At 72.9% G+C, this 51,942-nt stretch carries 51 protein-coding genes; 19 read left to right on the forward strand and 32 right to left on the reverse strand.

Annotation, left to right across the window (positions count from 1 at the left end):
• The 5 genes from AAH991_RS35310 to AAH991_RS35330 all read right to left on the reverse strand — a co-directional run.
• Positions 1 to 2,134: glycoside hydrolase family 9 protein (locus tag AAH991_RS35310; protein ID WP_346230284.1), on the reverse strand; the 2,134-nt coding region annotated here is incomplete at its 3' end.
• Positions 2,135 to 2,381: 247 nt separating this feature from the next.
• The gene (locus AAH991_RS35315; RefSeq protein ID WP_346230285.1) at positions 2,382 to 2,825 is read right to left on the reverse strand and encodes a DoxX family protein; all 444 of its coding nucleotides are present in this window, start codon (positions 2,823 to 2,825) and stop codon (positions 2,382 to 2,384) included.
• A 587-nt stretch (positions 2,826 to 3,412) separates the two neighbouring features.
• Positions 3,413 to 4,309 (reverse strand): LysR family transcriptional regulator, encoded by an 897-nt coding sequence (locus tag AAH991_RS35320; RefSeq protein WP_346230286.1) that lies wholly within the window; start codon positions 4,307 to 4,309, stop codon positions 3,413 to 3,415.
• Between the two features lie 17 nt (positions 4,310 to 4,326).
• Entirely contained in the window at positions 4,327 to 4,764 is a 438-nt protein-coding gene (locus AAH991_RS35325; protein WP_346230287.1) for an ester cyclase, read from the reverse strand.
• Between the two features lie 101 nt (positions 4,765 to 4,865).
• Positions 4,866 to 5,687, reverse strand: coding sequence for an SAM-dependent methyltransferase (locus AAH991_RS35330; protein ID WP_346230288.1), 822 nt, complete (start codon positions 5,685 to 5,687; stop codon positions 4,866 to 4,868).
• Positions 5,688 to 5,803: 116 nt separating this feature from the next.
• Here AAH991_RS35330 and AAH991_RS35335 point away from each other — a divergent pair, with 116 nt between their 5' ends.
• Both AAH991_RS35335 and AAH991_RS35340 read left to right on the forward strand, forming a co-directional pair.
• Complete coding sequence (locus AAH991_RS35335; protein WP_346230289.1) at positions 5,804 to 6,712, forward strand: helix-turn-helix domain-containing protein; 909 nt, start codon at positions 5,804 to 5,806, stop codon at positions 6,710 to 6,712.
• A 206-nt stretch (positions 6,713 to 6,918) separates the two neighbouring features.
• Entirely contained in the window at positions 6,919 to 8,253 is a 1,335-nt protein-coding gene (locus AAH991_RS35340) for an MFS transporter (RefSeq protein ID WP_346230290.1), read from the forward strand.
• A 170-nt stretch (positions 8,254 to 8,423) separates the two neighbouring features.
• Here AAH991_RS35340 and AAH991_RS35345 read toward each other — a convergent pair whose 3' ends face one another.
• Entirely contained in the window at positions 8,424 to 9,248 is an 825-nt protein-coding gene (locus AAH991_RS35345) for an SDR family NAD(P)-dependent oxidoreductase (protein WP_346230291.1), read from the reverse strand.
• Between the two features lie 178 nt (positions 9,249 to 9,426).
• Between AAH991_RS35345 and AAH991_RS35350 the strand changes: the two genes are divergently transcribed.
• Positions 9,427 to 9,768 carry an MmcQ/YjbR family DNA-binding protein gene (locus tag AAH991_RS35350; RefSeq protein ID WP_346230292.1) on the forward strand — a complete coding sequence of 114 codons (342 nt, stop codon included), beginning with the start codon at positions 9,427 to 9,429 and terminating at the stop codon, positions 9,766 to 9,768.
• 55 nt (positions 9,769 to 9,823) lie between these two features.
• Here AAH991_RS35350 and AAH991_RS35355 read toward each other — a convergent pair whose 3' ends face one another.
• On the reverse strand, positions 9,824 to 10,477 hold the full coding sequence (locus tag AAH991_RS35355; RefSeq protein WP_346230293.1) for a hypothetical protein: 654 nt from the start codon (positions 10,475 to 10,477) through the stop codon (positions 9,824 to 9,826).
• Between the two features lie 96 nt (positions 10,478 to 10,573).
• Positions 10,574 to 11,371 carry an SDR family NAD(P)-dependent oxidoreductase gene (locus tag AAH991_RS35360; protein WP_346230294.1) on the reverse strand — a complete coding sequence of 266 codons (798 nt, stop codon included), beginning with the start codon at positions 11,369 to 11,371 and terminating at the stop codon, positions 10,574 to 10,576.
• A gap of 85 nt (positions 11,372 to 11,456) precedes the next feature.
• On the opposite strand from AAH991_RS35360, the gene AAH991_RS35365 reads away from it, so the two are divergent.
• The gene (locus AAH991_RS35365) at positions 11,457 to 12,308 is read left to right on the forward strand and encodes a helix-turn-helix transcriptional regulator (RefSeq protein ID WP_346230295.1); all 852 of its coding nucleotides are present in this window, start codon (positions 11,457 to 11,459) and stop codon (positions 12,306 to 12,308) included.
• Between the two features lie 132 nt (positions 12,309 to 12,440).
• Positions 12,441 to 12,977, forward strand: a complete 537-nt coding sequence (locus AAH991_RS35370; protein ID WP_346230296.1) for an STM3941 family protein — start codon at positions 12,441 to 12,443, stop codon at positions 12,975 to 12,977.
• 59 nt (positions 12,978 to 13,036) lie between these two features.
• Here AAH991_RS35370 and AAH991_RS35375 read toward each other — a convergent pair whose 3' ends face one another.
• The gene (locus tag AAH991_RS35375) at positions 13,037 to 13,600 is read right to left on the reverse strand and encodes a hypothetical protein (protein WP_346230297.1); all 564 of its coding nucleotides are present in this window, start codon (positions 13,598 to 13,600) and stop codon (positions 13,037 to 13,039) included.
• A 295-nt stretch (positions 13,601 to 13,895) separates the two neighbouring features.
• Here AAH991_RS35375 and metE point away from each other — a divergent pair, with 295 nt between their 5' ends.
• A complete protein-coding gene (gene metE / locus AAH991_RS35380; RefSeq protein ID WP_346230298.1) occupies positions 13,896 to 16,145 on the forward strand; it encodes a 5-methyltetrahydropteroyltriglutamate--homocysteine S-methyltransferase in 2,250 nt (749 codons plus the stop codon).
• On the opposite strand, the gene AAH991_RS35385 is transcribed toward metE, so the two are convergent.
• On the reverse strand, positions 16,132 to 16,806 hold the full coding sequence (locus tag AAH991_RS35385) for a response regulator (RefSeq protein ID WP_346230299.1): 675 nt from the start codon (positions 16,804 to 16,806) through the stop codon (positions 16,132 to 16,134). The genes metE and AAH991_RS35385 overlap by 14 nt on opposite strands.
• Positions 16,803 to 18,137 carry a sensor histidine kinase gene (locus AAH991_RS35390; protein WP_346230300.1) on the reverse strand — a complete coding sequence of 445 codons (1,335 nt, stop codon included), beginning with the start codon at positions 18,135 to 18,137 and terminating at the stop codon, positions 16,803 to 16,805. Before AAH991_RS35390 ends, AAH991_RS35385 begins: the two co-directional genes overlap by 4 nt.
• 197 nt (positions 18,138 to 18,334) lie before the next feature.
• Between AAH991_RS35390 and AAH991_RS35395 the strand changes: the two genes are divergently transcribed.
• Positions 18,335 to 19,354: a carboxymuconolactone decarboxylase family protein gene (locus AAH991_RS35395; protein WP_346230301.1), complete on the forward strand. Its 1,020-nt coding sequence runs from the start codon at positions 18,335 to 18,337 to the stop codon at positions 19,352 to 19,354.
• Positions 19,355 to 19,367: 13 nt separating this feature from the next.
• Here the strand turns inward: AAH991_RS35395 and AAH991_RS35400 are convergent, their stop codons facing one another.
• Positions 19,368 to 20,300 (reverse strand): AraC family transcriptional regulator, encoded by a 933-nt coding sequence (locus AAH991_RS35400; protein WP_346230302.1) that lies wholly within the window; start codon positions 20,298 to 20,300, stop codon positions 19,368 to 19,370.
• Positions 20,301 to 20,445: 145 nt separating this feature from the next.
• Between AAH991_RS35400 and AAH991_RS35405 the strand changes: the two genes are divergently transcribed.
• Positions 20,446 to 21,003 (forward strand): NADPH-dependent FMN reductase, encoded by a 558-nt coding sequence (locus tag AAH991_RS35405; RefSeq protein WP_346230303.1) that lies wholly within the window; start codon positions 20,446 to 20,448, stop codon positions 21,001 to 21,003.
• Positions 21,004 to 21,015: 12 nt separating this feature from the next.
• Here the strand turns inward: AAH991_RS35405 and AAH991_RS35410 are convergent, their stop codons facing one another.
• The 3 genes from AAH991_RS35410 to AAH991_RS35420 all read right to left on the reverse strand — a co-directional run bounded on the left by AAH991_RS35410 (position 21,016) and on the right by AAH991_RS35420 (position 23,763).
• The gene (locus AAH991_RS35410) at positions 21,016 to 21,798 is read right to left on the reverse strand and encodes a PhzF family phenazine biosynthesis protein (RefSeq protein WP_346230304.1); all 783 of its coding nucleotides are present in this window, start codon (positions 21,796 to 21,798) and stop codon (positions 21,016 to 21,018) included.
• Positions 21,799 to 21,809: 11 nt separating this feature from the next.
• Positions 21,810 to 22,928, reverse strand: a complete 1,119-nt coding sequence (locus AAH991_RS35415; protein WP_346230305.1) for an acetate/propionate family kinase — start codon at positions 22,926 to 22,928, stop codon at positions 21,810 to 21,812.
• A gap of 70 nt (positions 22,929 to 22,998) precedes the next feature.
• Positions 22,999 to 23,763 carry a class I SAM-dependent methyltransferase gene (locus AAH991_RS35420; RefSeq protein WP_346230306.1) on the reverse strand — a complete coding sequence of 255 codons (765 nt, stop codon included), beginning with the start codon at positions 23,761 to 23,763 and terminating at the stop codon, positions 22,999 to 23,001.
• A gap of 102 nt (positions 23,764 to 23,865) precedes the next feature.
• On the opposite strand from AAH991_RS35420, the gene AAH991_RS35425 reads away from it, so the two are divergent.
• The 3 genes from AAH991_RS35425 (at position 23,866) to ligA (ending at position 27,456) form a co-directional block, all read left to right on the forward strand.
• On the forward strand, positions 23,866 to 24,405 hold the full coding sequence (locus AAH991_RS35425; protein ID WP_346230307.1) for a CGNR zinc finger domain-containing protein: 540 nt from the start codon (positions 23,866 to 23,868) through the stop codon (positions 24,403 to 24,405).
• A 71-nt stretch (positions 24,406 to 24,476) separates the two neighbouring features.
• Positions 24,477 to 25,226, forward strand: coding sequence for an SDR family NAD(P)-dependent oxidoreductase (locus AAH991_RS35430; protein ID WP_346230308.1), 750 nt, complete (start codon positions 24,477 to 24,479; stop codon positions 25,224 to 25,226).
• Positions 25,227 to 25,368: 142 nt separating this feature from the next.
• The gene (gene ligA, locus AAH991_RS35435; protein ID WP_346230309.1) at positions 25,369 to 27,456 is read left to right on the forward strand and encodes an NAD-dependent DNA ligase LigA; all 2,088 of its coding nucleotides are present in this window, start codon (positions 25,369 to 25,371) and stop codon (positions 27,454 to 27,456) included.
• Positions 27,457 to 27,663: 207 nt separating this feature from the next.
• Here ligA and AAH991_RS35440 read toward each other — a convergent pair whose 3' ends face one another.
• Complete coding sequence (locus tag AAH991_RS35440) at positions 27,664 to 28,398, reverse strand: PP2C family protein-serine/threonine phosphatase (RefSeq protein WP_346230310.1); 735 nt, start codon at positions 28,396 to 28,398, stop codon at positions 27,664 to 27,666.
• A gap of 57 nt (positions 28,399 to 28,455) precedes the next feature.
• On the opposite strand from AAH991_RS35440, the gene AAH991_RS35445 reads away from it, so the two are divergent.
• Together AAH991_RS35445 and AAH991_RS35450 are read left to right on the forward strand one after the other, a co-directional pair.
• Positions 28,456 to 30,582 (forward strand): N-6 DNA methylase, encoded by a 2,127-nt coding sequence (locus tag AAH991_RS35445; protein WP_346230311.1) that lies wholly within the window; start codon positions 28,456 to 28,458, stop codon positions 30,580 to 30,582.
• Between the two features lie 99 nt (positions 30,583 to 30,681).
• The gene (locus tag AAH991_RS35450) at positions 30,682 to 31,584 is read left to right on the forward strand and encodes a serine/threonine-protein kinase (RefSeq protein ID WP_346230312.1); all 903 of its coding nucleotides are present in this window, start codon (positions 30,682 to 30,684) and stop codon (positions 31,582 to 31,584) included.
• 6 nt (positions 31,585 to 31,590) lie between these two features.
• On the opposite strand, the gene AAH991_RS35455 is transcribed toward AAH991_RS35450, so the two are convergent.
• The 9 genes from AAH991_RS35455 to AAH991_RS35495 form a co-directional block, all read right to left on the reverse strand.
• Positions 31,591 to 32,634: a DUF2293 domain-containing protein gene (locus tag AAH991_RS35455; protein ID WP_346230313.1), complete on the reverse strand. Its 1,044-nt coding sequence runs from the start codon at positions 32,632 to 32,634 to the stop codon at positions 31,591 to 31,593.
• 15 nt (positions 32,635 to 32,649) lie between these two features.
• Entirely contained in the window at positions 32,650 to 33,816 is a 1,167-nt protein-coding gene (gene rodA, locus AAH991_RS35460; RefSeq protein ID WP_346230314.1) for a rod shape-determining protein RodA, read from the reverse strand.
• Positions 33,813 to 35,774 carry a penicillin-binding protein 2 gene (mrdA, locus tag AAH991_RS35465; RefSeq protein ID WP_346230315.1) on the reverse strand — a complete coding sequence of 654 codons (1,962 nt, stop codon included), beginning with the start codon at positions 35,772 to 35,774 and terminating at the stop codon, positions 33,813 to 33,815. The genes rodA and mrdA overlap by 4 nt, the downstream gene beginning before the upstream one ends.
• 64 nt (positions 35,775 to 35,838) lie before the next feature.
• Positions 35,839 to 36,420, reverse strand: coding sequence for a rod shape-determining protein MreD (locus AAH991_RS35470; protein WP_346230316.1), 582 nt, complete (start codon positions 36,418 to 36,420; stop codon positions 35,839 to 35,841).
• Positions 36,420 to 37,226, reverse strand: a complete 807-nt coding sequence (gene mreC, locus AAH991_RS35475; protein ID WP_346230317.1) for a rod shape-determining protein MreC — start codon at positions 37,224 to 37,226, stop codon at positions 36,420 to 36,422. Before mreC ends, AAH991_RS35470 begins: the two co-directional genes overlap by 1 nt.
• A gap of 23 nt (positions 37,227 to 37,249) precedes the next feature.
• Entirely contained in the window at positions 37,250 to 38,284 is a 1,035-nt protein-coding gene (locus tag AAH991_RS35480; protein ID WP_346230318.1) for a rod shape-determining protein, read from the reverse strand.
• A 98-nt stretch (positions 38,285 to 38,382) separates the two neighbouring features.
• A complete protein-coding gene (locus AAH991_RS35485; protein ID WP_346230319.1) occupies positions 38,383 to 39,420 on the reverse strand; it encodes a serine hydrolase in 1,038 nt (345 codons plus the stop codon).
• 127 nt (positions 39,421 to 39,547) lie between these two features.
• On the reverse strand, positions 39,548 to 40,258 hold the full coding sequence (locus AAH991_RS35490) for a response regulator (RefSeq protein ID WP_346230320.1): 711 nt from the start codon (positions 40,256 to 40,258) through the stop codon (positions 39,548 to 39,550).
• Positions 40,243 to 41,583 carry a sensor histidine kinase gene (locus AAH991_RS35495; protein ID WP_346230321.1) on the reverse strand — a complete coding sequence of 447 codons (1,341 nt, stop codon included), beginning with the start codon at positions 41,581 to 41,583 and terminating at the stop codon, positions 40,243 to 40,245. The genes AAH991_RS35490 and AAH991_RS35495 overlap by 16 nt, the downstream gene beginning before the upstream one ends.
• Before the next feature lie 228 nt (positions 41,584 to 41,811).
• Here AAH991_RS35495 and AAH991_RS35500 point away from each other — a divergent pair, with 228 nt between their 5' ends.
• Positions 41,812 to 43,134, forward strand: coding sequence for an alpha/beta hydrolase family protein (locus tag AAH991_RS35500; protein ID WP_346230322.1), 1,323 nt, complete (start codon positions 41,812 to 41,814; stop codon positions 43,132 to 43,134).
• 102 nt (positions 43,135 to 43,236) lie between these two features.
• Here AAH991_RS35500 and speB read toward each other — a convergent pair whose 3' ends face one another.
• The 7 genes from speB to AAH991_RS35535 all read right to left on the reverse strand — a co-directional run bounded on the left by speB (position 43,237) and on the right by AAH991_RS35535 (position 49,751).
• Positions 43,237 to 44,250 carry an agmatinase gene (speB, locus tag AAH991_RS35505; protein WP_346230323.1) on the reverse strand — a complete coding sequence of 338 codons (1,014 nt, stop codon included), beginning with the start codon at positions 44,248 to 44,250 and terminating at the stop codon, positions 43,237 to 43,239.
• A 35-nt stretch (positions 44,251 to 44,285) separates the two neighbouring features.
• Positions 44,286 to 45,896, reverse strand: a complete 1,611-nt coding sequence (locus AAH991_RS35510) for a PH domain-containing protein (RefSeq protein WP_346230324.1) — start codon at positions 45,894 to 45,896, stop codon at positions 44,286 to 44,288.
• Positions 45,893 to 46,357, reverse strand: coding sequence for a PH domain-containing protein (locus AAH991_RS35515; protein WP_346230325.1), 465 nt, complete (start codon positions 46,355 to 46,357; stop codon positions 45,893 to 45,895). The genes AAH991_RS35510 and AAH991_RS35515 overlap by 4 nt, the downstream gene beginning before the upstream one ends.
• Positions 46,358 to 46,488: 131 nt before the next feature.
• Positions 46,489 to 47,328 (reverse strand): LLM class flavin-dependent oxidoreductase, encoded by an 840-nt coding sequence (locus AAH991_RS35520; protein WP_346230326.1) that lies wholly within the window; start codon positions 47,326 to 47,328, stop codon positions 46,489 to 46,491.
• Between the two features lie 179 nt (positions 47,329 to 47,507).
• Positions 47,508 to 47,633 carry a hypothetical protein gene (locus tag AAH991_RS35525; protein ID WP_346230327.1) on the reverse strand — a complete coding sequence of 42 codons (126 nt, stop codon included), beginning with the start codon at positions 47,631 to 47,633 and terminating at the stop codon, positions 47,508 to 47,510.
• Positions 47,634 to 47,763: 130 nt separating this feature from the next.
• Positions 47,764 to 49,203 (reverse strand): MFS transporter, encoded by a 1,440-nt coding sequence (locus tag AAH991_RS35530; RefSeq protein ID WP_346230328.1) that lies wholly within the window; start codon positions 49,201 to 49,203, stop codon positions 47,764 to 47,766.
• A 104-nt stretch (positions 49,204 to 49,307) separates the two neighbouring features.
• Positions 49,308 to 49,751 (reverse strand): ATP-binding protein, encoded by a 444-nt coding sequence (locus tag AAH991_RS35535; protein WP_346230329.1) that lies wholly within the window; start codon positions 49,749 to 49,751, stop codon positions 49,308 to 49,310.
• A gap of 151 nt (positions 49,752 to 49,902) precedes the next feature.
• On the opposite strand from AAH991_RS35535, the gene AAH991_RS35540 reads away from it, so the two are divergent.
• From AAH991_RS35540 to AAH991_RS35560, 5 genes are all read left to right on the forward strand, one after another.
• Entirely contained in the window at positions 49,903 to 50,754 is an 852-nt protein-coding gene (locus tag AAH991_RS35540) for a helix-turn-helix domain-containing protein (RefSeq protein ID WP_346230330.1), read from the forward strand.
• A complete protein-coding gene (locus tag AAH991_RS35545) occupies positions 50,751 to 50,972 on the forward strand; it encodes a DUF397 domain-containing protein (RefSeq protein WP_346230331.1) in 222 nt (73 codons plus the stop codon). Before AAH991_RS35540 ends, AAH991_RS35545 begins: the two co-directional genes overlap by 4 nt.
• A gap of 151 nt (positions 50,973 to 51,123) precedes the next feature.
• Positions 51,124 to 51,270: a hypothetical protein gene (locus AAH991_RS35550; RefSeq protein ID WP_346230332.1), complete on the forward strand. Its 147-nt coding sequence runs from the start codon at positions 51,124 to 51,126 to the stop codon at positions 51,268 to 51,270.
• A gap of 10 nt (positions 51,271 to 51,280) precedes the next feature.
• Positions 51,281 to 51,508 carry a DUF6158 family protein gene (locus AAH991_RS35555; protein ID WP_346230333.1) on the forward strand — a complete coding sequence of 76 codons (228 nt, stop codon included), beginning with the start codon at positions 51,281 to 51,283 and terminating at the stop codon, positions 51,506 to 51,508.
• Positions 51,501 to 51,746: a hypothetical protein gene (locus AAH991_RS35560; protein WP_346230334.1), complete on the forward strand. Its 246-nt coding sequence runs from the start codon at positions 51,501 to 51,503 to the stop codon at positions 51,744 to 51,746. Before AAH991_RS35555 ends, AAH991_RS35560 begins: the two co-directional genes overlap by 8 nt.
• Positions 51,747 to 51,942 lie beyond the last annotated feature (196 nt).

Here is a 51,942-nt window from a genome sequence, read left to right on the forward strand (position 1 = left end):
TGCATCCGGCGCCGGCCGACGCGGACGGCGACGGGCTCGGGGACGGCGAGGGGCTGGGCGAGGGGGACGGGGACGGGCTGGGCGAGGGGGACGGCGACGGGCTGGGGGACGGCGACGACGACGGCGAGGCGCTGGGGCTGGGACTGGGCGAGGACTCGGCGCCGGGCGCCGTGCCCCAGATGAGGCGGCCGTCGTTGCCGTACAGCGTCATGTGGTCGGCGCCCTTGGCCGACCAGTCGTTGGACGGGTCCCACGTCGCGCCGTCGGCGACGCCGATGCGCAGCTGCACCTCGCGGCGGAACTCCGACTGGCCGCCCGGGAAGATGAGCGTCCCGGTGCAGTCGACCTCGGCGTAGTAGATGCGCCCCTCCAGCAGGTGCGGCCCGGTGGGCTGCTTGCACTGCGTGTAGGACGTGCTCACCGTGACCTGGCTCGCCGTGGTCGAGCCGTCGAGCGTGAAGTAGTAGCGGAACTTCGCCTTGTCGAGCACGGTCGCCGGCCAGGCCGACTTGTTGATGACGTACGTCTTGGCCGCCGTCTCCCTGGCCGTGTGGGTGATGGCCGGCTCCAGGGAGAACTCGGGGCCGTCGGGCGTCTCGCGCGGCAGCGTGGCCAGGGGCGTGCCGCCGTACTCGCCGTAGAGGACGGCGAGCGAGCTGGTGATGCCGGAGTTGAAGTCGAGCGCGACCTCGTTCTTCACGTAGTCGCCGCGGCTGTCGGTGTAGGCGTCGGCGCCGTCCGGGCCGCCCACGAGGGCGCCGTACAGGATGTGCCTGCTGACGGCGGGCTCGCCGTCGGGGCCGGCGTTGGTCCAGGAGCCGTGCGCACCGCGGTGGTGCGGGTTGCGCGGCGGGTTGGTCCCGAAGCCGATCATGTAGCTGGAGCGGCGCGGGTTGTCGCCGAGCGCGTAGTCGACCTGGCGCTTGCCGAAGTCGTGGTAGCGCGCGTAGAGCGGGTCGCCGGAGCCGAGGAAGTCGGCGTATCTCATCGCGACGAAGGCCGTGTTGGCGGCCATGCGCAGCGAGGCCCAGTAGAAGATGTAGGCGAGGCCGCCGGGCGTGATCGTGCCCTTCTTGCCCTTGTAACCGACCGTCCAGTAGTCGAGGTAGCGCTGGACGTCGTCCTTGTACTTCTGCTCGCCGGTCAGCTCGGCCATCTGCTCGTAGACGGCGTACTGCTTGTCGTTCCAGCCGAAGCCGAAGTTGAAGACCGGCACCTGGACGCCGTTGCTCCCCGGGTCCTCCTGCGTGCCCATCTTCGGGTAGAACTCACGCGCCCGGGTGAGGTAGCTCGCGGTGCCGGTGGCCCGGTAGAGCCAGACGGAGGCCCAGGCCAGCTCGTCCCAGTACATCTTCGTGGCGCCCTCGACCTGGCCGCCCTCGCCGGTGGAGTTGTAGAAGCCCTGCGCGGCGCTGACGCAGTTCACGTACGCGGTGTCGCGGCCGTTCGTGCCCTTGGTCGTGTCGGCGAACGTGAACAGCTGCTTGGCGTGGGTGAGCAGCGTGTCGGCGTACGCCGGGTCGGTCGGCCGGAAGACGACCGACGAGGCGGCCATCGCGGCGGCGGTCTCGGCGGCGACGTCGGTGCCCGGGCACGACGCGGTGATCTTGTAGACGGGCCGCTTGTGGCCCTTGGCCTCGACGGTCTCCGGCGCGCCCCAGTAGGAGTGGTCCTCGCCGCCGTCGCCGACCTGGACGTACAGGACGTTCGGCTCGGGATGGGCGTGGATGAAGTAGTCGTTCGACTGCCGGAGCGTGCGCAGCAGGTACGGCAACTGGCCCGAGCGCTCGTACGACGCCCGATAGTCCGCGCCGCCCCAGGCCAGGGTGGTGGTCATGGACGCCATCGGAAAGCCGAACTTCACATGGTCGCCGGCGTCGTAGAAGCCGCCGGAAAGGTCCACCCCCGCGGACTTCCCGTCGTTGACGGTCGAGTCGGCCCGCCAGGTCACCCGGTTGCCGGACGGCAGGTGCCCCGACTCCTGTGCCTCGTAGAACAGGAACGACTTCTGCAGCGCCTCGCCGTAGTTGAAGGAGGCGGCCGAGACGGGGGTGGAGGTCGCGGTGACGGCCAGCAGGGCGCCGGCCAGTGCGGTCGCCGTGCTCGCGCTCAGCAGCCGTCGCGGTAGTCGCATCACGTGCCCCTCGGAAGGACGACGGGCCGGCCCCGGGCATGCGGGGCCGCCCCGGAACGGGCGGGACGATCTCGGGAGGGCTCCCGCCCGGATGGTGCGTATGCGAGGTGGCGCGATCCAAGCACGGTCCGGTCACGGACCCCGTACGGCCAGGTCAGAGCGGCCGAGGACACGTCGCGGTGCTGAAACTTTCAGCTCGCCGCCCCGCCGGCGGGGACGACTGCCGGCGGGGCGGCGGCTCGGCCGGCTACGCCTGCACCGGCGCGGGCGAGTACGTCTCGACGTCGTGGTGCCGCATCCGGTGGATCAGCGTGTCCAGCGCCCAGGCGCCGGGCCCGAAGACGGCGATGAGGAAGAACGACCAGCAGAACATGGCCGCCGCCTCGCCGCCGTTCTGCAGCGGGAACAGGTTCTGCGGCGCGTGGACCACGAAGTAGGCGTACGCCATCGAGCCCGAGCAGAGCAGCGCGCTGACACGGGTGAGCAGCCCGGCGAGGACGAGGGTCCCGAACACCAGCTGGATGGCCGCCGCCCACCAGCTCGGCCACGTGCCGAACGGCACGGCCTGGCCGGTTCCGCGGTTGCCGCCCAGCACGCCGAAGATCGTGGCCGCGCCGTGGCAGACGAACAGCAGCCCCGTCACGATGCGGAAGAGCGAGAGGACTGGCCCGCGGATCTGGTCCGATTTCATGTGATCACCTTCTTGTCGTGCCTACCGGGTGGGCCTCGCCGCGTACGCGCGATCGCACTGCGGGCCGGCCCATGGAAACGCGCCGGAAAATAACCCGGCGAAAGAGAAAGGGAAAACCCCGGCCGCCGCCTATCGAGAGTCAGTGGGCAGTAAACCGGCCGTCATTTCCGCCGTCCCGTGGCTCACATTGTCGGCGAATTGGACGTCCGGCGGCGGGGAGCCGCGCGGGAGTGCGCCCAAAGAGGCGGATTCCCTGGTCAAAGCCTGGAACGAGCGGCATCGTCGCTGATGTCGCGGTGTTTCGCCATGGACCACGGTGGCCGCGCCTCGCTTATTCAGCGGCGAATAAGCGGCGGGCGGCGTAGTCCCAAGATTGCTTATAGGGGTACCCCTAGTCAAGAGTTCAAGTAATTCTCCGTCAGGCCGCTGCCACGTGCCGTCGGCGTACGTGTGGTGGCACCCCGGTCACCTGCCGCTTCTTCGGACGGGTGATCCGCCTAATTCCGGAAGGCCGCGTGAAACTTTCTCGCGGATCTCGCTTGGTGATGCGGCTATCGCGGTCCGTCACCATCGCGGACGTGCGCGGGCTACCTCGTCCACAGGCATTCCTGCGCCGTCCGCACGAGTGCCATCAAGCCAGGCGACAGCCGTTCGCCCCGCCACGCGAGCGCGTAGGTCAGGCGGAGGTCGCCCGCGTCCAGGGGGACGAAGGCGACGTCGTCCCTGCGGACGGACGTGACGACGAGGAGCGGAGTGGGCAGCAGGCCGACGCCGGCCGCGACCAGGTCGAGCGCGGCGGCGAAGTCGTCGATCTCGTCGGCCACCACGTGCTGCCGGTGCGGCCCGACGCGGGCGGCCAGCCGTGCCCACACCCCGCCGGGCGGGCGTTCGCGCGGCATCAGCACGCGATGCCGCGCGAGCCGCTCGGGCTGCAGGTGCGGCAGGCCGGCGAGCGGGTCCCCGGCCGGTACGGCCAGGTGACCGACGGGCACGTGGAAACGGGCGACCGTGGTCAGCTCCCGCGGGAAGGGCGCGGCCAGGATGGCCGCGGTCACCTCGCCGGCGGCGAGGGCCGCGACGGCGGCGGCGCGGCCGGCCGGGCGCAGTTCCACCTCCGCCGGAGGATCGTGGCGTGCCATCCGGCGGGCGATCCGCGCCGCGAGCCCGCCGGCGAGCGGGGGATAGGCCAGGCGGACACCGTCGTACTCCGGCGCGGCGAGCCGTCTCGCCTCGGCCGAGAAGGCGGCCGCCGACTCCAGCAGCGCCTCGGCGTACGGCAGCAGCGCCTTGCCTGCGGGTGACAGGTGGACCTCCCGGCTCGTCCGCTCGAACAGGCGGACCCCGAGCGCGCGCTCGAGACGGCCGACGGCCTGGCTCGCGGCGGGCTGGGAGACGCCCAGCTCGGCGGCGGCGCGGGAGAAGCTGAGATGCCGGGCCACGACGGCGAAGCAGCCGATGTCGCGCAGCGGCGGGCCGGAGTCCACGCTCCAGTATGGGGAGATCAGGCGGTCGGGCGCAGACGCAGGTCGCACCCCGTCTGGCGGTAGAACGTCAACTGGTCGTAGTAGACCCGCCCGCTGGCGAACACGCCGTCGTCGCCCATCGTGTAGGCGCCCGCCGCCGGGAGGACCACGCGGCGGCCGGTGCCCGTGATCTCCGTGCCGCCCGGCAGCAGCAGCACGCCGGTGTGGGTGCCGCTGAACGTCCACTCCACGACGATGGTGTCGTCGAGGACGGTTCGTGCGGTGGTCTCGTTGTGCATGTCGGGGAACGCCGTGAAGAGCTGCCGGAAGTACCAGCCGATCTGCTCGTGGCCCTCCATCACCCCGGCGGGCGTGACGAAGACGGCCCTCGCGCCGAAGCAGCGGAGCACCCGCTCCTCGTCCTGGGAGCCGATCGCGTCCGTGAGCGCGTCGAGCAGCGCGCCGATCTCGGTCATCCGCCTCCCCGGTCCCGTCCTGGAACTCCTACCCACGGCGACGGATGACGACGCCGTGGCCCAGGCGGGGGCTCAGGGTTCGGATGGACGCACCGGGGATGTCAGGGCTTGCGCGCGACGCCGCACAGCGCGTCGACCTCGGGCGCCTCGCCGAACTGGCTGGGCTCGGGCCGCCATCGGGACACCGACACCACGCCCGGCTCCAGCAGCGTGAGACCGTCGAAGAAGCGCGCGAACTGCTCGGGCGTCCGCAGCCGGTAGGGGTCGCCGCCCTCGGCGCGGATGCGCTCGGCCTCGTCGGCGGCCTCGGGCGCGACGACCTTCGTGCCGTCCTCGAAGACCAGATGACTGCCGGACGGCAGGGCGTCCATGAGGTGACGCACGATCCCGTACGCCTCGTCGTCGTCGAGCACCTGGCCCATGATCCCCAGCAGCATGAGCGCCACCGGCCGGTCGAAGTCGAGCGTCTTCGACGCGGCCCGCAGGATCTTGTCCGGTTCGCGTACGTCGGCCTCGATGTAGTCGGTCACGCCGGGCGGGCTGCTGGTCAGCAGGGCGTTGGCGTGCACCAGCACCAGGGGGTCGTTGTCGACGTACACGATCCGCGACTCCGGCGCCACCCGCTGGGCCACCTGGTGGGTGTTGTCGGCGGTCGGCAGGCCGGTGCCGATGTCGAGGAACTGCCGGATGCCGGCCTCTCCCGCCAGGTGCCGTACGGCACGGCCGAGAAAGCCCCGCGACTGCCGCGCGATGTCCACGATGCCGGGGTACGCCTGCCGGATCTGCTGGCCGAGCTCGCGGTCGACGGTGAAGTGGTCCTTGCCGCCCAGGAAGTAGTTCCAGATGCGTGCCGAGTGGGGCACGCTCGTGTCGAGCTTGGGGCGGTGCTCCTCGCCGGAACCGTCCGCCGGTACTTCGCTCACCGGTCCTCCTGCCGTCAAGTGATCACCCCACACCTTAGATAATCGGGCGTCCGCCGCGAAAGCCGTACGGACGGGGGCTTGAGTCTCCAGCCGCTGGACGGTCCACACTCGGGGTCATGGACGACGACGAGGAGCTGTTCACCATCGGACGGCTCTCGCGCCGCACCGGGCTGCCGGTGCGCACGATCCGGTACTGGTCGGACATCGGCGCGCTGCCGCCGGCCGGGCGGAGCGAGGGAGGCTACCGGCTCTACGACGCGGGCGCCGTGGCCCGGCTGGAGCTCGTCAAGACGCTGCGCGAGCTCGGCCTCGGCCTCGGCGACGTACGCCGGGTGCTGGAGCGGAGGGCCACCCTGGCCGAGGTCGCCGCCGTCCACGTCAGCGCACTGGACGCGCAGATCCGCACCCTGCGGCTGCGGCGCGCGGTGCTCGGCGCCGTCGCGAGGCGGCGGTCCGATGCGGAGGAGATGAAACGGTTGAACGACCTGGCACGGCTGTCCGCCGAGGAACGGCGGCGAATCATCGAGGACTTCGTGGACGAGGTCTTCGGCGGCCTGGACGCCGATCCCGAGTTGCGGCGCAGGCTGCGGCACACCCAGATCGACCTGCCGGACGACCCCACGCCCGAGCAGGTGGACGCCTGGGTGGAGCTCGCCGGGCTCGTACGCGACCCGGACTTCCGGCGGCGCATGCGCGACGTGGTGGAGCAGAACACCCGCGGCCGGGCGGGACAGGAGCCGGGGGCCTTCATGTGGTTCGCCAAGAAGGTCGCCTGGGTCGCCGGGGAGGCGCGCGAGCAGGGCGTGCGCCCGGAGTCGCCCGAAGCCGCCGAGTTCGTCGCCCGCCTGCTCGGCGACATGGACGCCGCCGGCCGGGCGGCCGTCAGGGAGCGCCTGGAGGCCGGCCTGTTCGCCGAGGCCGAGCGCTACCGGCATCTCATGGCCGTGATCAACGGCCGGGAGCCCAAGCCGTCCCACGCGGACGACTTCGCCTGGCTCCTCGAGGCCCTCCGCGCCCACCCCTGAGCAGGAGAGCCGGACGCCATCCGGGCCGGCGGTGAGAGCCGGTCCCGCGAGGCGGCGACGTGATGCGCGTGCCGCCACGCTTCGGTTCCGGCCGAATTGTCCGCGGGCGACGATGAGGTATGTCGTCGGCGAGAACTCCTTCCGTTCCCGGCCGGGGCGCCCCGCCCCGGGGACGCCGGACGGTCCTCGTCGTGATGTGCGCGGGCATGTTCCTCGTGCAACTCGACGTGACCGTCGTCAACGTCGCCCTGCCGCACATCGGCGCGGACCTCCGCACGGGCCTGCCGGGTATGCAGTGGGTCGTCGACTCCTACACGGTCGTGCTGGCCGCGTGCCTGCTCGCGGCCGGCGTCGTGGGGGACCGGATCGGACACCGTGCCGTCGCCGTCGCGGGGCTCGCCCTCTTCGGCGCCGCCTCCCTGCTGTGCGGTCTCGCCCCCGGGATCGGCACGCTGGTCGCGGCCCGCGCCCTGCAGGGCTTCGCCGCCGCGCTGCTGCTGCCCAGCACCCTCGCCGTGGTCACCGCGACGTTTCCGGACCGCGCGGAACAGGCCCGCGCCCTCGGCATCTGGGCGGGGGTGTCCGCGCTGGCGCTGCCCTGCGGCCCGGTGCTCGGCGGCCTGCTCGTCACCCTCGCCGGCTGGCGCTCGGTCTTCCTCGTCAACCTGCCCGTCGTCGTGGCCGCCATCGTGCTCACCCTTCGCCGTGTCCGCGGGGACGAGCCCTCGTCCGGCCGGCGGCTGGACGTCCCCGGGGTGCTCGCCGCGGCCGTCGTTTTGCTGACCCTCACCTACTGCGCCATCGCGTACGGCCACTCGGGAGTGTCGGCCCGGACGGCGGGAGCCGCCATGGTCGCCGTGCTCGCCGCGGCCGCCCTGGCCCGATGGGAACGCCGGGCTCCCGAGCCCCTCTTCCCGCCGTCCGTCGTCGGCGACTCCCGCTTCGTCGGGGCCAACGCCGTCGCCGCGCTGATGAACTTCGTGGGGATCGGCGTCGTCTTCGTCGTCACCCTGTATCTCCAGGGCGTCCGCCACTACGACGCCCTGTCCGCCGGTGTCATGCTGCTGCCGCTGTTCGCCCCTCTCGCGCTGTGCGCGCCGTTCACCGGACGGCTCGCCGCCCGCTCCGGACCCCGGCTCCCGATGCTGGGCGGGCTGCTGCTCGGCGCGTCCGGCGCCGCCTGCCTGACGCTGGTCACCCCGGCGGGCCCCTACGCGGCGCTCCTCCCCGCGCTCCTCGGGCTCGGCCTGGGCATGGGCCTGCTCACCGCGTCCGTGGTCGCGGCGGCGCTGCGCGCGGGACCGCCGTCCCGCCCCGGCCTGTCCTCCGGCGTCAACAACACCGCACGGCAGGCGGCGGGCGCCCTCGGGGTCGCCGTCCTCGGCGCCGTCGCGGGGGATCCCGCCGACGCCGAGAGGTTCACCTCGGGCCTGCGATGGGCCGGCGTCCTTTCGGCCCTGCTGTGGATCGCCGCGATCGTCATCACCCTCCGTACGGTGCCGGGCCGCCGGGACCGGGACGCCCCTGCCGGGCGCCGGTGAGTCGCGCCGGCAGGCCGATCCGCTCGCGTACGGCCTTCCGGAAGTCCCGGCGCGTGCGGTGGCCGAGGTCCCCAGGCCGCACGCGGCCCGCCGCCATCGCGATCTCCCGCTGGACGCGGGCTTCGCGGCGCCCGGCGCCCGTGAGCGGGCGTTCCGATGAGCCCATTCGGTCAGGACATGGAGATGACCTGCCCGGTGATGTGACGGGCCTGGTGCGAGGCCAGGAAGACGATCACCTCGGCCACCTCCTCCGGCGTGCCGACGTGCCCCAGCGGGCCGGCCGCGCGGACGGCCTTCTCGACCGCCGGGGTGACCCAGCCGGTGTCGGTGGCGGGCGGGCGGAGCATGTTCGCCGTGATCCCGTAGCGGCCGAGTTCGGCGGCGGCCGACATGGTGTAGTTCTCCTGCGCCGCCTTGGCCGCGCCGTAGGACACCTCCTCGGGGAACCCCGCAGGCCCGCCGGAGGTGAGCCCGATGATCCGCCCCCAGGTGGCGCCGCGCCGCACATGGCGACGGGCGAACTCCGCGATCAGCAGGGCCGGTGCGCGCACGTCCACGGCGAACTGCCGGTCGTGAGAGTCGGCGTCCACCGGACGCAGCGCCCGCCCGAAGCGGTCCCGCGCGTCGGGAAGGAAGGTGTCGGCCAGCCAGCCGCTGGCATTGTTGACCAGGATCTCCACCGGTCCGAAGGCCGCCTCCGCCCGGTCGAACAGCCCGCCGACCGCGTGGGCGCGCGTGAGGTCGGCCTCCACCTGTTCGGCCTGGCCGCCCTCCCGCCGGATCCGGGTCACGACCTCCTGGGCGTCCCGCGCCCGCAGCCTGCCGTACGCCTCGGGGAAGGCCGGATCATCGGCGTGCTCGGCAGGATCGAGGCGCTTGTAGGTGAGGAGGACCGCCGCCCCGCAGGTGGCGAGGGCGACCGCGGTGGCCGCGCCGATGCCCTGGTTGGCCCCGGTGACCAGCGCCACCCGGCCCGTCAGTCGAGGATTGATCACCGCCAGGAGTCTGGCACTCGCCGAGCTACTCGGGCCACGGATTTTCTCCGGGTGGTCGCCTGCGACGGGACCCCGGCAGGAATGTCGGTGGCCGCGGCTACGGTTCGCCCGTGACGATGTTCGATCTCTCACGACCGGCGGCGGCGGCGGGGGCCGTCCGTTTCGAGGAAGGCTTCTGATGGTCACGGTCGAAGACGTGCGACGAGTCGCGCTGGCGCTGCCCCGCACCGAGGAGGCGCTGGTGCGCGACCATGTGAAATTCCGGATCAGGGGCATCGTGTACGCCTCCGTCTCGCCGGACGAGACCCTGATGGGCTTCGCGTTCCCCAAGGAGGAGCGGGCGGCCCTCGTGGCCTCCGAGCCGGACAAGTTCCTCATGCCTCTGCCCTCGGACGAGCGCTACCAGTGGGTCCGGGTCAGGATGGCGGCCATCGACGAGGCCGAGATGCGGGAGCTCGTCGTCGACGCCTGGCGCATGGTGGTCCCCAAAAGGGTCGCGGCGGCGTACGACGCGAGCTGACCGCTCGTCGAACTCCTCGCTCCTCTCCTTGACAGCCGGGGATCGCCGCCCTTGTTCAGGAGGCCGTTCTCTGGGCGTCACGAAGTTTGGGCACCGCCAATTCCGCCGCCCGCCTGCTGAGCCCGGGGTCGAAGGTCGCGAAGAAACCGTCGCTCACGAGCAGTGTGACGGTGTTTCCGGCTCCGATCAGCACGAGGTCCGTCGCGTAGATCGGCTCCGGGTTCATCTCGGGAATCACCTTGCTGTATCTGATCCCGTACGCCCAGCTTCCCACTCTGCCGACGGAGAGCCTGGTGATACCCACCTTGGCGGTACGGGTATTCGCCTTGACCCCGGCGCAGTCGCGGACCATGACCATGCCCGCCTTCTTCCAGGAGGACACGGCGGAGGAGGTGCCGCTGAGCGCGAACTGCCTGATCCCCGCCGGGTCGCCCTCCTTGTCGATGAAGACCGCCGCCTTGCTTCTCAGGAGCGGTTTCAGCGCACCGACCGCCTTCGCGCACTTCTTCGTGTGGGCCTGGTCGGCCTTCAGCGTCTCGCGATTGCGTTTGGTGTTGGGGGTGTAGTCGTCGCCGAAATCCTCGGGGGTCAGCAGTGCCGCGCGCAACTGGGCGGGTGTCAGGGGCTTGCCGGATCCGGCGGCCGTCGCGGGAACGGCGGAGGCCAGCAGGACGGAGGCGGCGAGACCGCCCAAGATCGCAGATCGCATGGGACGGGATACTAGAACTTTCCGGAGAAACCCACCCCCTCCTCGGCGCACATCGTCGCGATCGAGCGGGCCCGCCGTCAGGAGTTCCGCGCCGCCTCAGGCGCGGGCGCCGCCGTCGACGCACAGGACCGTGCCGGTCACGAAGGAGGAGCGGTCGCTCAGCAACCAGGCGGCGGCCTCGGCGATCTCCGCCGGGTCGGCCCCGCGGCGCAGCGGTGTCTGCGCGATCAGCTGCTCCTGGAGACCGGGGGATTCCGCCTCCCAGGAGCGGATCATGTCGGTGAGCGTGTTGCCGGGGGCGATCGCGTTGACGCGGATGCCTTCGGGGCCGTAGGTGACGGCGGCCGACTCGGTGAGGCTGTTGACCGCCCGCTTCATCGCACCGTAGGCCGGCAGCTCGGGGTTGCCCCGCAGGCTGCCGACGGACGAGTTGTTGACGATGGCGCCCGTGCCGGCGGTGGCCCGGATCGCCTCCACCTCGGCGACCATGGACTGCCAGACGCCCTTGAGGTTCACGGCGTAGATGTCGTCGAAGTCGGCCTCCGGCATCCGGTCCATCGGGCCGGGCCGCTGGATCGCCGCCCCGTTGTTGAAGGCGACGTCGAGCCGGCCGTACAGGTCCACGGCGCGGCTCACGGCGGCGCGCACGCTCGCCGCGTCGGCCAGGTCGCACACGACGTGGTCCGCGGTGCCGCCCGCCGCCCGGATCTCCTCGGTCACCGCCTTCAGCTGGGCCTCGGTCCGGGCCGCGAGCAGCACCCGGGCGCCCTCCCGGGCGAACAGCCGCGCCGCCGCGGCTCCGATACCGCGTCCGGCGCCGCTGACGAAGGCGACCTTGCCGGCCAGCAGGCCCGCGGCGGGTGTGAGCGTCTCGGTGATCGGTGTGTTGTCCATGGCACTCAGCCTTCGCCGGTGGGCGTGGCGTATCCAGGCACCGGCGGTACCTGGATCGCCGGCGCGTCCCGGTCACACTGGAGGTATGGACCGACGAGAACTGGCCGGATTCCTGCGCAGCAGGCGCGAGCGGATCACCCCCGCCGACGTGGGACTGCCCGCGGGGCCGCGGCGCCGCACTCCGGGGCTGCGCCGTGAGGAGGTGGCGCAGCTGGCGTTCATCTCGGCCGAGTACTACACCCGGCTGGAGCAGGCTCGTGGCCCGCGCCCCTCGCGCGAGGTGCTGGCCGGGCTGGCCCGGGCCCTGCGCCTGTCGGACGCCGAGCGCGCCCACCTCCACCACCTCGCCGGCGCCCCGCCCGCCCCGCCGCCGGGGCCCCCGCGCGAGGTGCGGCAGAGCATCCTGGACCTGCTGGGGAGGCTGCCGCAGACCGCCGCGTTCGTGACGTCCGCGACGCTCGAGGTGCTCGCCTGGAACGACCTGGCGGCCGCTCTCATGGAGGACTTCTCCGCCCTGCCGCGGCGCGACCGCAACCTGGTGCGCCGCGTGTTCCTCGGACCACACCGCGAGGGACGGCGGTTGTACGGGGTCTCCGACGCGGAGGAATTCGCCCGCCACGCGGCCCGGCGCCTGCGTGCCGCCGCCGCCCGCTACCCCGACGCGCCCGAGGTGACCGAGCTGGTGGACGAGCTCCTCGCGAAGAGCGTGGAGTTCGCACGGCTGTGGGGATCCCACGACGTGGGGAGCGGGCCCACCCTGTGCAAGACCTTCCGGCACCCGATGGTCGGCCCGGTCACCGTCAACTGCGACGTCCTCGACATCACCGACCGCGACCAGCAGGTGGTGATCTACACCGCCGTCCCCGGTTCGCCGTCCGAGGAGGCGCTGCGGCTGCTGTCGGTCATCGGCACCCAGCGCATGGACGCCCCCCGCTGAGTCACATCCGGCCCCGCGGCTCGGTGATAAGCGCGGGCCCTTCTCATCCGGGAAGGAAGAGCGTGCAGGGCCGCACAGGGCACTTGCAGGCGCGCGTAACCGCTGTAGCCTTCAGCAGGCGAGGTGAAGGCCATGGGGTTACCCGACGGTGAAGTGGTCGAATGGCGGCGTTCCACCCTGAGAACGCTGCTGATGCTGTTTCTCTGCGCTGTCATGATCGCCGGGAGTGCGGCCATCGCGTTCGACTGGTTGAGCACCGGATGGGGCGTACTCGCGACGATGACCGGGTGGCTGGGGATGGTCCTGTTCTCGATCGCCGGCCTCGGATGGGTTTGGCAGTTCGTGCGCAGAGATCCGGTCGTCATCCAGGTCGGTCCTCTGGGTTTCCACGATCGGCGCGTGTCGGGGGAGCCGATCCCCTGGGACGACATCGATGCGGTCGCCACCCGCACGAACCAGCGGCAGCGGTTTCTGATCCTTCAGATGCCGCCAGAGGTTTGGCGGCGTCACCTGCACTCGCGCCCGTTCGCGTTCCTGGCGCGGGCGACCGCGATGTCGTACGGAGGCGTCGGCGTCAGCGCGAACGGGCTGGATCGTTCGTTCGACGAGCTTGTGGCGGTCGTGCGGAAATGGCACCGTGCAGCGCATCCCGGCTCGACCGATTCGTAGCGCTCGGCAACAGGCGCCGAGTTGTCCGTCGCCTGGCTCGGGCGGACGCCGAACAGACGTCAGCGATCTTCGGACTCGTGTCGACCCTCAGCCGCTCGGTCTGCGCGGGTGCGGAAGAGCCTGCCGCCGCCTTCTGCCTGATGTCTGATGGATCTCGGTCGGAGCTGTTCGGCGAACACGCTGGAGACGATTTCCGCATCGGACTCCTCGACCGCGAGTTCCACCGCACTCAGTTCGGGATGCTCGCATTCGAGAACGGCGCGCAACCGAAGGGGCTCGCTCCACTTCCAGCGCTCGAATGGGGTAACAGGGCGACGCCCCTTCGCGATCATGCCGGTGAGGTCCGTGGTCGCCTTTCGCCGGCCGTTCAACCTGCCGGTATAGGTAAGACGGCCAGATTCGAGATCCAGCACGCCGTGATGCCACGCTCCCCAGGTAGTGCCCTGACGTACGCGCAGCGCACCCATCATCCTGATCCGCCCGCTGGGGAGACCCAGGCGCTGTGCCGCACGGAACGCCGCACGACGTTGCCGTGCCCTGCGCGCCCCGACGCAGGCCGCGAACATCGTGAGGAATGGAAGGGCCGATTGAGCGATGACTGTGATCGAGTGCCACATCTGCATGGATCCCCACACATAGAACACCGATAGCCGGAACCCGCCCCGGGCTGAGGGCCTGCCTCCTTTTCTGCCGCCGTGAGTGGCGCGTGGTCATGACGGTACCGGCTCGGCCCCGGTTTCCCGGTTCCTGTTCCCCGGTTCCTGTTTCCCGGGCCCAGCGTATCCCGCCGTTTATGGACGGCCACGGTTCAGCAGGGTGACGGCGAGCTGATCCATAAGCAGCGCCAATAGATACGGCCCGGACGACTCGGGCGCGGAGAGGATGCGGAGCGTCCTGTCTGACGAACGAGGAGTCGTGATGACGTCGTCTTTTCCCGCGTCGACCGTGCTGGGGTATCCGAGGATCGGCCCGGATCGGGAGTTGAAGCGGGCGCTGGAGTCGTACTGGGAGGGGCGCACGAGCCGGGAAGATCTGGAGAGCACGGCGCGGCGTTTGCGGGAGGACACCTGGCGGCGGCTCGCCGCACTGGGCCTGGAGGGACTGCCGTCGAACACGTTCTCCTACTACGACCAGGTCCTCGACACGGCGGTGCTGCTGGGCGCGGTGCCCGCGCGTTACCGGCAGGACGACGACCTGGCGACCTATTTCGCGATGGCCCGTGGCGCCGAGGGAAGCCCCCCGCTGCGCATGACCAAGTGGTTCGACACCAACTACCACTACATCGTCCCGGAGATCGGCCCGGAGACGGTCTTCTCCCTCGACGCGGGCAAGCCGCTGGCCGAGGTGCGCGAGGCACGCGCGCTGGGGCTGGAGACCCGGCCGGTCGTGGTCGGGCCGGTGACGTTCCTGCTGCTCGCGCAGGCCGCGCCCGCCAGCCCCGGCGGGTTCGCCCCGCTCGACCGGCTGGACGACGTCGTCGAGGTGTACGCGCGGCTGCTCGCCGAACTGGCCGCGGAGGGCGTGGCCTGGGTGCAGCTCGACGAACCCGCCCTGGTCGCCGACCGCACCCCCGCCGAGCTGGCCGCCGTCGAGGCGGCGTACGGCCGGCTGGGGAGGCTGGAGAACCGGCCCGCACTGCTGGTCGCCTCCTACTTCGGGGATCTCGGCGACGCGCTGCCGGTGCTGGCCGCGACGCCGGTCGAGGCCGTCGCCCTTGACCTCGTCCGGGGCACGGCCAACGGCGCGGACGCGCTGGCCGGCAAGACGGTCGTCGCCGGTGTGGTGTCGGGCCGCGACGTGTGGCGCACCGGCCGGGACCGGGCGCTGGCCACGCTGCTCGCCGTGCGGGAGCGCGCCGGCCGGGTGGCGGTGGGCACGTCGTGCTCGCTGCTGCACGTGCCGTACGACGTGGAGCGGGAGACCGGTCTCGATCCCGCGCTGCGGGAGCGGCTGGCGTTCGCCGAGCAGAAGGTCGCCGAGGTGGTCGAGCTGGCGGGCCTGCTCGCGGCCGCCCCCGTTGGTCATGCGCCCGGCCGTCATGTGCCCGGACAGCCAGAGGTCCAGGGCCGTGCGCACGCGTCCGGAGACCGGACCGCGAAGGGCCGTGCCCCCTACCCCGTACGGGCGGCGGCGCAGGCCGAGCACCTCAAGCTGCCGCTTCTCCCGGTCACCACGATCGGCTCGTTCCCCCAGACGGGCGAACTGCGCCGGGCCCGGGCCGCGCTGGCGGCCGGGGAGATCGCCGAGGCGGCGTACGAGGGCGTGGTCCGCGCGGAGATCGAGCGGGTGATCGCCCTGCAGGAGCGGCTCGGGCTGGACGTCCTCGTGCACGGCGAGCCCGAGCGCAACGACATGGTGCAGTATTTCGCCGAGCACCTCGACGGCTTCGCCGTCACCCGGCACGGCTGGGTCCAGTCGTACGGCTCGCGCTGCACCCGCCCGCCCATCCTGCACGGCGACGTACGGCGGCCCGAACCGATCACCGTCCGCTGGGCGCGGTACGCGCAATCCCTCACGAGCAAGCCGGTCAAGGGCATGCTCACCGGCCCGGTGACCATCGTGGCGTGGTCGTTCGTCCGCGACGACCTGCCGCTGCGCGAGGTGGTGTTCCAGGTGGCCGACGCCGTGCGGGAGGAGGTGGGCGACCTCGAGGAGGCGGGCATCCGCGTCATCCAGGTCGACGAGCCGGCCCTGCGGGAACTGGTGCCGCTGCGGCGTGCCGAGCAGGACGCCTACCTGGAGTGGGCCGTCGCGGCCTACCGATGGGCCACCTCGGGCGCGAGTGAGCGCACGCAGATCCACACGCACCTGTGCTACTCCGACGCCGACCAGATCCTCGCCGCGATCGACGGCCTCGACGCCGACGTCACGAGCATCGAGTCGGCCCGCTCGCGGGGGCGGCTGCTCGGCGCGGTCGGCGACTTCTCGCGGGGGCTCGGTCCGGGGGTGTACGACATCCACTCGCCGCGCGTCCCGGATGCCGACGAGGTGGAGGGCCTGCTCACGGAGGCGCTGCGGGCGGTGCCGGCCGAGCGGCTCTGGGTGAACCCCGACTGCGGGCTGAAGACCCGCTCCTACGAGCAGGTCGAGGCCGCGCTCGCAGGCGTCGTCGAAGCGGCGGCCCGCCTGCGTGCGCGGCACGCCCTGAGCACGCTCAGCGGGGTCTGACGGAACCCCGGGCGACCACCAGGCCGGATTCGTAGGCGAACACGACGAGCTGGGCGCGGTCCCGCGCGCCCAGCTTCGTCATCGCCCTGCTGACGTGGGTCTTGGCGGTGAACGGGCTGATCACCATGTGGGCGGCGATCTCCTCGTTGGTCAGGCCGCGCGCGACCAGGGCGACGACCTCCCGTTCGCGGTTCGTGAGTTCCTCCAGCGCGGCCGTCGGCACGGCGTCCGGCGGGCGGGAGACGTACTCGCTGATCAGCGTCCGGGTGACGGCCGGGGACAGCAGGGCGTCGCCGCGCGCCGCGACCCTGATCGCCTGGAGGAGCTCCACGGGTTCGGTGTCCTTGAGCAGGAACCCGCTCGCGCCCGCCCGCAGCGCGTCGAAGACGTACCGGTCGAGCCCGTAGTTGGTCAGCATCACCACCCGCGTCGCGGCCAGGCGGGGGTCGGCGGCGATGCGGCGCGTCGTCTCGATGCCGTCCATGACGGGCATCTGGATGTCCACGAGCGCGACGTCGGGCACGTGCCGCTCGGCGAGCGCCAGGCCCTGGCCGCCGTCGCCCGCCTCGCCGACCACCTCGATGCCCTCCTCGGCGTCGAGCAGCGCCCGGAACCCGGCCCGGATGAGCGCCTGGTCGTCCACGAGCAGCACCCTGATCACGCCACACCCTCCTCGACGCGCGACCCGCGGGTGACGCCGGTGAGCGGCAGCTCGGCGTGGACCGTGAAGCCGCCGTCCGGTCCCGGACCGGCCTCGAGCCGCCCGCCGAGCGCGGACACCCGCTCCCGCATCCCGGTGAGGCCCACGCCCGTGCGCGCCGCTCCGGGCCGCTCGGCACCGGACAGCCCGCCGGACGGTCCGCCGGGCACGCCCCGGCCGTCGTCCTCGACGCGTACGACGAGGGCGCCGGGCCGGTAGCCGACGTGCACCGACGCCGAGGCGGGGCCCGCGTGCCGCGCCACGTTGGTGAGCGCCTCCTGCACGATCCGGTAGGCGGCCAGGTCGACCTCGGGCGGCAGTGCGCGGGGTGTGCCGGTGACCGCCAGCGTCGCCGGCACGCCCGCCGACCGCGCCCGCTCGACCAGCTCGCCGATCCGGTCGGTCCTGGCCGTGCCGGGGGCGTCGTCGGCGCCGGGTTCGCGCAGCACCTCCAGCGTCGCGCGCAGCTCCCGCATGGCGTCGGCGCTCGCGTCCTGGATGGCCAGCAGCGCGGGCGGCACGTCCTCTCCCCGCTTGCGCGCCAGATGGGCGGCCACCCCGGCCTGCACCTTGATGATGGAAATGCTGTGGGTGAGCGAGTCGTGCAGCTCCCTGGCGATGCGCAGCCGCTCCTCGCCCGCCCGGCGCAGCGCGGCCTCCTCACGGGTGCGCTCCGCCTCGATGGCGCGCTGCTCCGCCTGGCGCAGGTAGGCCCGGCGCTGCCGTGAGACGATTCCCGCCACGTTGGCGGCGACGAACCAGCCGAGCAGCAGGCCGACCCGGTCCACCACCTCGCGCGGGGTCCGCGTGCCGAGGTCCGACAGCTCCACGAGCAGGACACCGGTGAGGTAGACCGCGCTCGCCGACGCCGCCCACACCCGCCGGCCGGCGTTCGCGGCGGAGAAGACGGTGATCATCACGGGGAAGGCGGTCGCGGTCTCGGGGGGCACCCGCAGGGCGTGGGCCAGCATGCAGGCCGCCGAGACGACGAGCGCGGTCACCGGCGCCGTCCGCCGTACGGCCAGGGCGGCGGACCCGCCCACCAGGAGCAGGTAGCCCATCACCCCCACCCGCGCCGGGCCGCTCGGCGCGCCGGGCAGCAGGGTCGCGCCCGCGAGCAGCGCCGCCACGACGCCCGCGAGCGCGGCGTCCGCGGCGTAGGTCCGGGGGAGGCGCGCGGCGCCCGTCCTGCCGTCCGGCGCAGCCGGGGCGGCCGCATCGATGTCGGGGGACGCCTTCGGATCCGGGTCCGATGGGCTGGGGAAGGCCTGCCGATCGCGATCGCCGTCCATGTGCGAAGCGTAAACCGTGACCGACCAGCGCCGCCTCCTCCCGGCGGACCGATCCCGCACTACTCCCGCCGGAGTACGGCGGACGCCTCCCGCCGTGCCGGGGAGCGGCATGGAACGCCTTCCGCCGTACGACGACCGGGACGGCGGCGACCGGCAGGATCGGGCCGCATGACAGCACGACCGATGGGGAGGCCAGGATGCCCACGCCGTACCGCTATGTGACGCCGGTGCCCAGGAAGGCGGCGACCGGCAGGGTGGCCGAGGTCTACGACCAGCTCGCCCGGGATTTCGGCATGGCCCGCATGCCGCTGTTCATGACGCTGTCCCCGGCTCCGGACGTGCTGGCGTCCACCTGGGCCGTGCTGCGCGAGTCGCTGCTCGCCGGGCAGGCCCCGAGGGCGGCCAAGGAGGTCGTCGCCGCCGGGGTCTCGCTCGCCAACAAGTGCCCGTTCTGCGTGGACGCGCACACCGTGCTCCTGCACGCGACCGGCGAGCACCGGCTCGCCGAGACCGTGGCGCGGGGAGAGACGCCGTCCGACCCGGAGCACGCGCGGCTGTTCGCCTGGGCCACCGGCACGGCGACGGCCGGGCAGGCGCCGCCGTGCCCGCCAGAGCAGGCCGCCGAGCACGTCGGCACGGCCCTCGCCTTCCACTTCATCAACCGGATGGTGTCGTCGCTGCTGACCGGCGATCTCCTGCCCGCCGGCCTGCAGCGGTCCCGGCTCGTCCGCGGCCTGGGCGGCAGGGCCCTGGCCAGGACGGTACGCCGCAGGCTGCCGCGGGGCGAGGCGCTGCCCCTGCTGCGGGGGCTGCCGTCGGGCAGGGTCCCGGCATGGGGGGCGGGCACGCCGGTGGGGACGGCGTTCGCCGCGCTGCACGCCACGGCGGGGGAGGGGGCCTCGCTCCTGGGCGGCACGGCCAGGGAGGCGGTCGTGGAGGCCGTCGCGGCCTGGGACGGTGCGCACCCTGCTCTGTCGGGCGGGCCGCTGTCCGGGGGGCCGTCCGGTGCGCTGGCGGAGGTCGCGCCGGCGGAGCGGCCGGCGGCCCGGCTCGCGTTGCTGGCCGCCCTCGCGCCGTACCGGGTGACCGACGCCGACGTCGCCGCCTGGCGGGAGGCCGGGGGCCGGTCCGACGCCGACCTCGTGCGGCTGCTGGCGCTGGGGGCGGTCATCGCCGTGTGGCGGATCGAGGCCGCCCTCGCCGTGGCGACCCCCTGACGGGGCACGGGTCTCAGGAGGCGGAGGCGCAGACCACCCGGCGGTACCTGCCCGGTGAGATGCCGTGCTCGCGTTTGAACGCGTTGCCGAACGCGAACTCCGAGCCGTACCCGACGCGCCTGGCCACTTCCGCCACCGAGACGTCCGTCTCCTGCAGCAGGCGGGCCGCGGTGGACAGCCGCCACCAGGTGAGATAGGTCAGGGGCGGCTTGCCGACCAGCTCGGTGAAGCGCCGGGAGAAGGCGGCGCGGGACAGGCCGGCCCGCTCCCCGAGCGACTGGACCGTCCAGGGGTGGGCGGGGTCGCGGTGTATGGCGTCGAGGGCGGTGCTGACGGCCGGATCGGCGAGGGCGGCGGCCCAGCCCGAGTGGGCGCAGTGCTCTCCCTCGGCCTCGAACCAGGCCCGCAGGATGTAGAGCTGAAGAACGTCGAGCAGGGACGAGACCACGGTGTCGGCGCCGAGACGGGGGGCCTCGATCTCCCGGGCGAGCAGGTCCACGGCGGCCCGAAGCTCGGGGTTGCGGCCGAGCCGGGCGGGCAGGTGGATCACGTCCGGCAGCGACCGCAGGCTCGGATGGCTCCTGGCCGGGTCGAGCCGGTAACCGCAGCGGAGCATGACCGTCTCGGCCCCGGCGCCGCCGAGGGCGGTATTGATCAGGCTCGTGTCCCGGTAGAAGTCGCAGACGGGCTCGGCCAGGGGAGTCGCAGGGCTGTCGGCCAGGCCGTACCCGCCTCCGTGGGGGAGGAACACCACGTCGCCCACGCTCAGCGCGACGGGCTCGCCCTCGGACGGGAGGAACCAGCAGGACCCGCGCAGGACCACCTGGAACATCGCGGAGCCGGGCTCCGCCGGAAAGCGCTGCCCCCAGGGAGCCCGCCAGGAGATCCGCGCGGAGCGGGGCCGGCCCGTACGCATGATGGCGATGACGTCACTCAGCACATCCACAAGGTGAGTCTAGGCGGCGAGACGCTTGCGTATGAATTTTATATTCGTACGCATAGGTCATCTCTCCGCTGCTTCCTAGAGTCGTACGCGTCAGATGCCGCGGGCCCCGGCGCCGAATGCCCCTCTCAGGGAAAGAGACCACCCCATGATCAAAGTAGGTGTCATCGTCGGCAGCACCCGCCCGGGCCGCAACGGGGAGGCCGTCGCGCGCTGGGTCCACGACCTGGCGGTCAAGCGCGGCGACGCCGACTACGAACTGGTCGACCTCGAGGACTACGCGCTGCCGCACCTGGACGAGCCGCTGCCCGCGGCGGCCGGCCAGTACGAGCATGACCACACCAGAAGATGGTCGCAGGCGATCGCCGCCCTCGACGCGTTCGTCTTCGTGACCCCCGAGTACAACCGCTCGACCTCGGGCGTGCTCAAGACCGCGATCGACTTCCTGTACGCGGAGTGGGCGAACAAGGCCGCCGGTTTCGTCGGCTACGGCGTGAACGGCGGCGCACGGGCCGTCGAGCACCTGCGCCAGATTCTCGGCACGGTCAGCGTGGCGGCCGTGGCTCCGCAGGTCGCGCTCTCCATCCACGACGACTTCGAGAACTACTCGGCGTTCCGGCCCGCAGCCCACCACGAGGACGCCGTGCGGCGCATGCTCGACGAGGTCGTCTCCTGGGCCGGGGCCCTGCGCACGATCAGAGCGTGACCGGAGGGGAGGTCAGACCTCCAGCTCGCCGGACCAGATGGTCACCGCCTGCCCGGCGAGCTCGACCCGGTCGCCGCGCAGGGTCGTGCGCACGGTCCCGCCGCGCTGCGATAGCTGTTCTCCGACGAGCGTGTCCCGGCCGAGCCTGCCCGACCAGTACGGCGCGAGCACGCAGTGGGCCGAGCCGGTGACCGGGTCCTCCGGCACGCCCACCCGAGGGGCGAAGAACCGGGAGACGTAGTCGGCGGAGGTGCCCTCGCCGAGCGCCGTGACGATGACGCCCCTGGCCTCGACCTCGGCCAGCCGCGCCATGTCGGGGTCGGCGGCCCGCACCTCGTCGGCCGACCCGACCTCGACCAGGACGTCGAACCGGCTTCGCCCGGTCCACAGCGGTACGACGCCGAGGGCCTCGGCGAGGCCGTCCGGGGGCGGGCACGACGCGGCCGGGTTCGCCGGGAAGTCCATCGTGATCAGGCCGTCGCCCGCCTGATCGGTGGCGAGGACGCCGCTCTTCGTGGCGAACTCCAGCCGCCCGGACTCGCCCAGGGAGTAGAGGACGTGCGCGGTCGCCAGGGTGGCGTGCCCGCACAGCGCGACCTCGACCGCGGGGGTGAACCAGCGCAGCGAGCACGGCCCGTCGTCCTGCGGCAGCACGAAGGCCGTCTCCGAATGGCGCATCTCGGCGGCCACCGCCTGCATCCACTCGTCCGGCACGGTCTCGTCGAGGAGGCAGACCGCGGCGGGATTGCCCCGGAACGGCCGGTCGGTGAAGGAGTCCACGGTGAAGATGCGCATGTCCGCGGATTCTACGGCCGTCCTGCTTCGCCGGCGCCCCGGTCGAGCGCGGCGAGGGTCTCCCGGGCGACCTGGAGCTCCTCCCGGGGCCGTACGACGAGGACCGGCACGCGGGCGCCCGGCGGGCTGACGACGAGGTCCCGGTCGGCGTCGGTCACGGCGGGCGGCTCGACGCCGAGCAGCGACAATCTGGCGCACACCGCCTCGCGCACCTCCGGCTGGTCCCAGCCGATCTCGCCGGTGAACACGACCGCGTCGAGCCGGTCGAGGGCGGCGGTCGCGGCGGCGATCTCCCGGCTCACGCGGTAGGCGAACACGTCGAGCGCCAGCGCCGCGGCCTCGTCGGCCGAGGCGACCAGGTCGCGGGTGTCGCCGGACAGGCCGCCGGAGAGCCCGAGCAGGCCGGAGTCGTGCTCCAGCCCGTCGCGCAGCTCCTCCAGTGTGAGGCGGGAACCGGACAGCAGCCACAGGAGCATGCCGGGATCGACGCTGCCCGACCGCTTGCTCATCGGCACGCCCTCCAGCGGCGTGAACCCCATCGAGGTGTCCACGCTCCGGCCGCTCCGCACGGCGCAGACCGAGCACCCGCCGCCGAGATGCGTGAGGACCAGACCGACCTCTTCGACCGGCCGTCCGAGCAGGCCGGCCGCCCGCCGGGCCGCCCAGGCGTACGACAGCCCGTGGAAGCCGTAACGGCGCAGGCCCCACCGGCGCCGCCACTCGGCGGGCAGGGCGTAGGTCGCGGCGGCGGCGGGCAGCCCGGAGTGGAAGGCGGTGTCGGGGCACAGCACGTGCGGCACGGACGGCAGCACCCGCCGCGCCGCCTCCACCAGCGCGAGCGCGGGCGGCACGTGCAGCGGCGCGAGGTCGGCGTATCCGCGCACGGCCTTCACCACGTCGTCGTCGGCGACCGTGGGCGCGCGGACGGCCTCGCCGCCGTGGACGAGCCGGTGGCCGACGGCGGTCACCTCGGCCTCCGCCCCGGACAGGAAGTCCGACAGCGTACGCTCCGCGGCGGCGGGGTCCGGGCCGTGCTCGCTGTGCTCGGTCCGCAGCACGCGGCCGTCCCGCACCAGATGCAGCTGGAGGCTGCTGGAGCCGGCGTTGACGGTGAGCACGACCGGTTTCATGGCGTCCGTCTCCCCGGCGATCCGGCGGCCAAACCCGAAGGCGGCCCGCCGGTCCGGAGGCCCCGCGCGATTACGGGCGGACGCCGCAGAGCAGGCGGTTGTGACCGCGCTGCCACAGCGTGCCGATCTCGGCGAAGCCCGCCGCGCGGAGAGCCTCGACGTGGGTGGACAGGTGGAGCGACTCCGAGCCGTGGTGCGACGCGGTGGCCGGCCGGGGCGCCGCGACGCCGGCGAGGTCGGGGTCGGCGGCGATCGCGTCCCACCACTGGCGCCAGTCTTCGGGACGGCCGCCGGCGAAGCGCCGCCGCTCCTCGCTCTCGTGCACGGCCTGCTCCAGACGCGCCAGCGTGGGCGTGGTGTCCTCGGAGACCAGGTGGTCGCCGTTGAGGAACAGCCCGCCCGGCCGCAGCACGGCCGCGAGCTCGGCGTACACGGCCCGCAGGTGGGGCTCGGCCAGCCAGTGCAGGGCGGTCGTGCTCACCGCCGCGTCCGCCGGGCGGTCGAGGCCGAGCGCCCGGCTCCACCCCGGTTCGCGCAGGTCCAGGTCGGCGAAGCGCAGGCCGTCGCGGTCGCCGTACGCCGCGCGGCCGAGCGACAGCAGCAGGGGGTCGGCGTCGACCGCGACGACCGTGGCCCGGGGGAGACGGTCCAGCAGCCGGGCCGAGAGCGAGCCGGGGCCGCAGCCGAGGTCGATCACCAGGGGGTCCGGGCGGCCCACGCCCGCCTCGACCGCGTCGATCAGCGCGGTGAAGCGCTCCTCCCGGTCGGGGAGGTAGCCCTCCTGCTGGCGGTCCCAACGGTCGATCCACCGGGTGGCGACGTCCAGAGTGAGCATGCCGTCTCCTTGTAACTGGCGTGTATGCTTTCGGCAGTTACAAACGTAGAGCGCAAGGGCGTAACTGGTCAAGTGAATTTCAACAGTCACACAGATTCCGTCGTGTCGGTCGCCGTGGGCCTGGTCAACGCGCTGACCGCGGGTGAGGCGCGGGGCCGGCCGTACGAGCCGCCCACGGGCGAGGCGCGGGCCGCCGCGGTCGCCGACATCCTCGTGAGCGGCGACAGGCGGGCGCCCGAGGTCGCCGAGACGGAGGCGGACGCGCTCGCGGAGGTCGCGGGGCGGCTGCGCGGCGTGTTCGAGGCGGTGACGGGTGGCGACGTGGACGCGGCGGCGCTCGCCGTGAACGGCCTGCTGGCGGAGACGGACGCGCGCCCGCACCTGGACCGGCACGACGGGGAGCCCTGGCACCTGCACTTCCACGGCGCGGGCGGCACCCTGGCCGGCAACTACGCCGCCAGTTGCGCGACCGGCCTCGCCGTGGTGCTCGGCAGCGAGCTGCACGACCGGCTCGGCGTGTGCACCGCGCCGCACTGCGACCGCGTCTACGTGGACACCTCCCGCAACGGCACCCGGCGCTTCTGCTCCACGGCCTGCCAGAACCGGGTGAAGACCGCCGCCTTCCGGGCGCGCGGCGGCTGAGTGTCCGTCCGCGAACGCCAGGTCCGATCGCCGCCGGACCTCCCGCCGCCGATCCCGGCATGCTCGACACCATGAACGGGATCAACGACATGAACGGCACGGCGGCGCTGGTCACCGGGGGTGGCCGGGGCATCGGCGCGGCCGTCGCCCTGAAGCTGGCCGAGCGCGGCGCGGACGTGGCGCTCACCTACGAGCGCGACGAGGACAGCGCGGCCGCCGTCGCCGAGAAGGTGAAGGGGATGGGCCGGCGGGCGCTGGTCATCCGGGCGGACAACGGCGACGCGGCGGCGGTGACCGGGGCCGTGGACGAGGCCGCCGCGGCCTTCGGCCGCCTCGACGTCCTCGTCAACAACGCGGCGGTCTTCCACGTCGCGCCGATCGAGGACCTGGCCCCGCAGGACGTCGACCGTACGCTCGCGGCCAACGTGCGCGGGCCGTTCCTGGCCGCGCGGGCGGCGGCGGCGCACATGACCGATGGCGGCCGGATCATCACCATCGGGAGCAACATGGCCGAGCGGGCCGTCTTCCCGGGCTTCGCCCTGTACGCCATGAGCAAGACGGCCATGACCGGGATGACCAAGGGACTCGCCCGCGAGCTCGGGCCGCGCGGCATCACGGTCAACCTGGTCAATCCGGGCCCGACCGACACCGCCTCGAACCCGGCGGACAGCCCCATGGCGGACACGGTCCGGGGACTGACGGTCCTCGGCCGCTACGCCGAGCCGGAGGACATCGCCGAGACCGTCGCCCACCTGGCGGGCAACGGCGGGCGTTACGTCACCGGCGCGACGATCAACGTCGACGGCGGCTGGGCCGTCTGACGTCCGTCCGGGCGCACCGGGCAGCGTGGAGGCTCGCCGGGCGGGGATCGCGGGCATGAGAGGCGGCGGGCGTGGACCGACCGCGGGATGCGAGGCGGGGACGCCGGGCGTCTTTGTCGGTCCCGCCCGGCACGATGGCCGCATGACTGAAGCGCCCCCCATCGACGCGATCCCCGACGAGACCGCCTACGCCGAGGCGGTCCAGCTGGCTGCCGACGCGGCTGCGGCCTACTACGGTGACGGCACCTCCCCGCTGGACGACGACGCCTACGACAGGCTCGTCCGTGGCATCGCCGCCTACGAGAAGGCCAACCCCGGCCAGGTGCTGGAGTCCTCGCCGACGGGCAAGGTCGCCGGGGTCGTAGGCGACGTCCCGCACACCGTGCCCATGCTCAGCCTGGACAACGTGTTCGGGCCCGAGGAGCTGGCCGGCTGGGCCGCCTCGCTGGAACGCCGCCTCGGCCGGCCGGTGACCGCGTGGTCGGTGGAGCCGAAGCTGGACGGGCTGGCGATCGCCGCCCGCTACCGTGAGGGCCGCCTCGTCCAGTTGGTCACCCGCGGCGACGGGAGCGCGGGCGAGGACGTCTCACACGCGATCGGCACCATCGTCGGTCTCCCCGGGCGGCTGGCCGACCCGGTGACCGTGGAGCTGCGCGGCGAGGTGATGATGACGGCCCGGCAGTTCGAGGAGGCGTGCGCGAAACGGCAGGCGCATGACGGGACGACGTTCGCGAACCCGCGCAGTGCCGCCGCGGGCACGCTGCGGGCGCAGGACCGGCCGTACGTGTGCGAGCTGACGTTCTTCGGGTACGGCGCGCTGCCGCTGCCCGATGACACCTCCGACCTCGCGACGGGGCTCCGGGAGTCGCCGCACAGCCAGGTGATGGACTGGATCGCCGGACAGGGGGCGGGGACCACGGCTGGGACCGCGGTCGCCGGGATCGTGGCGACGACGGTGGAGCAGGTGCGGCAGCGGATCGAGGAGATCGCGGCCGCGCGGCCGGAGCTGCCGTTCGGCATCGACGGCATCGTGGTCAAGGCGGATGACGCGGCGGATCAGGCGCAGGCCGGGTTCAGCTCGCGGGCGCCGCGGTGGGCGATCGCGTACAAGCTGCCCGCCGTGCAGAAGATCACGAGGCTGCTCCAGGTGGAGTGGAACACCGGCCGGACCGGTGTGATCGCCCCACGGGCGGTGCTGGAACCGGTGGAGCTGGACGGCTCCGTCGTGACGTACGCGACGCTGCACAACCCCTCCGACATCACGCGCCGCGGGCTGATGCTGCGGGATCACGTCGTCGTCTACAAGGCCGGCGACGTGATCCCGCGGGTGGAGTCCCCGGTGGTGCACCTGCGCACCGGGGACGAGCAGCCCATCGTGTTCCCGGAGGTGTGCCCGGCCTGCGGCGACGAGATCGACACCTCCCAGGAGCGGTGGAGGTGCGTGCGCGGCCGGAACTGCCGCGCGATCGCCTCGATCCGGTACGCGGTCGGCCGCGACCAGCTGGACGTGGAAGGGCTGGCCGACAACCGCGTCCGGCAGATGCTGGACGCCGGCCTGATCGCCGACTTCGGCGACCTGTTCTTCCTCACCCGCGAGCAGCTGCTGGGCCTGGAACGGATGGGGGCAGTGTCCACCGACAACCTCCTGACCGCCCTCGACCGGGCCAGGACCAGACCGCTGAGCCGGGTGTTCTGCGCGCTCGGGGTCAGGGGGACGGGGCGCTCGATGAGCCGCCGCATCGCCCGGCACTTCGGCACGATGGAGGCCATCCGCGCGGCGGACGCGGAGGGGTTCCAGGCGGTGGACGGCATCGGCCCGGAGAAGGCACCCGTGATCGTCGCCGAGCTGGCCGAGCTGGGCGACCTCATCGACAAGCTCGTCCGCGCCGGGGTGAACATGACCGAGCCGGGCGTGGCGGTGGTGGCCGGAGACGAGGGCGGCACGGCCACCCCGGCGCAGGGCGGCGACGAGCCGGGTGCTCTGCCGCTGGCCGGGATGACGGTCGTGGTCACGGGTGCGATGAGCGGGCAACTGGCGGCGTTGTCCCGCAACCAGATGAACGAGCTCATCGAACGGGCCGGGGGCCGGGCGTCGTCCGGTGTCTCGGCGAAGACCTCGCTGGTCGTCGCGGGCGAGAACGCCGGGTCCAAGCGGGCGAAGGCCGAATCCCTCGGCGTGCGGATCGCCGCCCCCGAGGAGTTCGCCGAGATGGTCGCGCAGCTGTTGTAGGCGACCCCGATCGCCGGCGTGCGGCCACAGCCGGTGGGGTCCTCTGGGACGGCGTCCACCCCGACGGGCGGCCCGCGGCCCGCGGCCGGACGCCCGCCTCACGGAGACGGTCGCGGGCCTGCCTCCCGGCGACGCGCTGGACCTCGGGTGCGGCGACGCGCGTTCGCCGGCCAGGGGCGGCGCGTCACCGCCGCTCCCGGTCTCGCCTCAGGCGTCGGCGGGTTCGACGTCGGCGACCACGCACGAGATGTTGTCGGGCCCGCCGCCCTCGTTGGCCAGCTCGATGAGCCGGACGACCGCCTCCTGCGGATCGGCCACGGTGGTGAGCACGTGGTGCAGCGCCTCGGGTTCGAGCACCGAGGTCAGCCCGTCGGAGCACAGCAGATAACGGTCGCCCGGGTACGCCTCGCGCAGCGACAGGTCGGGCTCGGCCAGGCCGCTCGTCTCCAGCGCCCGCAGCAGCAGCGAGCGGCGGGGATGGCGGGCGGCCTGGTCGGGGCTCATCCGCCCGTCGTCCACCAGCGACTGCACCAGCGTGTGGTCACGCGTGATCTGGTACAGCGCGCCGTCCCGCAGCATGTACGCCCGCGAGTCGCCCACGTGGGCCAGGGCGAACTTCCCCCGGCCGTCCCACAGCATCGCGGTGACCGTGGTGCCCATGCGTTCGAGCGCCGGATCCTGTGCGGCGAGGTCGCCCAGGCGCTGCCCCGCCTCCCGTACGGCGTCCGCGAGGGTGGCCACGGGGTCGGCGGGAGCCGGGCCGTCCTCCAGTTTGGCCAGGGTGGAGATGACGGCCGCGCTGGCGACCTCACCGTGTCCGTGCCCGCCCATCCCGTCGGCGATGGCGAGCAGGCGCTCGCCGGCGTGCACCGAATCCTCGTTGTTGGCACGCGAACGCCCGACGTCCGACCCAGCGGCGTACCGAATACGGTTGTGCGTCATGGTTTTGAGTAAACCATTGGTTGAGTCACTTCACAAGCATAGTCTAGGCTCGTGTTCATGAGCCACGACGCCCAGGCCGACGCCACGGCGGACACGCCGGTGCGCCCGCCCGCCGCGAGTCCGCTCGAGGCCGCCGTCGAAGCGGCGGTCGAAGCGACCGTGAACGCGGGCGACATCGCCCGGCTCGCCGACGTCGGCAGGGCGGCGGTCAGCAACTGGCGCCGCCGCTACGAGGACTTCCCCCAACCGGTCGGAGGTACCGCGTCCAGCCCCCTTTTCTCGCTTCCCGAGGTGGAGGCGTGGCTGCGCAGGAACGGCAAGTCGTTCGAGGTGTCCCAGGGCGACCGCGTCTGGCAGCGGCTGCGCGCGTCGGCCGACGACCTGCGTCTGGGCGAGGTGCTGGGGGAGGTCGGGGCGTTCCTGCTCTACACGCTGCGCGATCCCGACGGCTGGAAGCGGCTGTCCGCCGCCTCCGACCTCGCCGTACGGCTCCCGCGCGCGGTGGCCCGGGCGACCGCCGACCTGCCCCGGCGCGGCGGGGACGCCACGCCGGTGGAGCCCGGCGTGCTCCGGCTGGTCGCCGGGATGTCGGAGCGGCACGGCGCGGCCGGCGCCTTCGAGTTCCTCTGCGAGCGGTACGCCGAGGCGCACAGCCGCAGGCTGGCGCTGACCCGGCCCGACGTGGCCGCCCTGATGACCCGGCTGGCGTGCGCGGGAGCGGGTACGGTGCTCGATCCCGCGTGCGGCATGGGCACGCTCCTGCTGGACGCCGCCGCGGGGGCCGGCGGGGCGGCGGACGAGGTGCGGCTGCTCGGCCAGGACGCCAACGAGACCGTCGCGCTGCTGGCGGCGCTGCGGCTGCTGCTGCGCGGCCGGGACGCCCGGGTCGTCCCCGGGGACGCGCTGCGGCACGACGCATTCCCGCCGGACCGGCCGGCGGACACGCCCGGCGACGCGCTCGTGGACGCCGTCGTGTGCGACCCGCCGTTCAACGAGCGGGCCTGGGGCCATGAGGACCTGGTCGGCGATCCGCGCTGGCAGTACGGCATGCCCCCGCGGGGCGAGCCGGAGCTGGCCTGGGTGCAGCACTGCCTCGCCCACGTGCGGCCCGGCGGGCTGGTGGCCATCCTGATGCCGGCCGCCGCCGCGAGCCGCCGGCCGGGCCGTCGCGTCCGGGCGAACCTGCTGCGGGCGGGCGCGTTGCGCGCGGTCCTCACGCTGGCGCCCGGGGGTCCCGACCTCTGGCTGCTGCGCCGCCCCGAGCCCGGGGAGCGGCGGCCCGGCGCGATCCTCGTGGCGGACGCGGGCGACGACCCGGCCTCCGTCGAGCCGGCCTGGCGGGCCCACCTCGCGGGGACCGAACCGCCGTCCGGCGGCCGCGCGGTCCGGATCATCGACATCCTCGACGACGAGGTCGACGTGAGCCCGGCGCGGCACCTGTCGCCGCGGGCCGACACCCAGGGCTTCCCGGCCGCCAGGGAGCGCTTCAGGGAGGCGGCCGCGGCGCTGGCCGGCGGCGTGCCCGAGCTGGAGGTGCTCACCGGCGCCGCGGCCGGCTGGGACGCGTCGTGGGCGACCGTGGCCGAGATGGCCCGATCCGGACTTGTCACCATCCGGCACTCGACGCTGCGGGCGCTGCCCGCCGACGCCCCCGACGGCGAGGCGCCCCAGGGCAGGATGTCCGAACGCGAGGTGCCCGAGGGCGGGGTGCCCGAGGACGGGGTGCCCGAGGGTGGCGTGCCCGTGCTGACGGCCGACGACGTCGCGGCCGGGACGGCGCCGTCGCGACGGATGCCGCCCGCCCCCGGCCTGGTCGCCGTACGCCGGGGAGACGTCGTGGCGTCGGCCGTCACCGCCCGGGTCGTCACGGTGGAGGGGGCGGTCCTCGGCCCGCATCTCAGCCTGTTCCGCGTCGATCCGGACAAGGTGGATCCCGAGTTCCTGGCGGGGTTCCTGCGCTACGCGGCGGGCGGCGGGCGGCCGCACCTGACCAGCAGCCGGGTGGAGGCCCGCCGGGCGCGCGTCCCCCAGCTGCCCCTGGAGGTCCAGCGGACGTACGGCGCGGCCTTCCTGCGGCTGCTCGCGCTCGAGGACGGCCTGCGCGAGGCGGCCGCCGCGGGGGAGGCGCTCGCCCGGCTCGGGGCCGAGGGACTCGTCGACGGACGTCTGCGACCCCGCGGGTGACGCGCCGGAGGCTCCCCGTGGTCGAGACCCGGTTGCCGAGCCCGAACATCGCGGACGAATCCGGTAGCTTTTTCCCCGATAGGCCGACGGGAGGGGCGCATGGTCATCGGCGACCGGTATGAGCTGGACGACCTTCCCCTGGGCCAGGGCGGCATGGGCGCGGTGTACGGCGGGCACGACCGGCGGCTCGACCGCAAGGTGGCGGTGAAGTTCCTGCGGCTGCCCGACGGCCCGGACGAGGAGCTGCAGCGCCGGTTCCTCCGCGAGGCGCGGATCCTCGCCAAGCTGGACCACCCGGGCGCGCCCGTCCTGTACGACTTCGGCACCTACGAGCAGCGGCTCTTCCAGGTCATGCAGTTCATCGAGGGGGTGACGGTCGCCGACCTGCTGAGCGAGCACGGCCCGCTGCCGGTGCCGTGGGCCGCGGCCGTCGCCGCCCAGGCGTGCGCCGTGCTGACCGCCGCGCACAAGCTGTCGATCTGCCACCGGGACCTCAAGCCCACCAACCTCATGCTCTGCCCGGACGGCAGCGTGAAGGTGCTCGACTTCGGGCTCGCCATGCTGCGTGAGACGGATGTCGCCGGGTTGACGGCGCAGTTCACCCGGATCGGGCAGATCCTCGGCACCCCGGCGTACATGTCGCCCGAGCAGATCCAGCGCGGCGTCGCCGGGCCGAAGAGCGACCTGTACTCCCTCGGCTGCGTGCTGCACGAGATGCTGACCGGCAACCAGCTGTTCACCGGGCCGACGGAGTACGCCGTGTTCGACAAGCAGGTGAAGGAACGGCCGCCCCGGGTGCCCGGGGTGCCCGCCGAGCTGGACCGCCTGATCGCCGAACTGCTGGAGAAGGAGCCGGACAACCGGCCGCCCGACGCGCACACGCTGTTCGAGCGGCTGCAGCCGTTCGCGGTCGACCTGCCCCCGCTGCCCGGCTTCCTCAACCCGTCGTCGGTGCCCAGCCCCGGGCGGATGTACGCCCAGATGGTCGGCCGCGTCCGCTGAGAAGGCTCACGCGCGCCAGGCGGTCAGGACCTCCTCGACCCGGGACCGGATCCGCTCACGGGCGGTCATCCGCGGCACCCCGGACATCAGCAGCTCGTCGTAGTCGGTGTCGAGGTGGCGCACGCTCGCGACGACGGCGAGCGTGATGGCGCTCTCGTCCAGCACTCTGGCGGCGGCGGTGCGGCCGACCCGCCCGCTGCCGCGTACGGCGGCGTGCGCGGCGACGGCCTCGGCCCGCTCGGCCGGGCAGCGGGGGAACAGGCGGCGGATCTCCGCCGCCATCCTCGCCTGGAACTCGGCGTCCTCACCGGCCCTGCGCTCGCGGTCGCGTTCCCGGCGGCGCAACCGTGCCTCCTCGTCGGCCAGGCACTGCTCCTCGGCCCGCGTCAGCGCCTCCTCCTCGACCAGCACGCCGAGCCGTTCGTATCTCTTGCGCCGCCGGTTGAAGCGGACCACCACCGCCGACAGTCCGCTCTCCTTCTTGGCGCGGCGGCTCAGCGCCGCGTTGCCCGCCGGGAGAAGGCACAAGTGGTCCATGTCGGCGCAGGTCAGGCAGTGCGGCCGGTCATCCTCCATGATCAGGTATGGCCCGGTCTCCCCGCATCCGGCGCAGGTCCACGAGTCCAGCGGGGCGACCACCACGAGGTCGGGGGCCTTGTTGTGCCGTTCGGCGATCTGCCGCCGCCGCGCCTCGCTCAGCTCCGGGGAGAGCCAGTGGACGCGGAAGGCGCGCTCCAGGTCCTCGCCGCCCGCCACCGTGAAGCGCAGCGGCCGCCGGTCGCGGGTGCCCGCCGTGTACGTCGCCTCGCTCTCCAGCAGGTCGCGGGACAGGGCCCACGCGCGCAGGTGCGACAGCGCCTCCTCCATCCGGACGGCGTCCACGGCGGCCAGCCGTTCCAGGCTGTCGGCGCGGCCCTGCCGCCAGGTCTCCACGTGGCGGTCGTGCAGCCACCGCAGGCCGGTGAGGACGTCGATCGGGGTCACGTACTTGCGGGTGGCCAGGGCGATCTCCGCCGCCTGGGCCACCCGTCCGCCGAGCTTGCTGCGCATTCCTCCAAGACTGCCCTATGCCGGCGTGCGCGTACGCCGGTTCACGGCCGCCAGCAGCCCCACGGCCGCCAGGCTGGAGATCGTGGCCGACCCGCCGTACGACACGAACGGCAGCGGCAGCCCGGCGACCGGCAGCAGGCCCATGGTCATCCCCACGTTGACGAACGTCTGGAACGCCAGCCAGCACACCACACCACCGGCCATGGCCGTGCCGAACGGCGTCGGGCTATTGGCCGCGATCCACAGGCCGCGCCACAGCAGGGCGAGCATCAGCAGGATCACGCAGGCGGCGCCGGCGAAGCCGAGCTCCTCGCCCGCGACCGTGAAGATGAAGTCGGTGTGCTGCTCGGGCACGAAATGTCCCGCCGTCTGCTCTCCGTGGAACAGCCCCTTGCCGAGCAGGCCCCCGGAGCCGATCGCGATCCTGGCCTGGGTGGCGTTGTAGCCCACGCCCATCGGGTCGGCGTCCGGGTCGGCCAGCACCATCAGGCGCTGGAGCTGGTAGGGCCGGATGAGGTCGAGCCGCCACACCAGGAGCAGCGCGGCGGCCCCGGCGGCGGCGAACGCCGCGAACCACCTCTTCGGCGCGCCGGACACCGCGATCATCCCGGTGGCCACCACCAGGAAGACGAGCGCGGTGCCGTAGTCGGGCTGCAGCGCGATCAGGCCGACCGGCAGCGCGACGAGGCCCAGGGCGAGCAGCACGGCCCCGGCGCCCGGCCTGCGCTCGCCGTCGCGCGGCTCGCCGAGCGCCGTCGCCAGCGCGAGCACCGTGGCCGCCTTGGCGAACTCCGACGGCTGGAACTGCAGCCCGTGGCCGAGCACGATCCACGCGTGCGAGCCGTTGACCGTACGGCCCAGCGGGGTCAGCACGGCGATCAGGCCGGCCAGCCCGAGCAGGTACAGCACCGGGACGTAGGCCCGCAGCACGCGCAGGTCGATCCGCGAGACGGCCCACATGAGCACGAAGCCGATGCCCACGCTGAGCGCCTGCCGCTGCGGCAGCGTCGAGCCCGGCTCGTTGCGGGTGGCCGACCACACGAGCACCAGCCCGACGGCCGACAACGCGGCCGCGGGCAGCACCAGCCCCAACGCGGGGAGCAGGCCGAGGCGCGCCTGCGACCGGCGCCTCGTCGCGCGGCCCGCCGGCAGCCGTACGGACAGGGGACCGAGCGTCGTCATCGCACGCCGTCCTTCTTGTGCTTCTTCTGGTCCTTGTGCTTCTTGCTCTCCTTGCCGTGGCCGAGTGCGGCGATGCCCTCCCAGATCTCCCGCGCGGCCGGGGCCGCCGTGGTCCCGCCGGTGCCGCCCTGGGAGACGACGACCACCACGACATACTTGGGCTTCCTCAGCGGGCCGAAGGAGGCGAACCACGAGGTGTCCCGCCTGCCGTACGCCTCGGCGGTGCCGGTCTTCCCGGCGATCGGCAGGCGCTTGAACGCGTACCCGTCGAACGCCCCGGCGGCCGTGCCCGTGCGCGGCACGCCGGCCAGCGAGTCGCGGATGAACCGCAGCGTCTTGCGCGACGCGTCGACCTTGCCCACGACGGGCGGGGTGATCGTGCGGACCACGGCGCCGTCGGGCCGCACGACCTGCTTGCCGATCCTGGGGCTGAAGACCGTGCCGCCGTTGGCGAGCGCGGCGTACCCCCGGGCGAGCTGGAGCGGCGTCACCAGCACGTCGCCCTGCCCGATCGAGAAGTTGGCCGCGTCGCCGGCCCACCAGACGCCACCGGAGCGGCAGTTGTCGGCGGCGAGCGCCTTGAGGTAGGCCGCCCGCTTGCGGTCGGACATCTCCGGATAACCGGTCTTGGCCCGGCGGCAGGAGTCGGCCCTGGTCCGCTCCCAGTTGGCCTTCTTCCAGGCACGGTCGGGCACCCTGCCCGCCGCCTCGTGCGGCAGGTCGACGCCGGTGGCGGTGCCGAACCCGAACTCCCTGGCCATCGCCTGCATCGGGTCCTTGGGCCGCTTGACCGGCTTGAGACCGCCGTCGCGCTGCCACATCTTCTCCGCGAACCGGTAGAAGATCGTGTCGCAGGACACCACCAGCGCGCGGCGCATGTCCATCCGGCCGAGTTCGGCGCTCTCGAAGTTGTGGAACACCCGGCCGCCGATCTTGTAGCCGCCCGGGCAGTCGTAGGAGGCCCGCAGCGAGTAGCCCGCCTTCGCGGCCGCGGCGGTCGAGGTCACCTTCCACGTCGAGCCCGGCGGCCACTGCCCCTGCACGGCGGCGCTGACCAGCGGCAGGTCCTCGTAGTCGCGCTGCGAGATGCCCCCGGTCCACACGCCCGGGTCGTAGGTGGGATAGTCGGCGATCGCCGTCACCCGCCCGGTCTTCGCCTCCAGCACCACCGCCGCGCCGCTGTCGGCGGGCTCGCCCCGCTTGCGCGCGGCGGTCACGGCCCGGGCCAGCGCCCGCTCGGCCACCTCCTGGACGCGCGCGTCGATGCTGGTCACCAAAGTGTCCCCGGCCACGGCGGCCTCCTCGCGGACCAGGCCGGTGACCTTGCCCGTGCTGTCCACCGCCATCTGCCTGATGCCGGTCCGCCCGGCCAGCTCGCGGTCGTACTCCGCCTCAAGACCGTCGCGGCCGATCAGCTCCGGGCCGCCCTCGGGGTCGTCGGGGGAGGGCGGCTGCAGGTAGCCGAGCACGTGCGCCGCGGCCGGGCCGAGCGGGTAGGTCCTGACCGGCCGCAACGCCGTGCTGACGCCGGGGAACTCGCTCTGCCGCTCGGCGATCCACAGCGCCGTGCGCACGCTCACGCCGTCGGCGACGACGATGGGCTGGTACGGCGAGCCGGGCCAGCACGGCCGGGGCACGCCCGCGGAGCACAGCCGCGCCCGGTCGGCGATCTCCCGGTACGGCCGGCCCAGCGCCCGGGCGAGCCGGGTCAGCACGTCCTTCCCGCCGTCGGGCTGGTGGATGAGTGCCATGTAGTCCACCGACACCTGCGGTTTGGTCTCGTTGGCCACCAGCGGCCGGCCGCGCACGTCGAGGATCTGCCCCCGCACCGGCGGCAGCACGACCGAGCGTACGCGCGCCTCCGTGGCCGCCCTGACATACGACGAGCCGGTGACGACCTGCAGGTACCACAGGCGGCCGAGCAGGGTCAGCATGAGCGCGGTCACCACGACGAACACGAGCGTGAGGCGGCCGTGCGTTCGGTTACGACCCCGGTTGAGAGGACCACGCTGCCGGACGCTCCTACGCAAGCCGCCTCCCGGGCGCGTACGGATCGCGTGATCTGTCCCGTGGCCCGCGCACCCGCCCGAACGACCGGCGGCGGGGCAGCAAGGCGAGCGCCGCGGTCACGAGCGCGGCCAGGCCGGCGGTCCAGGCGAGGGCGCCGGGCGCGAGGGCCGTTCCCCAGGGCGTCCCGTCGAGCAGGGCCGCGAGCACGCCCCCGGCGAGTGTCGCGCCCAGGGCCACGGCGGCGGCGACCGCGGCGCGCCGCCCGGTCGTGGCGTCCGCGGTGAGCCGCGTGCACACCCACCCGGCCAGGCACGCGACCAGGGCGAGCCGCCCGATGGTGTGGTCGGCGGGCGGCGCGATGTCGGCGGCCAGGCCGGCGGCGAACCCCAGGAACGCCCCGGCCCCTCCTCCCGCGGTGCCCCGCTCCGGCAAACCCCTGGCCTCCGGCCTGGGCCGCAGCAGCGGCGCGAGCGCGATCACGCCGATCAGCACGACGTCGGGCCCGCCGCCGGGCAGCGCCGGCCCGTTGACCACGGCGACCTGGAGCACGGGTGCGACGAGGACGACGAGCAGGGACAGGACGATCGCCTTCATCACGCCCCCTTCGCTTTCTCGGCGCCGCTCTTCTCCGTGCTGGTCTTCTCCGTGCCGCTCTTCTCCGGGCCGTCCTTCGCCGGGGCGGCGGCGTCCGGCAGCGGTCCGAGGACCACGGTGACGAGGTCGAGCGCGGTGAAGCGGGCGAAGGGCCGCACGAGCGCCGTCCTGGTCAGCGCGTCCGGCGCGGGCTCGACCGCGACCACGGCGCCGATCGGCACGTCCGGCACGTACGGCCGCATGTCGCGCGAGCCCAGCGTCACCACCCGGTCGCCCGGCTTCACCTCGGCGGCGGGGTTGAGCAGGCTCAGCCGCAGCAGCCCGCGCTCGGGGACTCCGGTCACCAGCCCCACCTCCCGCGAGCCCTCGAGCCGCGCGCCGATCGAGGACCCGGAGGCGGTGGCGAGCTGGACCGTCGCCGTACCGGGACCGGACCGCACGACCCGGCCGACCAGACCGTTCCCGTCGAACACGGTCATGTCGCGGGCCACGCCGCCCTCGGAGCCGGCGTCGACGGTGACCGTGCCGTCCCGGCCGAAGCCGACGACGTGGGCGGGCAGGGCACGATAGCCGTCCGCCGGGGCGGGGGAGGGGGTCACGCGGCGGGCGGCGAGCAGCTCGGCGCGCAACCGGGCGTTCTCGGCCTCGAGCTCGGCCACACGGTGCTGCCCCGGCGCCCATCGGACGCCGGCGGACGCCGCGTTCTCCAGCCCGCCGAACACGGCCGACCCGAACGCCCGCAACGGGTCGAGCGGCGTCAGGGTGTCGGCGACGATCAGGGCGACGGAGACGAGCGCCAGCAACACGGGCGTCCGGCGTCCTGCGGCCCTCATCGACGCGTTTCGGGAAGGAACACGTCCTGCATGTCGTCGAAGCGCTCGACGCACCGGCCCGCGCCCAGCACCACCGACTGGAGCGGCTGGTCGACGAGGTTGATCGGCATGCCGACGGCGTCGCCGAGCCGTTCCGCCAGCCCGTCGAGCAGCGCGCCGCCGCCGGTCAGCACGATGCCGTTGTCGATGAGGTCGCCGGCCAGCTCGGCCGGGCACTGGTCCAGCGTGGTCTGCACGGCGTCGACGATCGTCTGGACCTGGTCCTCGATCGCCTCCCTGACCTGCGCCCGGTTGATCGTGGCGGTCTTGGGCAGGCCGGTCACCAGGTCGCGGCCCCGGATCGGCAGCGAGGTCTCGTCGTCGCCGCCAGGCCGGGCGCTGCCCATCTTGATCTTGATGTGCTCGGCCGTGCGCTCGCCGAGCATCAGGGAGTGTTCCTTCTTCACGTAGTTGACGATCGCCTCGTCGAGCTCGTCGCCGCCGACCCGCACGGACTTCGACACGACCACCCCGCCGAGCGAGACGATCGCGACCTCCGTCGTGCCGCCGCCGATGTCCACGACCATGTTGCCGGTCGTGTCGCCCACGTTCAGCCCCGCGCCGATCGCCGCGGCCATCGGCTCCTCGATGATGTGGACACGGCGGGCGCCCGCCTCGTACGCCGCCTCCCTGACCGCGCGCTGCTCCACGCTCGTGGTGCCGCTCGGCACGGCGACGACGACCCGCGGCTTGGCCAGGTAGCGGTTCTTGTGCGCCACCTGGATGAAGTGCCGCAACATGCGCTCGGCCGCGTCGAGGTCGGCGATCACACCGTCCTTGAGCGGGCGCAGCGTGGCGATGTGGGGCGGGGTGCGCCCGATCATCTCCTTCGCCGCGGTCCCGACCGCCACGATCCTGTCCGTGTGCAGGTTGATCGCCACCACGGAGGGCTCGTCGAGGACGACGCCCTTCTTGCGCACGTACACGAGCGTGTTAGCTGTGCCGAGATCGACCGCCATGTCCCGGCCGAGCAATCCCCACGGGAAACCCATCGCCGACCAGCTTTCAGAGAGGAGGGAGAGCACGCGTGATCGCTGCCCGGCGGCCCCGCCTCTAAACAGAACGGTCCCTCCCGTACGAACCGGACACGCTAGGCGACGCTGAGATAGAGGTCTCTCGCCAGCTTCGTCACCCGCTCCGCCGACTTCGTGAAGGACGCCCCCGAGGGCTGCAGGGTGAGCACCACCATGATCAGCCGGTCGCCGATCACGCCAGTAGTGTGGAGCACCGGACGGCCGAAATCAACCGGGTTGCCGCCCATTGTGACCGCCCCGATACGGTGCGACGCCACCGTCGCGCGGGTGCACTTGACGGGAGGAACCGCGCCGTATCCCGACCAACCCTGCTTGACCGCCCAGGGCCGGGGGACGGCACGCGGGAGTCCGAAGTACTGGTCGAAGCCGTCGCTCGCACACTTGGACGCCCTGCGCAGGTTGCCGAGGACGAAGTCGCGGACGCGGGGCTCGGCCCGCCGCAGCAGATACCGGTAGACGAGTGCGATGTCGGCGGCGCTGATCGCCGTATAGCCCCAGAACCCGGGTTTGGCGGCGGGTGGCGGCGCGGTTTCGGTCAGGCCGATCCGGCGGGCCATGCGGCGGACGATCTCGCCCTGGCCGCCGCGCCGCCACAGGGCCGTCGCCGCGTCGTCGTCGCTGCCGCGCAGCATGGGCGTCAGGAGCGCCTTGTCCCGGGCGGGAACGGCGCCCTTGTGCCGCTCCAGGTAGTCGGTCGCGATGAGGATCTTCACCACCGACGCGGACCGGAACCGGTGGTGCGCCAGGTGCTGGGCGACCGTCTTGCCCGTGGTCACGTCGACCACGGCGTACCCCGCCGTCACCCCGGCGGGCACCCGCACGGGCCTGGCGGGTGACCGGACCGGTCGGGCGGCCTCGCCCGCCGTCTCCCCGGTCGCCGGCCCGCTCGCCCGCACCGGCCCGCTCGCCCGCACCGGTGTGCCGGCCCCGGTCCCCGCCGGCGCCGCCGGGGCGCTTGCCCGTAAACCTGCCGAGCCGCCTCCGGCGTCCGCCGCGCCGCCGGCCCTTGCGGCGCCACCCGAGGAGCAGCCGGTCAGGAGCGCCGGGAGCACGGCGGAGACGGCCAGGACGGCGGCGGTTCTCGATCGCGTCACCCGACCATGCCTAGCAGATCGTCTGTCGCCCGATGCGTGGAAATGTCAGGTTGAGCTTTCCCTCTCCCCTGCGGAGTCGATGCAGTGGACACCACCGACCCGCGGTAGGACATAAGGTGCGGGCGGCTCAGGCAGGCGTACTCCCCGGCGGCCGGTCGGCGAGCGAGCCCGGGGTGACCAACCCGGTTTCGTAGGCGAGCACGACCGCCTGAACCCGGTCCCTGAGGCCGAGCTTGGACAGAATGCGCGCGACATGAGTCTTCACCGTCGTCGGGCTGAGGCTCAGCCGGTCGGCGAGCTCGGCGTTGCTCGACCCGGTGGCGAGCAGGCGCAACACCTCCAGCTCCCGGGGTGTCAGCTCCGACAGATCCCCGTGCACGGCTGCCCCGGCCTCGTCGCGGCGGGCGAACCGCTCGACCAGACGGCGGGTGATCGTCGGTGCGAGCAGAGCGTCGCCTGCGCGCACCAGACGCACCGCGGCCACCAGGTGCTCGGGTGTGACGTCCTTGAGCAGGAAGCCACTGGCCCCTGCGGTGAGCGCGGCGTAAACGTAGTGGTCGAGGTCGTAGGTGGTCAGAATGAGAACGCGAGTCTCACCCGGGTCGGCAGCCATGATCTGCCGGGTGGCTTCGAGCCCGTCAATCCGCGGCATCCGGATGTCCATCAGCACGACGTCCGGCCGAGTACGCCGGACGGCGGCGACGGCTTCCGCTCCATCGGCCGCCTCGGCCGTCACTTCGATGCCGTCGGCGGCGAGGATCATCCCGAACCCGCTGCGAACCAGCGCTTGATCGTCGGCGATGACCACGCGCGTCGGCCCGTTCACGAAGTGGCCCACGGAAACCGCGCCTTGATCCGGTAGCCGCCGTCGCTCCGCGGTCCGGCCTCCAGGGTGCCGCCGTAGAGGGCGAGCCGCTCCCGCAGCCCGATCAGGCCCCGGCCCTGGCCGTCTCCCGCGCTGGCCGTCCGCCTGCCGCCGGTGTCGCTGATCTCGATCTCCAGCCAGCCGCCTCGGTGGCCGATGGCGACGGACGCCGCCGCGCCGGCCGCGTGCTTGATCGTGTTGGTCAGGGCCTCCTGGACGACGCGATAGACGGCCAGTTCCACCCCGGGCGGCAGTGGGCGGGGCGGCGGGGAGATCTCGACGCTGACCGGCACTCCGGCTGCGCGAACCCGTTCGATCAAGGAGTCGAGCTGGTCGAGTCCCGGTTGCGGTTCGAGCCCGTCGGCACTGTCGCCCGCCCGCTCGCTCTCCGGCCCGGCCAGCAGCCCCATGACGTTGCGTAGTTCCGCCATGGCGGCCCGGCCGCCGGCTTCGACCGCCAGCAGGGCCTGCTTCGACTGAGCCGGAGCCGTGTCCATCACCGCGCGTGCCGCGCCTGCCTGGATCACCATCACGTTCACATTGTGGGTGACGACATCGTGCAGTTCGCCGGCGATCCGGGAGCGCTCTTCCCGGACGGCCTCGCGCGTGGCCTCCTCCTGGGCGCGCAGTAGTTCCGTGACTCGACCGCGGTCGGCGTCGAGTTGCCGCCGCCAGGATCGGACGAAAGCGGCGGCGACTCCGGCGCTCATCAGCACCACGAACGGCCCCAGCCAGCTTGGCAACGCCGGGACGGAGTCCCGGAAGGCGGCTCCTGCCAGCACGGCAGCGAGGACGAGTCCCCCCATGGCCGGCGCACGGTGCGGGCTGTGGGCCACGGCCCCGTACCCGGCGATGGCGAACGTCAGCACGGTGATCCACGTCGCGTCGTCGTGGGTGGCCAACGCCGCGGCCAGCACCGCCCAGAAGGTGATCAGTGGGTACAACCGTCGCATCGCCAGCGGCAGAGCCGTCAGAACCACCAGGAGCGGAAGCGGGCCGGAATCCTCCTGGCCGTCGTCGGGGGCGATGACAGGCCGTCCCCAGCGGTCAGGCGGTACATCGCCGCCTCGCGGCGGTGGAGAGGGCCGCAGTCGCAGGGGCTCCGACAGGGAGTGCGGCTGCTCGTCGACACGATGAGCGCCGTCTGTGGCGCCCGCCGTCGCGGCCACGGCCGCAATGGTCAAGGCGATCGCGAGCAGCAGGTCGGTGAGGAGCGACCGGCGCGAAAGCCGGGTGGGTTTCCGCACGGGGCGCAGCACGTCCAGCGTGAACTGCCACCATCCACGTCGTTCGCTCACCGTCTCATTGTCCTGATCGCGCGGCACGTCCCACGTCAGCCTCAGTGACCGGATCCGACCTCCGCAAGAAGTACATCGGAAGGACGACCCCGCGGAGGGCTCCTCCCCGGGATGGGGTCGATATCGGCCGGGCAGCCGACGCGGACGGGCCTGCCCGGCCCCTAGCGTCGTTGCCGCCACCGGCCGCACGAGCTCCGTCGAGGGGCCCCCCACCCGGAAGGACAGGTCATGGATCACGCGATGGAGAGCACGCCAAGCCCCGCCTCAGTACACGGTGCAGGCGACGGTGCAGACGCCTGTGCGGGTGCGTCGCCGCCGCCCCGCCGGATCAGCCGAGGCGCCACCACCGTCGCGGCTCTGATCGCCTTCGCGGCCGCCGCATCCTGCGCCTCCGCGTCGGGTTCGGTCGTGTACGGCGCCACGCCGCCCAACGCGTCGCCCGGTTCCGCCGCATCCGTCCCCGGTCTTCCGTCCGCCGGGATCGGCAGGCCCCGGCTCCCGGAACCGACCGGATCCCGGCCGGTCGGCACCACGTCCCTCTACCTCAAGGACGGCTCCCGCACCGATCCCTGGGTCCCCGGCGTGAAGGCGAGGGAGCTCATGGTCTCCCTGTGGTACCCGGCGAAAACCCGTAGAGGGAACCGCGCCCCGTACATGACGGCCAAGGAGTCGGAGCTCATCCTGAAAGGCGGAGAGATCACCGGCGTGCCGTACGACGCGTTGAGCAGAACGCGGACCAACGCCCTCGTCGACGCCGCGCCGGCCGGTCGTGAACACAGTCTGCCCCTGGTCGTGCTCTCCCCGGGCTTCACCGAACCCCGCAGCTCGCTGACCGCGCTCGCCGAGGAACTGGCGAGCAGGGGCTATGTGGTGGCCGGCATCGACCACACCTACGAGAGCCTGGCCACGACCTTCCCCGACGGCCGGGTCACCACCTGCGTCGCATGTGAGGCGGGCAAGAACCAGGAGTTCTGGAACACGGTGGGCCGGAGCCGGGCGGCCGACGTCTCCTTCGTGCTCGACGAACTGATCGGGACGCACCCCAAATGGAAGGGCGCCTCACTGATCACCCGCTCCCGCGTCGCGATGGCCGGGCACTCGGCGGGAGGCGCGAGCACCATCGCCGCCATGCTGCAGGACACCCGCATACGTGCCGGGATCGACATGGACGGCACCACATTCGCTCCGATCCCGGACAGCGGACTGTCCCGGCCGTTCCTCTTCCTGGGCACGCGGGCCATGCACAGCCCGGGAGGCAAGGACACCACGTGGGACCGCGACTGGGCCCATCTGACGGGATGGAAGCGCTGGCTCGTGGTGACAGGGGCAGAGCATGTCTCCTTCACCGACACCGCGCTGCTGGTGGAGCAACTCGGCATCTACCGCAATCCCGGCCTGCCCGGGGCCCGCGCCGTGGAGATCACCCGCAGCCACGTCGCGGCCTTCTTCGACCTGCACCTGCGCCACAGGCCCCAGCCCCTGCTGGACAAGCCGTCGAAGCGCTACCCGGAGGTCAAGCTGTGTGACACCGCGCGGAAGACCTGCGCCTGAGGCCGGGACCTGTACGGCCGTGGTGACGGGGCTGATCGGTCGTGTCACGCCGAACGGTGCGCGATCGACCAGCACAGTGAGCCCGGCGGCTGGCGGTGTGGATCAGCGGCCGTCGAGGAGGGGCTGCTTCGGGTCCCAGCGGGTGCCTTCCGCGGCGTCCCTGCGGCGGCGGGCGATCGCCGACAGCGCCTCGAGGACGACCCGGTTGCCGAGGTACGCCGTGATGTCCGCGTGGTCGTACGGCGGGGCCACCTCGACGATCTCCAGGCCGACGACGGGCAGCTCGTAACAGGTGCGGCGTACGGCGTCGAGGAGCTGGCGGGCCGACAGGCCGCCCGGCTCGGGCGTGCCGGTGCCCGGCGCGTGCCCCGGGTCGCAGACGTCCACGTCCACCGACAGGTAGACCCCGTCGCAGTCGTCGAGCGCGATCGCGTACGCCTCGGTGAGGCACTCGTCGAGGCCCCTGGCGACGATCTCGGTCATCTCGTACGACCGCATGCGCTGGCCGGCCATCCAGTCGAGGATGTCCGGCCCCGGCCAGTAGCCGCGCAGGCCGACCTGCAGGAACCGGTCGCCCCGGATCGCGCCCGACTCGATGAGCCGCCGCATCGGCTGCCCGTGGCCGTGCAGGTGGCCGAACTCGATGTCGCCGGTGTCGGCGTGCGCGTCGAAGTGGATCATCGAGATCCGGCCGAAGCCGTGGTGACGGGCCACGCCGGTCGCGTCGGGCAGGGCGATCGTGTGGTCGCCGCCGAGGACGACGGGGATCGCCCCGGAGGCCGCGATCGCGGCGACCGCGTCCTCGATCGCGCGCAGGCTGCCCTCGATGTCCCCGGCGTAGGTCTCCACGTCCCCGGCGTCCAGCACCCGCAGGTCCTTGAGGGCGTCCACCCGCAGCGCGAGGCTCGGGCGGGAGCCGTCGTGGGGGAGATAGCAGGTCTGGCGGATGGCGTTCGGGCCGAAGCGCGCACCCGGACGGTGGGAGGTGCCGCCGTCGAACGGCGCGCCCAGGATGACGACGTCGGCGTCCGCGTAGCCGGCGGGGTCGTCGAGGTCGCACCGCTCGACGCCGAGGAACGTGATGTCGGGGCCGAACATCTGGCCGTAGCGGGACAATCCAACTCCTGACGGACAACCGGTCTTATCGGGCATCACATGCTATTAGCCGACAAGGTGGACATGGTGCGGGCCTCGACGAGGAACGGGTCGAGCAGCCCCGGGGTGCCCGCGGTGGCGAGGCGCAGCGCCTCGGCGAGGTCGACGTCGCGCACCTGGTAGCCCTGCTTGCCCGCCGCCGTGGTCGCCGTCAGCGTCGCCAGGCCGGCCCGGCGCTGGAAGAACGAGCGCTCGATGTTCCAGCCGATGACGCCGTCGCACTCCAGCACCACGCGGCGGCGCACGATCGAGCCCCAGCGGGTGATCAGGTAGCCGGACGTCAGCGCGTGGCCGAGCGAGCGGTAGCGGTCGGCGGCCAGCAGGGCCGTCAGCGGCAGCAGGGCGGCGGTGGTGAGCCACGTCCACGAGGGCAGCCCGGCCCACCAGCACAGCGCGAGCAGCGCGGCCAGCACCAGCGCGTGCACGCCGTACGCGCGGGTGAACCTGCGGCGCAGCGCGGCCGGGCCGTGCGCGGTCAGGCCCGCGGTGACCGGCGAGGCGCCGCCGGAGGCCGCGGCATCACGGGCGTCCCGGGTGCCGGCGGAGACGCGGGGGAGCACGAGCCGGGCCACCGACACGGCCCGCTCACGCGGCGCGGGCGGCAGCAGCATCGATCCGCCGCGCTGGGCGCCCTGTGCCGCGCGCAGGCCGGTGGTCACCGCCGCCAGGCGGGCCCCGCGTACGGCGCGCAGGAGCAGCGGCTCGCCGACCTCGACGCCGCGCAGCCGCCGTTCCTCGATGGTGGTGGCCCGCGTGGTCAGCAGTCCCCGGGTCACGTGCAGGGTGCCCTCGGCGTGCCGGGTCAGCCGGAAGTTGCCGAAGGCCAGCACGTAGCCGAGCGTGGAGGCGACGCTCACGAACACGACCAGCACGAGCACCACCGTCGCGATCTCCAGCGGGAGCGACAGCGCGCTGAACCACCGCCAGGTCTCCCGGACGGGCCCGACCCGGCCGAGATCGACGTTGCCCTCCGAGACCAGGCGGGACACGAAGCCGGCGACGACGCCCACGGTGACGAGCCCGGACATCGTGAACGGCCCGAACCTGACCCACTCGGGACGCATCCGCGCGAGCTCGGTCTCCGCCGCCGGTGTGCTTCCGGCGGGAGGCGTCACGACGGCCTTCTCTGCCGAAGCGGTGGAGGCGGCGGGAGAGCGGTGCAGCAGTTCCACGCGCAGGCGGGCGGCCTCGGCGGTGGTCAGCGCGTCGAGCTTGAGCCGGCCCTCGTGTCTGCGCTCCGAGGTGCCCGTCCCCACCTCGACCCGGGCCAGGCCGAGCACGCGGTGCAGCACGTGGGAGGTGACGTCCACCGTGCGGACCCGGTCGCGGGGCACGGTCAGCACCTTCCGGGTCAGCAGGCCGCGGCGGACCTGCACGTGCTCCGGGGTGATCCGGTAGGTCGTGGTGAACCAGCGCAGCATGCCGAGCACGACCATGAGGCCGACGCCGCCGACGGTCCACAAATGGCCCTTCCCGCCGCTGCTCGACCCCGCGACCAGCAGGCCGAGCAGCGCCGGGGCGGCCCGTACGACCTCCTGGAAGGGGTGGACCACCAGCATGCGCGGGCTCAGCCGGCGCCAGACCGTCTCGGCCACGGGATCGATCATGTGGCGTCACCCGCCGTGGCCTGCGCCGCGGCCGTGAGGTCGGCGACCAGGCGCTGGGCGGTGTCCCGGTCGAGGCCGCCGACCTTGATCGGGCCGGCGGCGGATGCGGTCGTGACGGTGACGTTGGCCAGGCGGAAGAGCTGCTCCAGCGGACCGCGCTCGCTGTCCACGGTCTGGATGCGGGAGACGGGGGCGATGCGCCACTCCTGCTTGAACCAGCCCGACTGCGTGAAGACGGCCGCGGAGGTGGCCTCCCAGCGGTGCACCCGGTAGCGCCACTGCGGCATGACCGTGACGTGCGCCACCGCGACGACGGCGGTGACGACGAGAACGGCCGCGTGCGTGGTGACGGGCAGGGCGTTCTCGTCGTCCACCACGAGCCAGAACACCTGGGCCGCGATGACGACGAGCCAGCCGAGGGCGGCCCGGGCGGCCCAGTACCAGACGGCGGTACGGCTCACTCGATGCTGTGGGGATCGGAGGGTCGGGGTGTCCACGTCCCAACTCTGCCCGATCGCCCGCGTCGCGGCGTAGTGGAGCCGATCCTGTCCTTCTCAGGACAAATGTCATGCCCCCGGTGGCGTACGGCGGATCAGAGGGCGGACAGGAGCTTGTGGACGTGGGAGAGCGGGTCGGCGCCCACCGGGCGGACGGCGACCGTGGAGACGCCCGCCTCCCACAGCGCCCTGACGTGTGCGGACGCCTCTTCCGGCGAGCCCGTCGCCATGGCGACCTCCTCCGGCGGCACCCGCAGGAACGCCGCCTGCTCCTCCGCCGCGGGCCGCATGGCCTCGCGTGCGCCGTCGCCGACGTAGAGGTGGACGAACGCCACCACTTCGTGGTCGCCGGTCGCGCCGATCCGCTCGATCATCGACCGCACCTCCTCCGGGCCGAGTCCCTCGGGGAGGATCGTGCCCTGGGCCACCCGTCCCGACAGGGCCAGCGAGCGCGGGCTCACCACTCCGGCGAGGACCGGTGGCGGCTCGGCCGGCGGGTGGACGAGGCGGACGCCGTCCAGGCGCACCTCGCGTCCGTGCAGGGTGACGGTCTCGCCGCGCAGCAGCGCCCGTACGGACGTGATCGTCTCCTCCAGCAGCGACAGCGGCGACGAGGCGGCGGCGCCCGCCTGGCGCATCCACGCCTGCACGCCGTGCCCGATGCCTGCGGCGAGCCGCCCGGGGTGCAGGCGGGTCAGATTGGCCAGCTCCATCGCCAGCAGCATCGGATTGCGCAGGGGCGCCGGGGTGATGCCGAGGCCCACGCGCAGGCGTGAGGTCGCGGCCAGTGCCGTGGCCGCCGAGGAGATCCCGCCCGTCCAGCCGAGGTCCTCCACCACCCACAGGTCGGAGACCGCCGTGCCGTCGAGTTCCCCGGCGAACGCCGGGAGCGACTCCGGTGGCAGGTCGCGGTCGAAGACGACTCCAAGCCTCACGGGCGGCCCTCCAGCTCAGGCGAGATCGGCTCTGCGGCCCTCCGAGTATCCAGGACCCGGGGACGCGCCGCACGCGGGGGCCGTCCGGGCGTGACGCGGCGGAGGAGCGGGGCGGTGCGGGGGGAGGGCCGGGCCCGGACAGGGCCCGGCCGGATCACGGCGTCACCGCGGACGGCGGGTCACTCGCCCTCGGCGGGGCGGTTGGCCTTCTTGGCCTGCTTCGCCGAGCGGGCTTCCTTGATGGCCGTCCTCTTCGCCTTGCCGCTGGACTTCACCGGTTTCTTCTTCTGAGCGTCGTCAGCCATGATTCCCCCGGATGTACGAGGATGCGCCTTATGTGCGCATCTGTGGTGGTTGATACCCCAGAGGACGGAGTGGCATCCGAAGCGGTACGGCCCGCACACCGTGGTGATGCGGGCCGTGCCGGAGGGTGGGTCAGACCATCTGGTGCTGCTCGGAGCTGAGCGGGGCGGCGATGTCCTCCAGCGACCGCCGGGCCGCCTCCACGCCCAGGAACCACTGCACGAGTCCTGCCCCCATCATCAGGACCGCGCCGATGACGTAGCCGACCACGACGTTGCCGACGACCCCGCTCTCCACCAGGCGGCCGAACAGCACGGGCCCGATGATGCCGCCGAGCCCGGTGCCGACCGCGTAGAACAGCGCGATCGCCAGGGCCCTGGTCTCCATCGGGAAGATCTCCGAGACCGTCAGGTAGGCGCTGCTCGCCCCCGCCGAGGCGAAGAAGAACACCACCATCCAGCAGGCCGTGAGGGTCACCGGGGTCAGCACGTGCGCGTTGAACAGCGCGGCGGTGCCCAGCAGGAGCAGGCCGGACAGCACGTAGGTGCCCGCGATCATCGTCCGGCGGCCGATCGTGTCGAAGAACCGGCCGAGCAGGACCGGGCCGAGGAAGTTCCCGATGGCGATCGGGATGAGGTACCACGGCGTGGTGCCGTCCGGCACCTTGAAGAACGTCGACAGCACCAGCGCGTACGTGAAGAAGATCGAGTTGTAGAGGAACGCCTGGCCGACGAACAGCGACAGGCCGACGGTCGTGCGCTTGGGGTAGCGGCGCAGCAGCGTCGCCGCCACCTCCGTGAGCGGGGTGCGCTCCCGCTGGGTGATCCTGATCTCCCCGTGAGCCGGTTCGAGCGTCTTGCCGCTCTCCTCGCGGACATGCCTCTCGATCTGCGTGACGATCTCCTCGGCCTCGCGTTCGCGGCCGTGGATGAACAGCCAGCGTGGGCTCTCCGGCACCGTACGGCGGACCAGCAGGATCCCCACGCCGAGGACGGCGCCCAGGCCGAACAGCAGGCGCCAGCCGAGATCGGCCGGCAGCAGGCCGGTGTCGAGGGCGGGGATCGCGATGAGCGCGCCGAGCGCGGTGCCCAGCCAGAAGGAGCCGTTCACCACCAGGTCGACCGTGCCGCGTACGCGGGCCGGGATGAGCTCGTCGATCGCCGAGTTGATCGCGGCGTACTCGCCCCCGATGCCGGCGCCGGTGAAGAACCGGCACAGGTAGAAGTACCAGGCGTCGTGCGAGAAGGCCGTGGCCACGGTGGCGGCCAGGTAGAGGGCGAGGGTCAACAGGAAGAGCTTCTTGCGCCCGAACCGGTCCGTCAGGTGGCCGAAGAAGAGAGCGCCGAGGCAGGCTCCCGCGACGTACACGCCGGCGGCGATCCCGACCTCGCTGTCGGTGAGTCCCAGCCCGCTGTCCGGGTCCGTGATCCGGGGCCCGATGACCCCGACGATGGTCACCTCGAGCCCGTCGAGGATCCAGACGGTGCCAAGCCCGATGAGCACCAGCCAGTGCCAGCGGGCCCAGGGGAGCCGATCCAGCCGCGCGGGAATGTCGGTGCTTATTTGCGCCATATCGTCCCCTTCTTCGGAAGATATGGCGCCCGTCTACCCCGTATCGAGCCAGAAATTCGTTCTGCTTCTCACCGGTCCCGGCCGCGGGCGGTGCGGAGCGGAGTTCAGGCCGTCCTGGTGCCCTCGCTCTCCACGCTCCTGGGCGGCGGCACGGCGGCGTCGTGCCCGAGCTCGAACCATACGCAGACCCCGGTGCGGCTGGCCGACACGCCCCAGCGCCGGGTGAACAGGTCCACGAGATGGACGCCGCGGCCCGGCGTCAGCTCGGGGGACGTCCAGCAGCCGCAGCCCTGGGTGGACAACGTGACGCGGGCCGCGGCGGGCGCGACCAGGACCGACACGCCGTAGCCCGGCGGGCGCCCGCAGGAGACGGCGTGCCGCAGGGACTCGGCGACCAGCTCGCCGATCAGTTGCACGGCGTCGTCACGACAGGGGTGGCCGTCACCGAGGCGGCTCGCCACGAACCGCCGGGCGGCCCGCACCTGGGAGGGGGCTCCCGAGAAGGGACGTGAGATCGCGATTCTCCCCGAGAGGTTGAGAATTGTCATCCCGTGATAACTCCCTGTGCACCCGTCTGCGGATGGCGATTCGAGGTCCGTGCAAGACTTCGTTCATCCTGCACTTTGCAAAACGGCTACGCAATATGGCGAATGCACGATTGCATAGTTTCCTTTTGTGGCGAAAGGGAGAGTTCGGCCCATGAGGGGAGTAGGCGGCCCAACGGTCCGGCTCCGCCGGCTTTCCGGCGAGCTGACGCGTCTGCGGCGTGAATCCGGGTTCGTCCGCGAGGAGGTCGCCCGGCGGCTCGGCGTGGCGGTCTCCACCGTGTACCGGATCGAGTCCGGCCACACCCGCCCGCACACCCGGACCATCCGCGACCTGCTCGATCTCTACGGCGTCGAGGGCTCCGCGAGGGAGGCGCTGATCGCGCTGGCCAGGGACGCCGGCCGGCGCGGATGGTGGCGCGCCTACGACGACGTCCTGCCCGGGCCGTACGTCGGCATGGAGGCCGAGGCGTCCTCGGTGCGCAACTACGAGCCGCTGCTGGTGCCCGGGCTGCTCCAGACCGAGGACTACGCCCGTGCGGTCATCGGCGCCGCCCTGGTCAAGGACCCGGCGGAGATCGAGCGGCGCGCGGCGGCCCGGATGGAGCGCCAGCGGCGCCTGACCGGGCCCGACGCCATGGAGCTGTGGGCCGTCGTCGACGAGGCGGCGCTGCGCCGGCCGGTGGGCGGCCCGCCGGTGATGGCCGAGCAACTGCGCAGGTTGCAGGACACGGCCCTCCAGCCGAACGTCACCGTGCAGGTGCTGCCCTTCGACGCGGGCGCCTACCTCGGCATGGGCAACTCGCTGGCGATCCTGGCCTTCCCCGATCCCGGTGATGCCGACGTCGTGCTGCTGGAGAACATGAGCGGCGAACTGTACTTGGAGAACACGGCGGAGATCCGGGAGTACGTCCAGGTCTTCGATCATCTTCGTGCCGCCGCGCTCGGCCCGGAGAAGTCCATGGAAATGATCATTTCGGTCGAGAAGGAGATGGCAGGACGATGAGGGGACTCGTACCGGCGGACGACCTGGCCTGCGCGGTCTGGCGCAAGGCGGCGCGCTCGAACACCGTCGGCAACCAGTGCGTCGAGGTGGCGTGTCTGCGTGACGGCGTCGCCGTGCGCGACTCGAAGGATCCCCAGGGACCGCGGCTGATGTTCACCCCCGGCGAGTGGCAGGCGTTCATCGAGGGGGTGAAGGGCGGGGAGTTCGACCTGTCCTGAGACCTTCGTTTCCGTACGGCCCGCCCCTCGTCGCGCACCTGCCGGCGCGGGGCGGGCCGTACGGCGTTCCGCGAGTGGTCCGGAGCGTTCCGGGTGCGGTCCGGTGCGGCGGACCGGTATGGCGGGCGTTTCACCGGGCAGGAGACCTGGCATGCGACAGGAAGACGGCCGATACATCGATACCGAGGACGAGCCGGACATCGCCGGAGAGTTCGCCCCGTCCGCCACTGACCCGCCCAACGCGGAGCCCGACGACAAGAACCCGGACGAACGCTGGGACAAGCCGACAGAGGTATGAGGAGGACGTCATGACCATGGGAGTCGACCCGCGGGACCTGGGCGACGAGGACCTGCTCCGCGAGTTGCGCCACCTGCACGAGACCCGGTCGGAGACGCTCTTCCACGGGTCGGACGACGCGCTGGAGCGCCACACCTCGCGGACGCAGGAGCTGGAGGGCGAGTACCTCGCACGCTACCCGGACCGGCAGGTCGATCCGGAGCGGCTGCGTGAGGGGGCGAGACAGCGGAGTGCCTGACGAGAAGAGCCTGGAAGACGCCCAGGAGATGACGACGGCGGAGTTGGCGGTCTACGAGGCCGCCGCCGCCCTGAACGTGAAGGAACAACCGGCGACCGCCGCCGAGGTCGCGGGCATGACCGGGCTCCCCGAGGACACCGTACGGCGGTGCCTCGACAGCCTGGCCGCAGGCGGCAGGCTGCGGCCCGAAAACGGCGCCTACCTGCTCGGCGACCACGACTGGGGGCTCGAATACTGAGCGGTCGGTGCGATCCCTCGTGGGCCCAAGGAGCGGGATCGCTTCGCGCGATTCCACCGCCGTGAAAACGGGGGGTACGCGCTCAAAGCGGGCGGGTGCTTGGCTTGCGGCTGGTCGGCCGGTGTCCACGGGGGGTACGCGCTCTGAGCGGGCGGGTGCTTGGCTTGCGGCTGGTCGGCCGGTGTCCACGGGGGGT

Origin of the sequence: Microbispora sp. ZYX-F-249 (assembly GCF_039649665.1) — a bacterium.
GTDB classification, from domain to species: domain Bacteria; phylum Actinomycetota; class Actinomycetes; order Streptosporangiales; family Streptosporangiaceae; genus Microbispora; species Microbispora maris.

Coding starts and splice junctions, on each gene's coding strand:
- AAH991_RS35315 (WP_346230285.1), bottom strand. CDS start 2,825: ATGAAATCGGACCAGATCCGCGGGCCAGTCCTCTCGCTCTTCCGCATC.
- AAH991_RS35325 (WP_346230287.1), bottom strand. CDS start 4,764: ATGACCGAGATCGGCGCGCTGCTCGACGCGCTCACGGACGCGATCGGC.
- AAH991_RS35335 (WP_346230289.1), top strand. CDS start 5,804: ATGGACGACGACGAGGAGCTGTTCACCATCGGACGGCTCTCGCGCCGC.
- AAH991_RS35340 (WP_346230290.1), top strand. CDS start 6,919: ATGTTCCTCGTGCAACTCGACGTGACCGTCGTCAACGTCGCCCTGCCG.
- AAH991_RS35350 (WP_346230292.1), top strand. CDS start 9,427: ATGGTCACGGTCGAAGACGTGCGACGAGTCGCGCTGGCGCTGCCCCGC.
- AAH991_RS35355 (WP_346230293.1), bottom strand. CDS start 10,477: ATGCGATCTGCGATCTTGGGCGGTCTCGCCGCCTCCGTCCTGCTGGCC.
- AAH991_RS35360 (WP_346230294.1), bottom strand. CDS start 11,371: ATGGACAACACACCGATCACCGAGACGCTCACACCCGCCGCGGGCCTG.
- AAH991_RS35365 (WP_346230295.1), top strand. CDS start 11,457: ATGGACCGACGAGAACTGGCCGGATTCCTGCGCAGCAGGCGCGAGCGG.
- AAH991_RS35370 (WP_346230296.1), top strand. CDS start 12,441: ATGGGGTTACCCGACGGTGAAGTGGTCGAATGGCGGCGTTCCACCCTG.
- AAH991_RS35375 (WP_346230297.1), bottom strand. CDS start 13,600: ATGCAGATGTGGCACTCGATCACAGTCATCGCTCAATCGGCCCTTCCA.
- metE (WP_346230298.1), top strand. CDS start 13,896: ATGACGTCGTCTTTTCCCGCGTCGACCGTGCTGGGGTATCCGAGGATC.
- AAH991_RS35390 (WP_346230300.1), bottom strand. CDS start 18,137: ATGGACGGCGATCGCGATCGGCAGGCCTTCCCCAGCCCATCGGACCCG.
- AAH991_RS35395 (WP_346230301.1), top strand. CDS start 18,335: ATGCCCACGCCGTACCGCTATGTGACGCCGGTGCCCAGGAAGGCGGCG.
- AAH991_RS35405 (WP_346230303.1), top strand. CDS start 20,446: ATGATCAAAGTAGGTGTCATCGTCGGCAGCACCCGCCCGGGCCGCAAC.
- AAH991_RS35410 (WP_346230304.1), bottom strand. CDS start 21,798: ATGCGCATCTTCACCGTGGACTCCTTCACCGACCGGCCGTTCCGGGGC.
- AAH991_RS35415 (WP_346230305.1), bottom strand. CDS start 22,928: ATGAAACCGGTCGTGCTCACCGTCAACGCCGGCTCCAGCAGCCTCCAG.
- AAH991_RS35420 (WP_346230306.1), bottom strand. CDS start 23,763: ATGCTCACTCTGGACGTCGCCACCCGGTGGATCGACCGTTGGGACCGC.
- AAH991_RS35430 (WP_346230308.1), top strand. CDS start 24,477: ATGAACGGGATCAACGACATGAACGGCACGGCGGCGCTGGTCACCGGG.
- ligA (WP_346230309.1), top strand. CDS start 25,369: ATGACTGAAGCGCCCCCCATCGACGCGATCCCCGACGAGACCGCCTAC.
- AAH991_RS35440 (WP_346230310.1), bottom strand. CDS start 28,398: ATGACGCACAACCGTATTCGGTACGCCGCTGGGTCGGACGTCGGGCGT.
- AAH991_RS35445 (WP_346230311.1), top strand. CDS start 28,456: ATGAGCCACGACGCCCAGGCCGACGCCACGGCGGACACGCCGGTGCGC.
- AAH991_RS35450 (WP_346230312.1), top strand. CDS start 30,682: ATGGTCATCGGCGACCGGTATGAGCTGGACGACCTTCCCCTGGGCCAG.
- AAH991_RS35455 (WP_346230313.1), bottom strand. CDS start 32,634: ATGCGCAGCAAGCTCGGCGGACGGGTGGCCCAGGCGGCGGAGATCGCC.
- rodA (WP_346230314.1), bottom strand. CDS start 33,816: ATGACGACGCTCGGTCCCCTGTCCGTACGGCTGCCGGCGGGCCGCGCG.
- AAH991_RS35470 (WP_346230316.1), bottom strand. CDS start 36,420: ATGAAGGCGATCGTCCTGTCCCTGCTCGTCGTCCTCGTCGCACCCGTG.
- AAH991_RS35480 (WP_346230318.1), bottom strand. CDS start 38,284: ATGGGTTTCCCGTGGGGATTGCTCGGCCGGGACATGGCGGTCGATCTC.
- AAH991_RS35500 (WP_346230322.1), top strand. CDS start 41,812: ATGGATCACGCGATGGAGAGCACGCCAAGCCCCGCCTCAGTACACGGT.
- AAH991_RS35510 (WP_346230324.1), bottom strand. CDS start 45,896: ATGATCGATCCCGTGGCCGAGACGGTCTGGCGCCGGCTGAGCCCGCGC.
- AAH991_RS35525 (WP_346230327.1), bottom strand. CDS start 47,633: ATGGCTGACGACGCTCAGAAGAAGAAACCGGTGAAGTCCAGCGGCAAG.
- AAH991_RS35530 (WP_346230328.1), bottom strand. CDS start 49,203: ATGGCGCAAATAAGCACCGACATTCCCGCGCGGCTGGATCGGCTCCCC.
- AAH991_RS35535 (WP_346230329.1), bottom strand. CDS start 49,751: ATGACAATTCTCAACCTCTCGGGGAGAATCGCGATCTCACGTCCCTTC.
- AAH991_RS35540 (WP_346230330.1), top strand. CDS start 49,903: ATGAGGGGAGTAGGCGGCCCAACGGTCCGGCTCCGCCGGCTTTCCGGC.
- AAH991_RS35545 (WP_346230331.1), top strand. CDS start 50,751: ATGAGGGGACTCGTACCGGCGGACGACCTGGCCTGCGCGGTCTGGCGC.
- AAH991_RS35550 (WP_346230332.1), top strand. CDS start 51,124: ATGCGACAGGAAGACGGCCGATACATCGATACCGAGGACGAGCCGGAC.
- AAH991_RS35555 (WP_346230333.1), top strand. CDS start 51,281: ATGACCATGGGAGTCGACCCGCGGGACCTGGGCGACGAGGACCTGCTC.